At 58.5% G+C, this 57,671-nt stretch carries 41 protein-coding genes (2 of these 41 cut by a window edge); 16 read left to right on the plus strand and 25 right to left on the minus strand.

The window, feature by feature from the left end:
- The 11 genes from LOY43_RS14890 to LOY43_RS14940 form a co-directional block, all read right to left on the minus strand.
- Positions 1–1,228: the beginning of an autotransporter serine protease gene (locus tag LOY43_RS14890; protein WP_258708270.1), read on the minus strand. It extends 1,850 nt beyond the left edge of the window; 1,228 of the gene's 3,078 nt are visible here — the first part of the coding sequence; the start codon lies at positions 1,226–1,228; its stop codon lies beyond the left edge, outside the window.
- Positions 1,229–1,420: 192 nt separating this feature from the next.
- Positions 1,421–4,372: an autotransporter serine protease gene (locus LOY43_RS14895; protein ID WP_258708271.1), complete on the minus strand. Its 2,952-nt coding sequence runs from the start codon at positions 4,370–4,372 to the stop codon at positions 1,421–1,423.
- 437 nt (positions 4,373–4,809) lie between these two features.
- Positions 4,810–6,180 carry a TolC family outer membrane protein gene (locus tag LOY43_RS14900; RefSeq protein ID WP_095126057.1) on the minus strand — a complete coding sequence of 457 codons (1,371 nt, stop codon included), beginning with the start codon at positions 6,178–6,180 and terminating at the stop codon, positions 4,810–4,812.
- A 2-nt stretch (positions 6,181–6,182) separates the two neighbouring features.
- A complete protein-coding gene (locus LOY43_RS14905; protein WP_258708272.1) occupies positions 6,183–7,532 on the minus strand; it encodes an HlyD family type I secretion periplasmic adaptor subunit in 1,350 nt (449 codons plus the stop codon).
- Positions 7,529–9,304: a type I secretion system permease/ATPase gene (locus LOY43_RS14910; RefSeq protein WP_258708273.1), complete on the minus strand. Its 1,776-nt coding sequence runs from the start codon at positions 9,302–9,304 to the stop codon at positions 7,529–7,531. Before LOY43_RS14910 ends, LOY43_RS14905 begins: the two co-directional genes overlap by 4 nt.
- A gap of 209 nt (positions 9,305–9,513) precedes the next feature.
- Positions 9,514–9,936 (minus strand): AprI/Inh family metalloprotease inhibitor, encoded by a 423-nt coding sequence (locus tag LOY43_RS14915; RefSeq protein ID WP_156685509.1) that lies wholly within the window; start codon positions 9,934–9,936, stop codon positions 9,514–9,516.
- 93 nt (positions 9,937–10,029) lie between these two features.
- Positions 10,030–11,475, minus strand: coding sequence for a serralysin family metalloprotease (locus tag LOY43_RS14920; protein ID WP_258708274.1), 1,446 nt, complete (start codon positions 11,473–11,475; stop codon positions 10,030–10,032).
- Between the two features lie 456 nt (positions 11,476–11,931).
- Positions 11,932–13,017: a polyamine ABC transporter substrate-binding protein gene (locus LOY43_RS14925; protein ID WP_258708275.1), complete on the minus strand. Its 1,086-nt coding sequence runs from the start codon at positions 13,015–13,017 to the stop codon at positions 11,932–11,934.
- A 58-nt stretch (positions 13,018–13,075) separates the two neighbouring features.
- Positions 13,076–13,420, minus strand: coding sequence for a cupin domain-containing protein (locus LOY43_RS14930; RefSeq protein WP_034154173.1), 345 nt, complete (start codon positions 13,418–13,420; stop codon positions 13,076–13,078).
- Positions 13,421–13,462: 42 nt separating this feature from the next.
- A complete protein-coding gene (locus tag LOY43_RS14935; protein ID WP_095049084.1) occupies positions 13,463–14,869 on the minus strand; it encodes an FAD-binding oxidoreductase in 1,407 nt (468 codons plus the stop codon).
- A 52-nt stretch (positions 14,870–14,921) separates the two neighbouring features.
- Positions 14,922–15,737, minus strand: coding sequence for an AraC family transcriptional regulator (locus LOY43_RS14940; protein ID WP_095049085.1), 816 nt, complete (start codon positions 15,735–15,737; stop codon positions 14,922–14,924).
- A 263-nt stretch (positions 15,738–16,000) separates the two neighbouring features.
- Between LOY43_RS14940 and LOY43_RS14945 the strand changes: the two genes are divergently transcribed.
- A complete protein-coding gene (locus LOY43_RS14945; RefSeq protein WP_025109621.1) occupies positions 16,001–16,273 on the plus strand; it encodes a DUF1652 domain-containing protein in 273 nt (90 codons plus the stop codon).
- Positions 16,274–16,322: 49 nt separating this feature from the next.
- On the opposite strand, the gene LOY43_RS14950 is transcribed toward LOY43_RS14945, so the two are convergent.
- Positions 16,323–18,797 (minus strand): UvrD-helicase domain-containing protein, encoded by a 2,475-nt coding sequence (locus tag LOY43_RS14950; protein WP_258708276.1) that lies wholly within the window; start codon positions 18,795–18,797, stop codon positions 16,323–16,325.
- Between the two features lie 277 nt (positions 18,798–19,074).
- On the opposite strand from LOY43_RS14950, the gene LOY43_RS14955 reads away from it, so the two are divergent.
- Positions 19,075–19,770: a pirin family protein gene (locus LOY43_RS14955; RefSeq protein ID WP_258708277.1), complete on the plus strand. Its 696-nt coding sequence runs from the start codon at positions 19,075–19,077 to the stop codon at positions 19,768–19,770.
- Positions 19,771–19,842: 72 nt separating this feature from the next.
- On the opposite strand, the gene pgm is transcribed toward LOY43_RS14955, so the two are convergent.
- From pgm to LOY43_RS14975, 4 genes are all read right to left on the minus strand, one after another.
- Positions 19,843–21,486 (minus strand): phosphoglucomutase (alpha-D-glucose-1,6-bisphosphate-dependent), encoded by a 1,644-nt coding sequence (gene pgm / locus LOY43_RS14960; protein WP_095126062.1) that lies wholly within the window; start codon positions 21,484–21,486, stop codon positions 19,843–19,845.
- 105 nt (positions 21,487–21,591) lie between these two features.
- Positions 21,592–22,992, minus strand: a complete 1,401-nt coding sequence (locus LOY43_RS14965; protein ID WP_095050843.1) for a PLP-dependent aminotransferase family protein — start codon at positions 22,990–22,992, stop codon at positions 21,592–21,594.
- 49 nt (positions 22,993–23,041) lie between these two features.
- Positions 23,042–24,508, minus strand: coding sequence for a hypothetical protein (locus tag LOY43_RS14970; protein ID WP_258708278.1), 1,467 nt, complete (start codon positions 24,506–24,508; stop codon positions 23,042–23,044).
- A gap of 549 nt (positions 24,509–25,057) precedes the next feature.
- On the minus strand, positions 25,058–26,080 hold the full coding sequence (locus LOY43_RS14975; protein ID WP_007914918.1) for a zinc-dependent alcohol dehydrogenase family protein: 1,023 nt from the start codon (positions 26,078–26,080) through the stop codon (positions 25,058–25,060).
- A 270-nt stretch (positions 26,081–26,350) separates the two neighbouring features.
- On the opposite strand from LOY43_RS14975, the gene LOY43_RS14980 reads away from it, so the two are divergent.
- The 8 genes from LOY43_RS14980 (at position 26,351) to LOY43_RS15015 (ending at position 37,473) form a co-directional block, all read left to right on the plus strand.
- On the plus strand, positions 26,351–27,265 hold the full coding sequence (locus LOY43_RS14980) for a LysR family transcriptional regulator (RefSeq protein ID WP_093431295.1): 915 nt from the start codon (positions 26,351–26,353) through the stop codon (positions 27,263–27,265).
- A 338-nt stretch (positions 27,266–27,603) separates the two neighbouring features.
- Positions 27,604–28,101 carry a PAAR domain-containing protein gene (locus LOY43_RS14985; RefSeq protein ID WP_007914923.1) on the plus strand — a complete coding sequence of 166 codons (498 nt, stop codon included), beginning with the start codon at positions 27,604–27,606 and terminating at the stop codon, positions 28,099–28,101.
- Positions 28,102–28,105: 4 nt separating this feature from the next.
- Positions 28,106–28,840, plus strand: coding sequence for a hypothetical protein (locus tag LOY43_RS14990; protein ID WP_007914925.1), 735 nt, complete (start codon positions 28,106–28,108; stop codon positions 28,838–28,840).
- Positions 28,837–29,352, plus strand: a complete 516-nt coding sequence (locus LOY43_RS14995; protein WP_093431292.1) for a hypothetical protein — start codon at positions 28,837–28,839, stop codon at positions 29,350–29,352. Before LOY43_RS14990 ends, LOY43_RS14995 begins: the two co-directional genes overlap by 4 nt.
- A gap of 242 nt (positions 29,353–29,594) precedes the next feature.
- Positions 29,595–31,334, plus strand: coding sequence for a dipeptidase (locus LOY43_RS15000; protein WP_258708279.1), 1,740 nt, complete (start codon positions 29,595–29,597; stop codon positions 31,332–31,334).
- A gap of 272 nt (positions 31,335–31,606) precedes the next feature.
- Positions 31,607–32,860 carry a multidrug efflux RND transporter periplasmic adaptor subunit MexE gene (mexE, locus tag LOY43_RS15005; protein ID WP_077573018.1) on the plus strand — a complete coding sequence of 418 codons (1,254 nt, stop codon included), beginning with the start codon at positions 31,607–31,609 and terminating at the stop codon, positions 32,858–32,860.
- A gap of 15 nt (positions 32,861–32,875) precedes the next feature.
- The gene (locus tag LOY43_RS15010; protein ID WP_258708280.1) at positions 32,876–36,055 is read left to right on the plus strand and encodes an efflux RND transporter permease subunit; all 3,180 of its coding nucleotides are present in this window, start codon (positions 32,876–32,878) and stop codon (positions 36,053–36,055) included.
- Positions 36,052–37,473, plus strand: a complete 1,422-nt coding sequence (locus LOY43_RS15015) for an efflux transporter outer membrane subunit (RefSeq protein WP_095126067.1) — start codon at positions 36,052–36,054, stop codon at positions 37,471–37,473. Before LOY43_RS15010 ends, LOY43_RS15015 begins: the two co-directional genes overlap by 4 nt.
- Before the next feature lie 206 nt (positions 37,474–37,679).
- Here the strand turns inward: LOY43_RS15015 and LOY43_RS15020 are convergent, their stop codons facing one another.
- The 3 genes from LOY43_RS15020 to LOY43_RS15030 are packed head-to-tail and all read right to left on the minus strand — an operon-like array spanning position 37,680 to position 40,954.
- Complete coding sequence (locus LOY43_RS15020; RefSeq protein WP_258708281.1) at positions 37,680–38,624, minus strand: HlyD family secretion protein; 945 nt, start codon at positions 38,622–38,624, stop codon at positions 37,680–37,682.
- Positions 38,625–38,628: 4 nt separating this feature from the next.
- Positions 38,629–38,829 (minus strand): DUF1656 domain-containing protein, encoded by a 201-nt coding sequence (locus LOY43_RS15025; protein ID WP_007914938.1) that lies wholly within the window; start codon positions 38,827–38,829, stop codon positions 38,629–38,631.
- Complete coding sequence (locus tag LOY43_RS15030; RefSeq protein ID WP_258708282.1) at positions 38,819–40,954, minus strand: FUSC family protein; 2,136 nt, start codon at positions 40,952–40,954, stop codon at positions 38,819–38,821. The genes LOY43_RS15025 and LOY43_RS15030 overlap by 11 nt, the downstream gene beginning before the upstream one ends.
- Positions 40,955–41,124: 170 nt before the next feature.
- Between LOY43_RS15030 and LOY43_RS15035 the strand changes: the two genes are divergently transcribed.
- The 3 genes from LOY43_RS15035 to LOY43_RS15045 all read left to right on the plus strand — a co-directional run bounded on the left by LOY43_RS15035 (position 41,125) and on the right by LOY43_RS15045 (position 45,481).
- Complete coding sequence (locus tag LOY43_RS15035; protein ID WP_220556259.1) at positions 41,125–42,180, plus strand: tetratricopeptide repeat protein; 1,056 nt, start codon at positions 41,125–41,127, stop codon at positions 42,178–42,180.
- 131 nt (positions 42,181–42,311) lie between these two features.
- On the plus strand, positions 42,312–43,814 hold the full coding sequence (locus LOY43_RS15040) for an ATPase domain-containing protein (protein ID WP_093431272.1): 1,503 nt from the start codon (positions 42,312–42,314) through the stop codon (positions 43,812–43,814).
- Positions 43,811–45,481, plus strand: a complete 1,671-nt coding sequence (locus LOY43_RS15045) for an ATP-binding protein (protein ID WP_258708283.1) — start codon at positions 43,811–43,813, stop codon at positions 45,479–45,481. The genes LOY43_RS15040 and LOY43_RS15045 overlap by 4 nt, the downstream gene beginning before the upstream one ends.
- Before the next feature lie 101 nt (positions 45,482–45,582).
- Here LOY43_RS15045 and LOY43_RS15050 read toward each other — a convergent pair whose 3' ends face one another.
- From LOY43_RS15050 to LOY43_RS15070, 5 genes are read right to left on the minus strand one after another with little or no spacing between them, the layout of a single operon-like run.
- Positions 45,583–45,960 carry a response regulator gene (locus LOY43_RS15050; RefSeq protein WP_003225116.1) on the minus strand — a complete coding sequence of 126 codons (378 nt, stop codon included), beginning with the start codon at positions 45,958–45,960 and terminating at the stop codon, positions 45,583–45,585.
- Between the two features lie 44 nt (positions 45,961–46,004).
- Positions 46,005–47,219 carry a hybrid sensor histidine kinase/response regulator gene (locus tag LOY43_RS15055; RefSeq protein ID WP_258708284.1) on the minus strand — a complete coding sequence of 405 codons (1,215 nt, stop codon included), beginning with the start codon at positions 47,217–47,219 and terminating at the stop codon, positions 46,005–46,007.
- The gene (locus tag LOY43_RS15060; RefSeq protein ID WP_095050853.1) at positions 47,213–47,806 is read right to left on the minus strand and encodes a chemotaxis protein CheB; all 594 of its coding nucleotides are present in this window, start codon (positions 47,804–47,806) and stop codon (positions 47,213–47,215) included. The genes LOY43_RS15055 and LOY43_RS15060 overlap by 7 nt, the downstream gene beginning before the upstream one ends.
- On the minus strand, positions 47,803–48,636 hold the full coding sequence (locus LOY43_RS15065; protein WP_093431257.1) for a protein-glutamate O-methyltransferase CheR: 834 nt from the start codon (positions 48,634–48,636) through the stop codon (positions 47,803–47,805). Before LOY43_RS15065 ends, LOY43_RS15060 begins: the two co-directional genes overlap by 4 nt.
- Entirely contained in the window at positions 48,636–52,127 is a 3,492-nt protein-coding gene (locus LOY43_RS15070) for a response regulator (protein WP_258708285.1), read from the minus strand. Before LOY43_RS15070 ends, LOY43_RS15065 begins: the two co-directional genes overlap by 1 nt.
- 263 nt (positions 52,128–52,390) lie before the next feature.
- Here LOY43_RS15070 and LOY43_RS15075 point away from each other — a divergent pair, with 263 nt between their 5' ends.
- The gene (locus LOY43_RS15075) at positions 52,391–52,750 is read left to right on the plus strand and encodes a response regulator (RefSeq protein WP_258708286.1); all 360 of its coding nucleotides are present in this window, start codon (positions 52,391–52,393) and stop codon (positions 52,748–52,750) included.
- Between the two features lie 192 nt (positions 52,751–52,942).
- Here LOY43_RS15075 and LOY43_RS15080 read toward each other — a convergent pair whose 3' ends face one another.
- Positions 52,943–55,282: a hypothetical protein gene (locus LOY43_RS15080; RefSeq protein WP_093431248.1), complete on the minus strand. Its 2,340-nt coding sequence runs from the start codon at positions 55,280–55,282 to the stop codon at positions 52,943–52,945.
- A 271-nt stretch (positions 55,283–55,553) separates the two neighbouring features.
- On the opposite strand from LOY43_RS15080, the gene LOY43_RS15085 reads away from it, so the two are divergent.
- Together LOY43_RS15085 and LOY43_RS15090 are read left to right on the plus strand one after the other, a co-directional pair.
- The gene (locus LOY43_RS15085) at positions 55,554–56,879 is read left to right on the plus strand and encodes a glycosyltransferase (protein ID WP_095050857.1); all 1,326 of its coding nucleotides are present in this window, start codon (positions 55,554–55,556) and stop codon (positions 56,877–56,879) included.
- Between the two features lie 103 nt (positions 56,880–56,982).
- On the plus strand, positions 56,983–57,671 hold the 5' portion of the coding sequence (locus LOY43_RS15090; RefSeq protein ID WP_095050858.1) for a phospholipase. Its footprint extends 196 nt past the window's final position; only the first 689 of its 885 coding nucleotides appear in the window; it begins with the start codon at positions 56,983–56,985; its stop codon lies off the right edge, out of view.

Below are 57,671 nucleotides of genomic sequence, written 5' to 3' on the forward strand. Positions count from 1 at the left end.
TCATGCCCCAGCCGTACAAAGCGTCGATGCCCGGCGCGCCGAGATCGGTGGCGGTGGTGCGCAAGACCGTGGCGACTTGATCGCCGGTCATGTACGGGAAGCGCTCCATCAGCACCGCCATGGAACCGGCCACGTGTGGCGCGGCCATCGAGGTGCCGTTGTAGTTTTTGTAGCCGGTGGTCAGGTTGTCGGCGTTGGTGCCTTCGATGATCGCGCTGAAGATCTTCGTGCCCGGCGCCGAGACGCAGAAACTCGCGGTGTAGCCGCAGCGCGAGGAGAACGTACTCATGATGTACGGGTTGGCGCTGGCCTGGTCCGGGTTCTGCTGCAACGCGGCGACGGTGATCCAGTTCGGCGCGATGTCCGGGACGAAATAGCCAAGGCCGGCGATGGCGTCCGGGTTGTTGAGGTTGTAGTCGTTGCCGGCGGCGAAGATCGTTACGATGCCGCTGCGTGCGGCAGCAATCGCGCCGTCGTAGGCGCCACCGGGCTTGGTGCCAAGCAGCGTGCGGATCTCGTTGAACTGCAATTGCGCGTCGTTGACGGTGAAATGCGGGTACGCCGGATCGCGGCCACCGAGGTCGAAACGGTCAGTGATGCCGATGCCCCAACTGTTGTTGATGATCCGCGCGCCGCTGGCGATCAGCGCATCCCAACCGGCCTTGTACACCGCGCCGTCGTTACCGCGAACGATGCCGTCTTCCGGGCCCGGGTCACCGTTGTCGGCGCTGATAATCTGCGCACCGAACGCCACGCCGTGCATCGGCCCACCATCACGACTGCCTGCGGCGATACCGCCGACGTGGGTGCCGTGGGCGCCGAGTTTGCCGTCGGAGCCAACCGAGGGCGAACCGTCATAGCGGAACGCATCGCCGGCTTTGACCGGGATGTACGGGTCGGTGTATTCGCGGATCCCGCTGGTGACCAGAGTGACGACTTTGTTGCTGCCGGAAAACTCCGGGTGCGCGGCGTACACCGGCTGATCGAAGATCCCCAATTTCACGCCTTTGCCGGTATACCCGGCGGCGTAGGCGTGATCGGCACCGATCGCACCCAGGCCCCAATCGGCCTGAAATTCGGCACTGCGCCAACTCGATGGATCGCCCGTGCGACCGCTTTCCACATAGGGCGCGGCATGGGCGGTGCCGATGGCACAGAGTACGGCGAGCGTGAGGGTTTTCAGGGCAAAGCGGCCCCCCGTTTGCGCAGGGGTATTGTTGTTATTCATCCAGCGACCTTCCTTAGTGATGTTGCGAAAAATCCTGATCGTTGCCACTGAGGGCGATGATCGTCGTTGATTGTTCCCACGCTCCGCGTGGGAATGCAGCCCGTGATGCTCCGCGTCACTGGACGCAGAGCGTCCCTAGAGGCATTCCCACGCGGAGCGTGGGAACGATCACCAGAAGCCGGGTTATCTTGCTTAGAACTGCCAGTTCAGGCTCAAGCCAACGCCATGCAGCTTTTCGCGACTGGCCAGTTGTCCGTTGTAATCAAGGTTGACCCGTACATCGCGGCTCAGCGCCAGGCTGGCCTGCACGCCGACCAACGCCGCGTCACGCACCAGCGCTGAACTCTCCACCGCGTACGGCGTGCCACCGCTGGCAAAGCGCAGATGCTGCTCGGAATCGATGTCGCTGAGGCTGTGCTGCCAGCCGAGATGGCCACTCACGTCGAGTGATTGCGCGGGCGAAAGATTGAACGTCTTGATCGCCCGCACACCGAGGGTGCTCAGCACCGCGTCACGTTGATCGCCGGAGCTTTTCAACGCCGCAGCGTCGCCCTTCTCGGTCAAACCTTCAGTGTCCAGATGCACGTAGGCCAGATTGGCGAACGGCTCCAGCGCCAGCGGTTGCAGGTGCAGGCGATAAGCCGCTTCGCCGAACACTTGCGTGGTCGCCGCGTCGACTTTGGCTTTCTGTTTGCCACTGACATCGCCGTATTGCAGATCGCGTTTCACATCGGCGCGATGCCAGCTGTAAGCCGCGCCCGTGCTCAAGCGCCAGGCGCCAACTTCACGGCCGGCGTACGCGCCGAGGTGATAGCTGTCGACCTTGGCCGAGGAATGCGTGCCCGAACCCATGCTCAGCGAACTGTCGCTGTAACCGCTGACCAGACCGATGCGCGTTTGCTCGTCCAGCGCGCCATCGACACCGGCCAGCAGCCCGCCAATCGAGGTGTTGTAGCCCGCCGTGTCGTGGCTCGAATCGGTCGTGCCCCAGGCGCCGAGCGCCTTGACCCAGCCATTGCTTTGCGCAGCATTGGTATCGTGCAGGCGCTCGCCCACCGCATCGCGCAACTGGCGGCTGTCGTTGATCAGCATCGAACTCAACGCCGGATAGATCTCGCCGCTCAACTGCTGAAACGCCTGTTGTGCGGAACTCGCATCGGGTGAACGCAACAGGCTTTCGTAGACCGAATTGCCCGCGCCCAGGCCTTCGACGGCAGCGGCCACCGAGCGCTGATTCGGCGTTTGCCCGACACTGGCGAAGGTGGTCGAGTTACGTTCGATATCGAGTTGAATGCCATTGGCGGCGTAGTCGAGGCTGCCGCCGATAAACAGGTAATCCGGCAGCACGGCACCGAACTGGCCCTGAATGCCGCCAGCCGCTTGCAGAATGTCGTACTGGCGACCGAGCAGGCTTTGCGCCTCGCTGGTGCTAAGCAGCGTCGGGTTGTTTTCCAGCGACAGGCTGACCGTGGCGCCGCTGATAGTGGCTGTGCCCCCGGCAACGATGCGGTCGCTGCTGGTCGGCGACAGTTCAACGGCGTAAGTCGAACCGGGCGCGAAGATCACGTCACCGGCCACGTTCAAGGTGCCGATGGAGTTGCCCGGCGCCACGCGAGCGCCGCTATTGGCGGTCAACGCGCCAATCCGGCCGGAACCGCCGAGGCTGCCGCTGTCATTCACCGTTACAGCGGAAGTCAGCGAGCCGTTGACCGTGAGCAAGCCGCCATTGACCGTGGTCGCACCGCGATAGGTATTGTCGCCGGTGAGGATCAACTGGCCGCCGCCGGACTTGATCAGGCTGCCTTGATAAATCCTGCTCGCCGCTGCCGCATCACGGGCAGTGCCGACCGCGTAATCGGTCTGATCCTGCTGACTGGCACCGGCAGCAACGCCGTTCTGCCAGCCCTTGTCTTGCAGGGTTTGCTGCCAGGCACTGTGCTCAGCAAGGTCTTCAGCCTGCCGCTGAATCAGCGCCTTGTCGGAGATGTCATTGCTCCAGACATCGCGCTGCCCTGCCCCCAAGTTGGCATCAAACGCACCGAGCAATTGCCCTGGCCCGCGCATCGCCCGGTTCAGGTTGGCCACGCCCCAGCCGACCCGCTCGGTCGGCGCAGCGGTGACCGAGCCATCCAGTTGCGTTGCGGTAGTCAGCAGCACTTCGAGCGTCTGCTGATTGGTCATGTACGGGTAGCGTTCCATCACCAGCGCCAGTGCCCCGGTCGCATGCGGCGCCGACATTGAGGTGCCGGACTTGATCGCGTAATCACCACCGGGAATGGTGCTGTCGATCTTCGCCCCCGGCGTGGTGATGCACCAGTATTTGGCGAGGCCGCACTGGTTGTACTTTTGCTGATTGCTTTGATCGAGGCCCGACACGGCCAGCCAGTGGCCCTCCAGATCCGGCTGAAAGTACGGCAGCGCGGAACGCACGCTGGCGTTCGGATAGCCGCTGTTGCCGGCGCTGAATACGTTGATCACGCCGCGCCGGGAAACATCCGCTGCCGCGTCGAGCCAGGTGCCTTTATTCCAGTGCTGAGCGTACGCGGCGTGCAGATCAGCCAGTGTCCGGTAGCTGACATCCGGCGGCTGGCTGCCCCAACTGTTGTTGATCGCGCGCACCCCAGCATCGGCGAGGGCGTCGTATACCGCTTTGAAATAGCGCGGATCGGGGTTGGGGCCGAAGAGAAAACTGTCGTTTTTGTTGGTGTTGCCGACGTAGATTTGTGCGTTGTACGCCACGCCGTGCATGCCGGTACCGTCGCGTGAGGCGCCCATGGTGCCGACGACATGCGTGCCGTGGGAGTCGTTGTTGGGGTTGAGGGTGCCATTGACGTTGAACAGTGAACCGTCAATGTAGCTGCCGCTGGCCGGTACCGGGTGATAGCGGTCGCTGGCGAATTCCGGGTGGGCGGCATCGAAACCGGAGTCGAGGGCGCCGATTTTCACGCCTTTACCGGTGATGCCGGCGGCGTAGGCTTGCTCGGCCTGCATCCGGCTCAGGCCCCAGTCGCGGAGGAATTCGGCGCTGCGCCAACTGCCGGGATCGCCGGGTTGGCCGGTTTCGAGATATTGCGCCTGAACCTGTGTTGCGGAAATCACAAGCAGCAGGGTACCGACCGAAATTGGCTTGATGCGTACGTCCATGTTCACCACTCACTTTTATTGTTTTATGCAGGTTCTTTTGCGGTGTCGCCTGTTCCCCTCACCCCAGCCCTCTCCCCCAGGAGAGGGAGCTGACCGAGGCGCCTTGCGTCATGCATCGAGCTGAAAAACCGCGTCGCTCATCCCCTCACCCCAGCCCTCTCCCCCAGGAGAGGGAGCTGACCGAGGTGCCTTGCGTCATGCATCGAGCTGAAAAACCGGGTCGCTCATCCCCTCACTCCAGCCCTCTCCCCCAGGAGAGGGAGCTGACCGAGGTGTCTTGCGTCATGCATCGACGTGAAAAACCGCGTCGATTGTGGATTCAGCTGGTCTCGCATCGACCTGAAAAACCGGCTCGATGTTGGATTCGGTGCCGCTCGTTCAAGTCGGTGTACTTCTGCAATATCCCCGGATCAGTCCCCTCTCCCTCTGGGAGAGGGTTAGGGTGAGGGCTGTTGAGCGACCACAAATGCCTCATCCACCCGCGCCAGATCCTGCTCGTTCAAGGTCCCGGCGTAGTAATGCAACTTGGTCCAGGCCATCAAATAGTCGTACCGCGCCTGCGCCAGATCACGGCGCGTGGTGAACAACTGCTGCTCGGCGTTCAACGCGTCGAGGTTGGTCCGCTCACCACCGAGAATGCTCTGCTTGGTCGACACCACCAGCGCTTCCGCCGAGCTCAATGCCTTCTGATAAGCGCGCAATTTGCTCACCCCGGACAAACAGGCACTGAACTGCCGCCGCAGTTCGATCAGCGTCTCACGCGTTTTGCCGTCCAGTTCGTATTCGGCCTGCTCCATAGTGCGGCTGGCCTGACGCGTCGACGCCGACACCCCGCCACCGGCATACAACGGCACACTGACTTCAAAACCGATGGTGTTGGTTTCGTAGCGCTGGTTGTAGGTGTTGCCGCTTTCCGATTCGTTCTGGCGCATCGAGGCGTAGGCATTGATTTTCGGCAGATGCCCGGCGCGATTGCGCTCCACTTCATACCGCGCGACTTCCACGGCCTGGCGTTGCGAAGCCAGATTCGGGTTATTGCTCACCGCCATTTCATGCCAGGTGTCGTAATTGGCAGGCATCAGCGCGAATGTCTGGAAGTTCTGATCGAGCGGCGCCAGATCACCGATGTCCACCGCCGGCGTACCCACCAGCGCACCCAGCTCCCGCAGCGCGGCGTCCTGTTCGTTGCGCGCCTCGATCTCCTCGGCAGTCGCCAGTTCATAACGCGACTCAGCCTCGAGAATATCGGTACGCGTGCCCTCGCCTTGCTTGAACATGTGTTCGTTCTGCTGGAACTGCTGCTCGTACGCCTTTTTCTTCGCCTGAGCGATGTCGATCTGGTCCTGCGCGAACAGTGCCTTGGTGTAGTTGTCCAGTACGCGAACCAGCAACTCCTGGCTCTTACCGCGAAAGTTCTCGTCGGCAAACAACGATTGCGCGACACCTTTGCGATACGCGGCATAAGCCTCGTAGTCGAGTAGCGGTTGTTGCAGGGTCAGCGCCGAGCCGTAACTGCTGTAGTTACGATCGTCGGTACGGTTACGCGCGCGCTCGTCGAGAGACGTAGCTTTCGACGAGTTGCGACCCTTGTTGTAGGTGTAACCGATGCGCGGCAACAGGCCGGCGCGGCCAATGGCGCGGTTTTCCAGGCCGGCATCGCGTTCCTTTATCGCGCCGAGGAACACCGGGTCATTGCGCAACGCCTGTTCGTAGATCTCGAACGGCCCCATGGCCGCCACTGCCGAGTGACTCGCGAGCAGCAAGAATGCTGCTGCGAGCGTGGAAAGCTTATTCATACAGCCGAACATCCTTATTCTTCGGTCAGCGCAGAGCCGGCCCGGTCAAGCAGCGGTTTGAACAGATAGTTGAGCAGTGAACGCTCACCCGTACGCACGAACATTTCTGCCGGCATGCCGGGCTTGATCACCAGACCGTTGAGTTTTTCCATGGCCTGATCGCTGACACTGCTGCGCAACACGTAGTACGGCACGCCGGTTTTCTCATCGATCATCTGGTCGGCGGAAATCAGGCTGACTTCGCCCGGTACACGCGGGGTTTTGCTCTGGTTGAACGCGGTAAACAGGATGTCCACCGGCAAATGCGCGCCGACCTTGTCGATCAGGTTGATCGGCAAGTGCCCTTCCACTTCCAGCGTGGTGCCTTGCGGGACGATCTCCAGCAATGTTTCGCCCTGACGCACGACCGCGCCTTCGGTATGCACGCCGAGGTTGACCGCGACGCCATCGGCAGTGGCGATGATTTCGCTGTGTTGCAGATCGAAACCGGCGGAAGTCAGTTGCTCCGACAGAGTCACGCTTTTCAGCTGCGCGTCGGCCAGTTGCGTACGGACCTCCTTCTGATACTCCTCGGCGTGCTGTTGCAGTTTCAGCCGCGACTCGAGGATGCCCTGCTCGACCCGGCCGCTTTCGCCGGTGTTTTCCGCCAGTTGCTGCTGCACTTGCGACAGTTGCCGCTGGTACTCCATCAAGCGGTTACGCGGGATGTAACCGTTGTCGGCCAGCGGTTGCAAGTTGCTCAACTGCTGTTGCAGCGAGTCGGCCTGGGCATTGAGATCGGTACGGGCGCGGCGCATGCCGGCCAGTTGTGCGGTGGCGCCTTCGATGCTCGCACGCAGTCCGGCCTGCTCGCGGTAGTAAGCCTCGCGACGGCTGCTGAACAGTTGCCGCTGACCTTCAAGCACCAGCGCCAGGCGCGGATCCGGGTCATTGCTCAGCTCGGCGGGAAAGGTCACTTGCTTGAGGTTGTCGCGCTCGGCCTGCCAGCGCGCAAGGCTGGCCCAGGCCATGCGGTATTGTGCTTGCAGCGACTGCACGTCAGCGGCGACTTGCGTCTGGTCGAGGCGGAACAGCGGCTGGCCCTGCTTGACGATTTCGCCTTCGCGCACCAGGATCCGGCTGACCACGCCGCTGCTCATCGACTGCACGGCTTTGCGCTTACCCGACACGACGACCGTGCCTTGCACCGGAATGCCTTGATCGAGCGGCGCCAGGGCCGCCCAAGTGAAGAAACTGCCGGCGCCAACGATCGCCAGAATCCAGCCCATGCGCGCGAAAAACTTCGCATCGCGTTCTGGGCGTTCGGTGATGTAGGCGTGTTCCATGCTCGCTTCGTTTTCAGTGTTCATGCTTACGCTGCTCATACACCCGAATTCCTTGTCGAGGGCTGATACTGTCGGCTCATGCTGAGCCCGCCCGGTGCCGGTGCAGCTTTTTCCCGTTGTTGTTCTTGCTGGCCGGAAAGTGCCTTGAGCACGTCCTGACTCGGGCCGAAGGCTTGCAGACGCCCGTCATTGAGCACCAGCAGTTTGTCGGCCTGGGCCAACACCGAAGAACGGTGCGTGACCAGCACTACCGTAGTGCCTTGGGCTTTGAGCGCGGCGATGGCGCTGGCCAATGCCGCTTCACCGACGGTGTCGAGGTTGGAATTCGGCTCATCCAGCACCACCAGACTCGGCGTGCCGTACATTGAACGCGCCAGTGCCACACGCTGCTTCTGGCCGCCGGACAAACCACTGCCGTCCTCGCCCAGTTGCGTGTCGTAGCCTTGCGGCAGGCGCAGGATCATTTCGTGGACGCCGGCCTGTTGCGCAGCGGCGACGACTTTCTGCGGATCGGCCTCGCTGAAACGCGCAATGTTCTCGGCGATGCTGCCGCTGAACAGCTCGATGTCTTGCGGCAGATAACCGATATAGGGACCGAGTTGGTCGCGGTTCCAGCGATGGATATCCGCGCCATCGAGACGCACGGTGCCGCCAAGGGTAGGCCAGACCCCGACCAGCACACGGGCCAGCGTCGACTTGCCGGAACCGGAAGCACCCAGCACACCCAGCACTTCACCGGCGCCCAAGTTGAAATTGACCATCTGCAAAGTCGCCGCACGTTGTCCCGGTGGGCCGGCGCTGACCTGTTCGAAAGTGATCTGGCCTTTCGGCGCCGGCAGCGCCATGGCGTCGTCGCTGGGAGGGAACGCTTGCAGCAGCGCATCGAGACGGCGGTAAGCCAGTTTCGCCCCGCTCCACTGCTTCCACACGGCAATCAACTGATCGATCGGGCTCAGTACACGCCCCATCAGAATCGAACCGGCGATCATCATCCCGGCGGTCATGTCGCCTTTGATCACCAACAAAGCACCCAAGCCCAACACCAATGATTGCAGGCACAGGCGCAGGGTTTTGCTCAACGAGCTGATCACCGCACCGGTGTCACTGGCCTGGTTTTGCAGGCCGAGGAAACGCGAATGCACCTGGAACCAGCGCTTACGCAGCGAACCCAGCATGCCCATCGCCTGAATGGTTTCGGCATTGTGCAAATGGCTGGTGGCCAACTGGCTGGACTTCTGCGAATAACCGGCCGCTTCGCCCAGCGGCTTTTTGGTCATGTATTCGTTGAGACAGGCCAAGCCGATCAGCAGCAGTGCGCCTGCTGTGGCGAGCACACCGAGCCAGACGTTGAACAGGTAAATCACAAACAGGTAGACCGGGAACCATGGCGCATCGAAAAACGCGAACAGCGCCGGCCCGGTAACGAATTGACGAATGTGCGTCAGATCGCCCAGTGATTGCCCAGCGTTGCCCTCGCCCTTGAACAGGTTGCGCTCGAACGCAGCTTGGTAGACGCGCAGGTTGAAGCGGCGCTCCAACTGGCTGCCGATGCGAATCACGATAAAGCTGCGCACCACTTCCAGCAGGCCGATAAAGGCGAAGAAACCGACCACCATCAGCGACAGCATCGCCAGGGTCGTTTCGTTCTGCGACGACAGCACCCGGTCATAGACCTGGAGCATATAGATGGAGGGCACCAGCATCAGCACGTTAATCAGTGCGGTAAAGCAGCCGACGCTGATCAGGATACTTTTATAGTCAGCCAATGCCTTGAATAAGGGAGCGGTGGCTGGGGCCTTCGCCATCTTCATCGATTCTTCCTGAAATGATGGGTCCCGCCGCACTTGGGCGAGCCTTCAATTAATGTTCCGCTTACCTGCGAAAGATGACTTGCAAGTACCCGCTTACACTTTCATAACAACTTGCGTAATTAATTGCGGTGCAGTTGTCAGTCCGCGCTGCTTATAACCATAGCGTGGCGCTTTATATTAAAACTTTGTCGCGTTCTGGATAATCAAGGTTATTGCGCCACGCGCTCAAGGGTAATCATCAAGCCAGACTTCAAAGTAGTCTGATAAAACCCGTCACGTTGTCGACTGAAAAACTGGATTCTTGAACCTTCCTCGCCGGTGATCGACAGGCCGTCCGGATCGGGAAACCAGCCGATCGGGGTTGCTTCAAGCCATGCTCCGAGGCAGTCAGCACCTTTGCTCAAGGTTTTGTTTGCCTGCAATTCGACGATGCACGTGTTCGAAGGCTTGTCCTGGTGCTTTTGCGCTTTTGCATCATCAGAACGCTCTGACAATGTCGCTTGCCACTGCCCCGCAAACACCGAGGGTTCTTCAAGTCTGAGGCTGCTTGCCATACCGGTTTCTCCTGAAATCATGATGAGCGCCGCCGAGAGCCACGCCATTGCCTTGTAGGTAAAAGCTTTACAGATCATAGGAATATTCGCTCCGGCGTGTAGCCTTGCTTACAGAGCAACACGATGCAAGTGGAGAAAGCGACGTATCACACGCCGCTTTCCACTTCTACATCACGCCACGATGTCGCTGGTCGCTGCCTGGCCAACGGTGCTGACCTGGAAGTCCGCCACGCCGTGCCCGGAGAAGTCCACCGACAGCAGGCTATTGCCACCCGACGAAGTCAGGATGGCGTCGCCGGCAGAACCGGTGAAGCTGCTGACGAAGTGCAGGCCGGCACCGTTGGTGATACCGGTCAGGTCGATTTTGTCCAGGCCGCTGACGAAATCGAGGATCTGATCGATCGCACCTGGCTTGGAGTCAGAGCTGGCAGCGAACACAAACGTGTCCGAACCGGCACCGCCCCACAGCTTGTCAGCACCACCGCCACCCCAGAGGATGTCGTTGCCGGCACCGCCCTTGAGTTCGTTGGCCACGCTATTGCCGATCAACAGATCGTTGCCGGAACCACCGATAGCGTTCTCGATGATCGCGCCTTTGGCGATGGATACGTTACCCACCATGCCGCCAACGTCGGAGAACGAGGCGTCTTTGAGGTTGATCTTCTGGTTCTGGGTGAAGCCCGAGAAGTCCAGCGTGTCCTTGCCGCCCGCGTCCCACACCGAGAACACCACTTTGTCACTCGACGACGAAGTGCTGAGGAAATCACGGCCAGTGTTGGAGTTGAAGCCGTAGGTGGTGTCACCGGTACGGGTGGTGGTGTTGGCACCGTAGAGCTTCTGGATGGCAGCGATATCGTCCATCAGCGGGCCGGACGAATACGCTTCGACACCGCCCTTGCTGAAGTTCTGACTGGTGTTGCTTTCGCTCCAGTAGCTCATGACGCTGTAGCCGCGGGTGTCTTGGCCGTAGGACGCGTCGTTGTAAGTCGGATTGCCATTCCCGGCGTTGTAGTCACCAGGGTGAGCGAGGCCCAGGCTGTGGCCGATCTCGTGAGTCAGGGTCTGACGACCGTAGTTGTTCAGATCCGGATTCTTGTTCTGCGTGTAGCCACTGTTGATCAGGTACCACGAGGTGCCGTCATAACCGGCGCCGGTACCTGGCAGATAAGCGAACGCTGCAGCGCCATCCTGGCCACCGCTGTAGTTACCGAAGGTCATGTGGCCGTCACCGCCCGAGGCTTTCTCGGTGAAGGTCACGTTGGCCACGTCAGCCCAGGATTGCATGGCGAGCTTGGCTTGGGCTTGTTGTTGCGCACTGAATTGACTGAACCCAGTGATCCCATGCTTGTTCATCGTGCTGGACGATGCCGAGGTCAGGAACGTATAGGTGAGTTCGATCTTGCCGCTGCCGTCCTTGTCCTGGTAGGCAGCGCCGTCGCGCAGCAACTGGGTTGCGGCCTGATCGACGGAAAAGGAGGGTTTGCCATTGACCGTGAGGTTGCCGCCACGATCGTATTGATGGCTGAAGCTATTGATCTGGTTGTACGCCGAGCTGAAGGCTGACAGCTGGAAAGCCTGTTCGGCGGTATCAATAGCATTCGTTTTAACTTTCGACATAAACACACTTCCTTGTTTAGCAATGGAACAGTTTTTGTCCGATAGGACTCTCTCTGGCGAGATCGTCCTATCACTCGCCCAATGAAGGCGTAAGAAACCTGACACAATTTGAAATCTGCCGTAAAGGATTTTTTTGAGATCAAATCGGGCTGTTTCGTAAAACTGCCGTAAACAAAGCGTGCGGAGGTGGAAGAATGTTTTAGTTGCGAAGCTTTTGCCTAATTGTCTGACGATTTTCTATTTAAATATTAAATATGGGTAAGTTGTTTTTTGTTAGGCGCGTCTCACTTTTCTGCACTTTATTAGTGCAATGCCAGTGTATTGATATCAACCAGATTGCTCGCCCAAAGTGTAGGAGCTGACGAGTGAAACGAGGCTGCGATCTTTTGCCTTTGCCTTTCAAAAGCAAGATCAAAAGATCGCAGCCTGCGGCAGCTCCTACAGGGGAAAAGCGGGTCAGCTACCCGTGCGGATCTTGTTCCACACCCGCGTGCGGATCCGGTCAATGTTCAACGGCATCGCCTCCAGCGCAAACAGTTTGCCCATCATCTCCGGGCTCGGGTAAACCTTGGTGTCGTTCTTGATCGCCGGGTCGATCAGGCTGTCCGCCTGCTCATTGCCATTGGCGTAGTGCACATAGTTGCTGATGCCGGCCATTACGTCCGGGCGCAGCAGGTAGTTCATGAACGCATAACCGGCCTTCTCGTCCGGCGCATCGACAGGCATGGCGACCATGTCAAACCAGATCGCCGCGCCTTCCTTGGGAATTGCGTAGCCAATGTCGACGCCATTTTTCGCTTCTTTGGCGCGGTTCTCGGCCTGCAGGATGTCGCCGGAGAAACCGACCGCCACGCAGATGTCGCCGTTGGCCAGGTCGCTGGTGTATTTCGAGGAGTGGAAATAGCTGACGTAAGGCCGGACTTTCATCAGTAGCGCTTCGGCTTTTTTATAGTCCTCGGGATTTTTGCTGTGGTGTGGCAGACCCAGGTAGTTGAGCGCCGCCGGCAGCAATTCCGGGCCGTTGTCGAGGATCGCCACACCGCACTTCTGCAGTTTTTCCATGTACTCGGGCTTGAAGATCAGGTCCCAGGAGTCCACGGGTGCGTTGTCGCCCAGCACGGCTTTGACCTTGGCGATGTTGTAGCCGATGCCGGTGCTGCCCCACAGATAGGGGAAGCCGTGTTCGTTGTTCGGGTCATTGGTCTGCAGCGCTTTGAGCAGCACCGGATTGAGGTTCTTCCAGTTCGGCAACTGACTCTTGTCGAGCTTCTTCAGCGCCCCGCCCTGAATCTGCCGGGCCATAAAGTGGTTGGACGGAAACACCACGTCGTAACCAGATTTACCGGTCATCAACTTGCCGTCGAGGGTTTCGTTGCTGTCGTAGACGTCATAGGTGACCCCCATGCCCGTCTCTTTTTCGAAGTTCTTGGTGGTGTCCGGCGCAATGTAGTCGGACCAGTTGTAAACCTTGACCGTTTCCGCTGCCTGAGCAAGGGAAACAGCAAGCATCAGCGGTGCCAGAGCGAGGGTCTTGCGGATCATGGATCGATTCCTGTGTGGGTTTTCTTTTTTGTTGGCAGGCAATCAAAGGATCAAACAATCAGAAAATCAGCACGTAGCTCTTGCGCACGGTTTCCTGGATATCCCAGACACCGAGCGTGTTGGCCGGCAACATCAGTGCGTCGCCACCTTGTATGTGCAGGGTTTCGCCGCCACCGTCGGGGGTGAACGTGCAGCGCCCGGAAATGAAATGGCAGAACTCTTGCGCGGTGATTTGCCGACGCCAGCGCCCGGGCGTGCATTCCCAGACGCCGGTTTCGACGCCGTCATCGCGCTCGACGCTGGTGGTCGAAGCAATCGCCACCGGCTCGCCGAGGGGCACGGCCACCGGGTTGGACTCGTCAAGTTGCAATGTCGCGGTGTTTTTGAACTGGGTAATGCTCATGGTCTGACCTGTCTTTTGGGCTTTCTTAAAGTAAATCGACGTTCAATGCATGAAGCCTTCCATGAAACCCGCCACTTGGCTGGCGAGTTTGCGCCGCCAAGGCGCGGTCGCCGGGTTGGCCAGGGTCTGGTCTTCGTGGACGAAACTTTTGATGATCGCGTTGTAGCCCAACCAGCGGCATGGCTCCGGCTCCCACGCGCGCAGCGCATGAATGCCACCATCCGGCAGCACCCACGGTTGCTGGGTCAGTTCGCTGTCGCGCTCAAGAATCAAGTCCGCCAGGGTGCGCCCGCCGAGATTGCTCGCGCCGACGCCCTCCCCGCCATAACCGCCGGACAGCGCGATGCCATTGGCGCGATCGCAAAGCATGTGCGGTTTGAAGTGCCGGGACATCCCGAGGTTGCCGCCCCAGGCGTGGGTGATCTGCACGTTTTTCAGCTGCGGGAACAGTTCGCCGAACAGATAACGGCGCAACTCGACTTCATCACGAGTCAGATCAAAGTTATGGCGCAGCTTGCCAGCGAACTGGTAACCGCCACGGGCGCCGAAGATCAGCCGATTGTCGGCGCTGCGCTGGCCATAAGTGACCTGACGGCTGAATTCGCTGAACGCCTGACCCCGGCTGAGGCCAATTTCGTCCCAAGTCGCGGCAGACAATGGCTCGGTGGCGACAATCAGGCTTTGCACCGGTAGCTGATAGCGGCCCAGCGGTGGCAAGGTCACCGAATAACCTTCGACGGCTGGCACGATCCAGCGACTGCGCACGCTGGCTTTCGCTGTGCGTAGACTGCCCGACTGCCAATGGGTAACCGGGCTGTTTTCGTAGATCTTCACGCCCATGCTCTGCACGGTGCGCGCCAGGCCGCGTACCAGTTTCGCCGGGTGGATGGTCGCCACGTGCGGCGCGTAAATCCCGCCATAAGGCTTGGCGACGCGGATCTGCTGCGCCAGTTGCTCGGGGCTGAGCCAACGATAATCGTCGTCGGTCAGGCCTTGGGCGTGCAGTTTGCCCAAGTACTCGCGCAGAGAGGCTTCTTGTTCCGGATAACGCGCCGCGCAGTACAACACGCCGCCCTTGCGGTAATCGCAATCGATGCCTTCGCGTTCGAGGACGACTTCCACTTCATCGGGAATGCTGTGCAGCAGATCAAAGGAAGCGCGGCGCTGTTCCGGCGAGAGGCCGGCCAACAACCGATCTTCGCCGAGCAGGTTGCCCATCAACCAGCCGCCATTGCGACCGGAAGCGCCGAAACCGGCGGTCTGTGCTTCGACAATCGCGATGTCGAGTCCCGGCGCGAGTTTCTTCAGGTAGTACGCGGTCCACAGGCCCGTGTAACCGGCGCCGATGATCGCCACGTCGACGTCCAGATCACGCTCAAGCTCGGGCCGCGCGGTCAGCGGCTCATCGAGTTGGTCCATCCACAAACTGATAGTGCGCCACGCCGGCATGCAAGACTCCGCCACTGAAAACCTTCGATGGCGTCGATCCTAGTGGCTGTGCTCAGTGGATGTCTTGCGCGCGTGCCCGCAAAGAAATTTGTTTCGCGTAAGCCTTGGGCGACTGACCGGTGTGCTGACGGAAACAGCTGTAGAACGCCGATAACGAATTGAAACCCGCAGCGAAAGCCAGTTCATCGATGCGCACCGGCGGCGCGGCGTTATCGAGCGAGCGCAGCAGATGTTGCAGGCGCGCCTGATTGACGTAGCGATAGAAACTTTGCCCGAGCACCTGGTTGAGCAGATAGGAAATCTGATTGCGGCTGTACCCGCACTCCTTCGCCACCCGCTGCAAATCGAGTTCGGGATCAAGATACGGCTGTTGCTTTTCGAAATACTGCTGCAGGTCTTCGGCCATAAAGCTCAACTGACGCGGCGACAAGCCCAGGCGACTGACTGCCGGGCGCTGACTTGACGAGGCCTTGCCAGCAGTTTGCGTGCGCACCAGCGAAGCGTATTCGTTGACGCGCCAGATCAGCCCGTCCCTGACCGTGAGCGCCTCGCTGGAGCGAAACGACACCAGACCGTCGCCGCCGCGCAAGGTCACTTCGTATTGGATGAATGCGGTGTTGCCGTCGACGCGAATGCGGTCGCAATGCTCAAGCAGTTCGTCGGATTCTCGCGGCATGCTGACGCGCACGTACTCGCGTAACTCGTTGAGGCCGAGCACCCGGTTCTGGAAGAAATCGTTGTACTGAATGTCCGGGTGGTACAGCGCCATGACGCTGTCGAGGTCGCGGTGTTTCCAGCTCAGGTGATAGCGCATGACCGTTGCAGCCGTGGCTTGGGTCTGTTCAGGGCCGTCGTCGTCGGCGTGCATAAAGGGCTCGGCACAAAAAACCCGAGCTTGCCCAAGTTCGCCACAGGCTTCAATGACTAATCCATAGTGGCGTTCTGGCGATGATTGCGTAGGCCGTGACTTACATCAAAAAATGCGAAGCAATCGCAAAATGAACTGAAAAATCTCACAGGAATTTCACATGCGGATGCTACTTTTAATGTCAGTCACCGGTTGAGCCAATGAAGGCTCTTCCCACCTAACATGAGCAAACGGAAGCGCTCGATGAAGAAGGCGGGCAACATATGAATAAAGGGTCAAGCAAAGTCACGTTTCCCAACGCATGCCAGTTGATGCGCTGGCATTTCCATCCGATGGGTTTCGAGGCAACGATGGACGCACCGGGCAGTATGATCGCCCGACTGTTCGATCGTGCCAGCGGCGAAACCATGATCGCTATCGCCGGGATCCCGTGCGCGACGGTGATGAATGCAGCGGATGTCGAGCGAATCATCGAGGCTGTGGAGGACGAGCTGGAAGCGTTCATTCCTCCGGAGTCTCTCAAGAGTTACGCATAAGTTTATGATTTAAAACGAAAAGCCAGCAGCGATGCGGGCTTTTTTGTGCTTACGCGGTTTGCTTGGCGGCGCGGTGATCAACGAAGAACGGTTTGCCTTTGGCCACCCGGTCGGACGCCCGGGGCATGTTCACCGCTTGCGCTTCCTGCGGTTCGACATACCAGTAGCAATGGCTGACCGCCCGCGTGATGCCGACATACGCCAAGCGCAGGATTTCGTCTTTTTGCGCCGTGTCGTAGGGCTCGCTGTCGCCCGACTTGCCTAGGCCCGCCATGCGATAGACCTGATTCTTGTAGGGCGAACTGGTCAGATGCTGGCAATCGCCGAGCAGAAACACCGCGTCAGCCTGCAGGCCTTTGGCGCTGTGGTAGGTCAGTTGCTTCAGGCGTCGCGCTTCGTACGGCAAGCTCGAATCAACATTAACTACAGACTGAATATGCTCTTCTATCAATAACTTATCGCTGCTTTTTCGATAAAGCATCAAGATTGAGTGACCTTGACGATAATGTTCGGCAAGGCGCTGGCCCAAGCCCTGATCGTCGCGCTCCAGCACATTGACCGGTTGCAACGGCTTGGGTGCGCCGCTGGCCTTGGCTTTTTTGCCCGGGATCGCCGGTGCCGCGCGAACGATATGTTCAGCGGCATCAATGATGTGCTGGTGACTGCGGTAGTTATCACTGAGCATTACCCGCGTAGTGCTCGGCGACGGGAACTCCTTGTCGAACGCCATGAAATAACTCGGCGAACTGCCGCGCCAACCGTAAATCGACTGCCAGTCATCACCGACGCACAGCAACGACGAACGCTGCGCGCCCCGCCCGACGTGCATGGCCGGGCCACGACTGCGGATTTCCGTCAGACTTGCGCGAATCCACGAGACGATCTGTGGCGAAACGTCCTGAAATTCGTCGATCATCAAGTGCGACAACGGCCTGAGTAACTCGTCGCTCAACAGCTTGAGGTTCTCCGGCGAATGCTCGCTGAACAGCGCGAACATGCGGTTGTAGGTCATGATCGGCGGTTTCTGATCGAGCAAATGATCTTCAAAGGCGCGCCAGAACAGACTCAAGGCTTCAAAGAAGAAACGATCCGGGTCGTCCTTGGCGAAACTCATGCGACCGACCGCGTCAGGCACATCCAGGCCGAGGTTCTCGATGAAGCCTGCCGCCGCCACAAAACAGTCGAGCAATGGCGCGGAAGCCAGCTCACCCTTGACCTTGTAATCGAAGCCCGGCCCGGCACTGGCATCGCCTGCCAAAGTAGCCAGAACACGTTTTGATGACTCATAACTATCAAGCCAAATCAAAGGCTTACGACAGAAAGCTTGAAACAGGGTGCGCTTGACTGCCCACTCTGCGCGCACGCTGAGCTTGGCGTTTGGCCGACTGACCTGCGGGTTTTCCCGCGGATCGAAACCGAGCACCACCCACGCATCCAGGCTCGGAATGTAACCATGACAATGAAATTTCGCGCCGTTGATATCGAAACTCTGCCGATTCGGCTCAATGCCCTTGATCGGCCAAGCACCCGCGCGGAACCACAGATCTTCGATGGCGTCGCACAGCTCTTCGTCGCGCCGGGATGCCAGCTCCGTTACCGCGACGCGCTTCTGCACATCCGGGTGATCACGCTCCAGCTCCTTGAGCTGCAAACCCGCGCGCGACAGTGGCCGAATCAGATGTCGAAAACGCTCGTCCTCGTTGAACAAGCGGTGATAGCAGGCGTTGAGTTGCTGACGTTGCGCATCGTTGATGCGCAGGTCGAACGGATTACTGTCGACCTCCTCCTCAGCACCCTGAACTCGATGACTGAGGTTTTCAAAGGCCTGCAAGCGCTCGAAACCCGGCAAGCTGCGCACCATCGGCAGAATGCGCGAGTGGAAGGTACGCACCAGTTCGCGTGCCTGGCGCAGGTTCAGCGCGTGCCCCCAGAGCGCGAACAGCTCGATCAGTTTGTTGATGAAATCCTTGCGCGACTCGCGGGTGAAGGTCACTACGGTCATCGAATCCAGCTCAAAACCCAGATAGTGGTTGAGCAACAGAATACGCAGAACCAGCGTGGTGGACTTACCCGCGCCCGCGCCGGCAACCACTGAGGTTGACGGGGTTTCGCTGAAAATCATCTTCCATTGCGCGGTACTTGGCTGAGCATGCTCAGGCAACAAACGGGCAACATCGGCCTTCATGCGTTTTTTCAGCTCGGCCGTCAACGGCAGGCGCCAATCATCGAACAGATGATTGTCGACGTTGGGCGGGCGATGCTCGGTGTTGCGACTGTCACGGATCAGCAGCACCTGCCGGCCCTCTTCCAGCCCCTCAAGCTTGCCTTCCTTAAAGCCATATTCGACGCCAGCGGTATGGCCACTGCGGAAACCATCGGCCTGACCGTGCAACCACGACGCACGGTGCTGCGCGCGCAGTCGGGTCAAACCGTGGCCGAAGAAGCGTGCAGCCAGGCGTTTGAACCATGGCATCTCGGCCAAGGGGCGAAGTTCGGGAGGAAGATCGGGGGTGTGTTGCGCCACGCTGACGGGCTCCAGTGTGTGAGGCTGTTGCGGCTATGGTGTCTGTATTTGCCGCTCAGTTCTAGCGAAATGCTTTCAGGTCATTGGTTTAGGCGATGAACTGAAGGTGGGATGAGATGCTTCACAACTATTTTCTTATCGAGTACTTCGATTATAACGCCGCACTTTTTACGCTTTTTATCGATTATTGACTGATAGATGATGGCCGTCATAAACCACCGGTCCCGCGTCGGGTGCGCCCTTCACACCTCGCGTCGAACCTTTTGAGGAGACGATCATGCTTGAACTCAGACCCTTCAGCTCGCTGGGCGGCGCCCATCACGGCTGGCTGGATGCCCATCACCACTTTTCGTTCGCCGAGTACTACGACCCGCAGCGCATGAGCTGGGGCAACCTGCGGGTGTGGAACGATGACGTGATCGCAGCCGGCACTGGCTTTCCCCAGCATCCGCATCGCGACATGGAAATCATCACGTATGTTCGTGAAGGTGCTATCACTCACCAGGACAACCTGGGCAACAAGGGCCGCACCGAAGCTGGCGACGTGCAGGTAATGAGCGCGGGTACCGGCATCGCTCACAGCGAATACAACCTGGAAGCCAAGGACACCAAGATCTTCCAGATCTGGATCCTGCCAACGGAAACCGGCGCACCGCCCTCCTGGGGTGCCAAACCGTTCCCGAAAGGCCAGCGCGAAGGTTTTGTCACCTTGGCCAGCGGCAAGGACGGCGATGACCAGAGCCTGCGGATTCGCGCTGATGCGCGATTGGTCGCAGCCAACCTCAAGGCGGGCGAAACTGCCGAATATCATCTGGATGCAGGCCGTCGCGCCTATCTGGTGCCGGCCACTGGCCTGATTGAAGTCAACGGCTTGCGCGCACAAGCTCGAGACGGCGTGGCGGTAGCGCAGGAACGGGTGCTGAGCGTTACGGCCCTTGAGGACAGCGAAATCGTCCTGGTGGATCTGGCCTGATGGCTTGAATGGCAGGCAAAAAAAGGGGCAACCATCACGGTTGCCCCTTTTTTCATGCGCTCGCCAACATCATCAGCCTGCGATTGCGCCATCCACCAGCGCCTGCGCTTCGACGACCAATTGCTTGAGGTGGTCGTCACCGATGAAGCTTTCGGCGTAGATCTTGTAGATGTCTTCAGTGCCCGACGGACGCGCGGCGAACCAGCCATTTTCCGTCATCACTTTCAGACCGCCAATCGCCTGATCGTTGCCCGGTGCATGGCTGAGAATGCTCTGGATCTTCTCGCCAGCCAGTTCGGTCGAAGTGACCTGTGCAGGCGACAACTTGCTCAGCAACGCTTTCTGCTCCGGATTGGCCTTGGCGTCGACACGTACCGAGAACGGCTCGCCCAGCTCATCGGTCAAAGCCTTGTAGGCCTGGCTCGGATCGCGACCGGTGCGTGCGGTCATTTCAGCGGCGAGCAACGCAGGGATCAGACCGTCCTTGTCGGTGCTCCACACGCCACCGTCCTTGCGCAGGAACGATGCGCCTGCGCTCTCTTCGCCACCGAAGCCGAGCGAACCATCGAACAGGCCGTCGGCGAACCATTTGAAACCGACCGGAACTTCGTACAGACGACGCCCCAAGCGCTTGGCCACGCGATCGATCAGACCGCTGCTGACCACGGTTTTACCCACGCCGGCATCCGCACGCCATTGCGGGCGGTTCTGGAACAGGTAATCGATCGATACGGCCAGATAGTTGTTCGGCGCAAGCAGCCCACCGGACGGCGTGACGATACCGTGGCGATCGTGATCCGGGTCGCAAGCGAAGGCCACGTCGAAACGTTCTTTGAGACCGATCAGGCCTTGCATCGCGTGGCTGGACGACGGGTCCATGCGAATCTGGCCATCCCAGTCGACGGTCATGAAACGGAACGTCGCGTCGACTTCCTTGTTCACCACTTGCAGATCGAGGCGGTAATGCTCGGCAATCGCCGACCAGTAGCGCACCCCTGCTCCACCCAGCGGATCAACGCCCAGACGCAGCTTGGCGTCACGGATGGCGTCGAAGTCAATCACGTTGATCAGGTCGGCGACGTAGGTGTTCACGTAGTCGTGACGATGCGTGGTGCTGGCCTTGAGCGCCTGCTCGTAGCTGATGCGCTTCACACCGGCCAGCTTGTTGGCCAGCAATTCATTGGCTTTGGCTTCGATCCACTTGGTGATGTGGGTATCGGCCGGCCCGCCGTTGGTTGGGTTGTACTTGTAGCCACCGCTTTGTGGCGGATTGTGCGACGGCGTGATGACGATGCCGTCAGCCAGGCCCGAAGTACGGCCACGGTTGTAGCACAGAATGGCGTGGGAAATGGCGGGTGTCGGCGTGTACTCATCACCTTCGGCAATCATCACGGTCACACCGTTGGCGGCCAGGACTTCCAGCGCGCTGGCGCCGGCCGGAGTCGACAATGCGTGGGTGTCGATGCCGACAAACAGCGGCCCGGTGATCCCTTGGGCTTCGCGGTACAGACAGATCGCCTGGCTGATGGCCAGAACGTGCCACTCGTTGAAACTCAAGTCGAACGAGCTGCCCCGGTGCCCGGACGTACCGAACGCCACACGCTGAGTGGAAATCGAGGCGTCGGGCTGTCCAGTGTAGTAAGCCGTTACCAGTCGCGGGATATCGACCAACAATTCTGCCGGTGCCGGTTTGCCCGCAAAAGGACTGAGTGTCATGCAAAACCTCTGAAATAGAGTGGTTCAGGAATAGAGCGCAGTTTACTGGCAGTTTGACCGCAGTGCGATGCGATCTATCCGGGACTCTCCCGATGTTTTTTAACGTTAGTCAGCAGGTGCAAGGCGCAAGGCGTCACCGATTAGCCCGACCACACTGGCCAGGTCATGGTCACCATGGCTCAGCGGGCTCAACCGCAGATGGTGCGCATGCAGGCTTTGCAGGCTGAATAGCTCGCCAGGTGCAATAACGATCTGCTGCCTGAGCAATCGCTGGAAGACCTGCGCCATGTTCACTGGTCGCAGAGAATGTACCCACACGGTCGCGCCACCCTCGGGCTCGACAACCTGCATCGCATCGCCAAGACGTTCGCGCAACAATTCGATCAATTGCGTACGACGCTCCTTGAGCATTCGCCGCAATACCAATAAATGCTGATCCAGTCGGCCGCCCCCCAACAACCTGGCAATGGCTTTCTGGCGAATCGGCGACAACCGAAACGCGCGCAACAGGAAATGCCGCTGCAACTCACTGCGCCAATGACGCGACAGCACATAACCGAAAGGCGCCTCGGCCCCGACGAACTTTTCGAACGTGGAAAACACCACTAAACGATCGGGGTCCAGCCAGTCGCGCATCCGTTGCGCGTCATTGCCTTCATGGAGTTCGCTGTAACAATCGTTTTCCAGCACCCAGGTACCATGACGTCCAAGCAAATGCGCGACTGCCTGCTGGTTGCTCAGCGGTAGAAGACTGCCCCGGGGCATGCTCAGCACTGACGACAAAAGCATCAAACGTACCGTCTCGCTCTTGAGCACCGACTCCAGCCGCTGAAGATCAATCATGCCCCCGGGGAGCAACGGCAACTCGATGACCCGTACTTCGGCGGCCTCAAGCAGACGCAGGATCACCCAGTCACAGGGCGATTCGACGACCACGGTGGCCCGACGCAACTCAAGCACGGAAATCAGAATTTCCAATACACCGCGCAGGTCTGCGCCGATATAGACGTCATCCGCACGCCAGTAATTGGCCGTGGATGAGGTGTAGCGGGCGGCCAGCACCGTGCGCAACTCCAGCTCTCCACAAGGTTGCACCAACGCATGTGGCTGACGTGGGTACTGACGCAGCAGTTCCCGCTCCAACATCAATAACGGGCTGTCCAGTGGCTGTAGCGAGGCCGGCTCATCGGCGCTCAGCACGCACATGCCCGGGCGCCTGGCATTGACGTAAACGGTTTCCAGCAGATCACTGCCGCTATCCGGCGAATCCATCATGTGCAGCGCTTGCGCGTAGTACCCGGACTTGGCAATTGAATAAACTCGACCTTCCTTTTCCAGCAGCGAGTAGGCGTACTGGACGGTCGAGATCGACACATTGAGCCGGTCAGACAATTGCCGGAGTGAGGGCAGGCGCACCGCCCCGCTGTTCCCCGCCTCATCTATCAGCAGCGTCAGGTATCGATAAACCGCCTGATAAACGAAGTCATTCTCCCTCGACCCCTTCACAACCCCGTATCCGTGGGCATGGGTTCATCTCCAGGCAAGCGGCTCACGATCAACCTTCCGCCGATCGATCAGCGGTCGGCTCGGCCGCCGCGTCAACCGCATCGAGGCTTTGCGCGGCCGATTCTCCAGGCGCAGACATACGAACCGGCCCCATTGCATACAAACGCACAATCAACCTGACCGGCAGCCCACTGACATCCGTCATCCATTTCATGACCTGTTCCGGCGCATGCAGGCCCTGCATCGCCCGGTGCAGATCCGGCAATGCCACCAACATGCCGGGGTGACAATTGCGCAAGAATCGCTCAAGTCCGGCCCCCGCATTAATGAACGGTGAAAACAACAGGCACGTCAGCTGGATTTCATTCAGTTCAAAACTGGCCAGCAGAGAGCTTTCCGCCTGGGCGCGCAGATTCCCGGGCTCCTGCAGATTGTCGAAGCTGACCAGCAACTGTTCGCATACCGGTTCAGGGACCTGTTTTTGCCGCATCGTTATCAGGCTGCTTTTGAGGTAATCACCGACGCCGTCCTCATAGTTTCGCTCCTCGATGATTTGCGCCTGCAAACCTCGTAAATGCGCAGCCACCTTAGGCTCTACGTGTTCGTCATCACCTTGATAAAGCGTCAGATCGTCAACCTGAAACCCCAGAAAATCACTCAACAAAGGCCAGCGCTCTTCGAGTTTGCCGACAATCATGTCGTTGATACTGATAAAGCTGGTACGCCGACAGGCCTCGAATTGCCCCTCCGGACGCCACGCCACCCGCTCCTCTTCGGGATAAAACTCACGGTAATAATCACCACCCAGCCCGTCGAGCAGCGTAAACAGCATTTCAAAGCCGCAAGAACTCACCGGTGGGGCGGCAATCTCAGCCTTCTGCGCGGCACGCCCCAGCCCTTCGAGGAAGATGCTCTGTCGACGCGGGGACTCACTGCCGACCATGGCATCGACGCCATTGTTCCAGCGGGCCACCTGACCATAGAACTCGGCAGTTGCCAGATAAGCGTCATCCCATAGCTCAAGCGGTTCATTCCAGGTTCTGCGATGCCCGATCAGCAGCAGGTTGATACGGTTGGCCTCGCGACCGGCTTCGCTTATGGGTAGCTGGTGATCAAACGGCAATACCTCGCGGTGGTCGACCATCACCAGTTCTACCCGGGGATCGTCATACAGAAACAGTGCGCTGTAGCTGCGATGCATGTTTTGCAGGGACACCTGGCTGCTGCCGTTCCAGCGCAGATTGGCCACCCGCAACTGAAAGGTCGCGGGTGAACGGCCAGCGATGGTCAACTGCGCCGCCCGCAGTAACGCCAGCGTGTAACAACTGTCGCGCGACCCTGACTGGTTCACCAGCACCTTGAAATGACCGATGTTCTCCATGCCGCCGGCGGCCACTGCCAGTCGCTGGATCAGCAGCTGCAGCGCCGTGCGTTCTGCGCGCGAGAAGAAACTCAGCAAACGTTGCAATACTTGCTGGTAGACATAGTTCATTGCCTGATCATGGATCGTGCTCATCGGTATTTACCCGGTATAAAAAGTTTCATGCCGCGCAGACTGACACATCAGCCAAGCGACAATTGATCAATAAGTAATAGACGTTCAGATGCTAACACTTACAAGTTTGAAGTTATTTGAAACACTTGAACTGACAAAGCGCCTTCAGTCGTCCAAAAACAGCCTCAAACCACTGTAATTGTTGGAATATTTTTTTCGGAACGCAGTCCTAGGAAATTTCCCACAGGGTCCCACGCCAAGTGAGCACAAGAAAAAGAGAAGCAGTTTCCGAATAGCCCTACAACAATTAAACAGAAGTTGCCGCGATCAACGGTTTTCGACGCGTTATATCGAACAGGACAAATTGAATGCACAGACATGGCTCATTCCTTGAGATGAAAGTAATCATTCAATTATCAGGGCTTATATTGTGATTAGAAGATACAGATAGAGAGCAAAAACCAGTTCAGTTGCTGAACGGGCCCGGGCATAGCGCCAGGGAGCTCGGTTTTTCAGGGGGAAGGTAAACGCACAAGAGTCCGTGGGGCCACGGACTCTGATTAAAGGGGCTTACGCCGGTTCGACCTGCAGAGCGACCCGTTCGCGGCATGGGCATTCGTCCATGTAACGATGCGCTTCGACGAACTCGTTGAACGGAAATACACGCGTCTTGAGCGGCAGCAGCACGCGGTCAGCGGTCAACTGGTTGATGTCACGCAAGGCACGTTGCAAAGCGACGTGATCCTGAGTGATGCCCAATTCCGGTTTGCCGGTGAAGTTGCCGATGCAGTGCACAAAGAACTGGATGTTCTTCTGGAACGCTGCGCAGGCCGGGAACGGCGTCTGGTTGCCGCCTTGCAAGCCGTATAACACCAGGCTGCCACGTGGCGCCAGCACATCGCCCAACAGCGACATCTGCGGGCCGCCGAGACCGTCGAACACCACGTCGACACCACGGTTGTCGGTGATCTTGTTGATTCGCATCAACAGATCTTCCTCTTCGGTGACGATGACCTTTTCCGCACCAAGGGACAGCAGGTACTCGCGTTCCTCGGCTTCCTTGGTCGCGGCAATCACCCGTACGCCCATCGCCTTACCCAACTGGACAAACGAAGGACCGGCGCAATGGCTGGCGTCAGTAACCAGTGCGAACTGCCCCGGCTTGACCCGTGCCAGATCGGCGTAGGCAAAGTAGGCGATCAGCAGCGGCGTGTAGTGCACGCTGGCTTCGATCGGGCTGAGCACATCCGGATAACGGGTCAGCGCGGTACGCGGCAGTACGATCGACTCGCCGTAAACCGGGTAGTCGTTCGGGCTTTCAGCCGGGAAACTGGCAACCTTGTCACCAACGGACAGGTCCTCGACATCGGCACCGACAGCAGTGACGACACCGGCCATTTCATGGCCGAGGCCCGATGGCAGACGTGCCTGGGACGAAGCCAGGTTCTGACGCCAGAGGGTGTCGTACCAACTGATGCCGATCGCCTCGACACGCACCTGCACTTCGCCAGGACCTGGCTGAGCGGCCGCATGCTCTTCGCATTTGAGCACCTCGGCCGGACCAAACTTGTGAAAACGGATCGTGCGGGACATCGCAAACCTCGTCAAAGTAACCTCTAATGCCCTGAACTCTATCTGGGCTTTTGACCCAAGACTATCAGTGGCTATTAATAGTCGACATGCCTGTCATTGATTCCGCACCAGGGGCGGCATTGGCAAAATCCATGAAAAAACTGCTGCCAACGTCTCACTCAAGCTGAATTTTCCGGTGCAGAGTACCAGCCTTTCCCCGTAAGATTCATGCCGGCCATTGTTCTCATATGGCTGCTCTCGTCAAGCTTGATGACTCTGCCAGGACTCCAGATGAATCGTAATGACCTGCGTCGTGTCGACCTGAACCTGTTGATCGTATTCGAAACATTGATGCACGAACGCAGTGTGACCCGGGCGGCAGAAAAGCTCTTTCTCGGTCAGCCGGCAATCAGTGCGGCCCTTTCGCGCCTGCGCAGCCTGTTCGATGACCCGCTATTTGTGCGCACCGGGCGCAGCATGGAACCGTCCGCCCGAGCGGTGGAAATCTTCGCCCTGCTCTCGCCGGCCCTCGATTCGATTTCGACCGCCGTCAGCCGTGCGGCCGAATTCGACCCGGCGACCAGCACCTCGGTATTTCGCATTGGCCTGTCCGACGACGTCGAATTCGCCCTGCTGCCAATGCTGCTCAAACGCCTGCGCGCGGAAGCACCGGGAATCGTGCTGGTGATCCGTCGCGTCAATTACATATTGATGCCGGGCCTGCTGGCCTCCGGCGAGATATCCATTGGCGTCAGCTACACCACAGACCTGCCGGCCAACGCCAAGCGCAAGGTCCTGCGCCGCAGCGCGCCAAAATTGCTGCGCGCCGATACCGTGCCGGGCCCGTTGAGCCTGGACGACTATTGCGCGCGTCCGCATGCGCTGGTGTCGTTTGCTGGCGATCTCAGTGGCTTTATTGATGAAGAGCTCGAGAAACTGGGGCGCAAACGCCATGTGGTGCTGGCCGTGCCGCAGTTCAACGGATTGAGTACGTTGCTGGCGGGCACTGACATCGTTGCGACCGTGCCGGATTACACGGCGGACGCGTTGACGGCGGCTGGTGGGGTTCGGGCGGAAGATCCGCCGTTGCCGACGCGCACATTTGAACTGCACATGGCGTGGCGTGGGTCGCAGGATAATGATCCGGGTGAGCGGTGGTTGCGGTCGCGGATTCAGATGTTCTTTGGCGATCCAGATAGCCTGTGAATCCGCGCTGGCAGTTCTGAATATTATTGAACGCAAGCGTAGCTTGCGGCATTCTTCGCAACGAAATTTCCAGGGACGGTAAAATTTGATGCGTACTTCACGTATGCAAGCGCTTGTGCCCCTCGCCTCTTCAAACACCACCGGTGTGATTGAAGGCGAACACTCGCATCCGTCCGGATGCACATGGGGTCAATGTCTCGCAGAGCTGACACCACATCCTCACCATTCCCGATTACTACGACCACCAAGGCTGTCGATCCAGCGAACAGCCCTGGCTGTTCTACGATACGGCTATTCATCACGGCTGCCCGATCTGACCTCTTGAAACGGAACTTCGCATGAGCGGAAAACCTGCTGCACGCCTCACGGACCCCACTAGCTGCCCTCTTCCGGGACATGGCACGAATCCCATTGCCAGTGGCTCGCCCAATGTGAACTTTGACGGGCTTGCTGCCGCCCGGATGACCGACAAATCCGCTTGTGGCAGTCCGATCACGGGAGGCGTCAGCTCGACCGTTTTCATCAATGGTTTGAATGCTGCGACGATCGACAGCACGGGCGGACACGGCAACATCGTTGTGGGCGGTTCCGGAACAGTCATCATCGGCGACACCTTCGTCTCGGCACCTTTCAGCGGTCTGCTGCCGATGCCGGTGCACTTCAGCGACAAGATCAAATTGATCGACGAAAGCACCGGTGAGCCCATGCCTAATCATGCCTACGCGATTCAGCGCGCGGACGGCAGTTTCGAGTACGGCACCAGTGATTCGCTGGGGTTCACTCACGTCGTGAGTTCACACGTGGCAGAAACCTTCAAACTATTTCTGGAAGATTGAAAACATGCCGGCAGAGCAAATCCAGCTTCCCAATGGAAATACCGCGAGTCTGGCCGTCACGCCGACGTTAACACTCGTGAAGGATCAGTCGGTAAAGACGGCTCCCGTTCCCGTAAAGAAGGCGATCGTTTTTTTCATTGGTGGGGCTGCCGACCAAGAGAAATACTATTTTCAAGGCGCGTTCCACAATATCGACGACGCAAAAAAACAGCTCGACGGCAAAATTGCGGGCAGCGCCAAGCTGCCGGCGAAATACACGGGGTTCCCTAAAAGTTATAAGGATGCAAGGGGTTCCGGCGATATCCAGACTCACTTCATCGACAACATTCCCAGCAAATCCTGTCCGGTTTACATCGTCGGCCACAGCCTCGGCGGATGGAACGGCGCACATCTGTCACAGATTCTTTCCGAAGCCGGTTACACCATCAAATATCTGGTGACACTCGATCCAGTGGGTGAAGGATTCCTGGTATGGCTGGGTTCCGACATCTATTTTTCGGAGCCAACGCCTGTCGCTGAAACATGGATCAACATCCGGGCCAACGCCAGTACACCTGACCAATCTGACGGTGTCGCAGAATTCGGGGAGCGTTGGATGATCGAGTCTGGTCCGACCATCAACAAGACCATTGATAGGCACCATGCATCTGCTGACTGGATGTTTATAGAACCTGTGCAAGGGACGAAGTCCGCCTGCGATCTGATTTTTGACTCAATCAACGGTATTTTCGGCCAATGAACAGCTTCCGCGCGGTCATATACCTCGGTGTTCTACTCTGCACCGGCTGCGTAAAAACGGCCAGCATTCCGCCCGCCGACCTCACGCTATCGTCGTTTGAGCTCGGCCCCGCCAATCTGTTCACGGCACACTTCAACTCCACTGTGGATTTGCAGAACGCATTCAATGATTACGAAAACTCCAACCAGCTCAACCCTACCCTGATCTGCTCTCTCAATCGCGACATGGAGTTCTCATCCGAGCATTCAATCGCGGTAAAAGCTGAAGGGCGAGTGAACGCAAGCGGTCAAGCCAGGCCCAATTACAAGTTTTCCTCCGACCTGATCTTCTACTACACCAATCCGGATGGTACGCAACGCGACTTGAATGACTACGACGCCATCAAACCGTTGCTGACGTCGCAAACTTCAATCCCGTGCAAAGTTCGCATAACCGCCTATGGGTATGAGGCCTATTACACGAATACGTTATTCATCCCCTCCAGGATCATGATTGAACAGATCTTCAGATAGCCGCGCTTTGCTGAACCTGGCGCAAGGATTTGGAGAAGCGCTGGTCGTCAGGTGAGCCCCCATAAAAAAGCCCGGAAACCTTCCCCGGGCTTTTTCATTTGTGCGCCTCTTTTGCATTTTTGTGCGACACATCCCCTTTCAGGACTCCCGCAAGGCTCTGGCACGGTGTTAGCTTGTAAGCGTATGTGTCTCAACCTTGAGGCACGCCTAACTCACTGCCCTGCAAAGGAATGCCCTTCGTAATGAATGTCCCTTTCAAAAAACTGGCTGCCACCACGTTGATGCTGGCCGGTCTTGCCGTGTTCACGGCGCCCGCGCAAGCCAATATCACCCCGCAGCAGAGCGCTGAAATCCTAAAGACTTACAGCGCTGACAAAGCCACAGACTTCCGCCAGTTCCTCGGCAACTTGGGCAAGAGCGATCTGGCGAAAACCGCTGACATTGGTCCGGCGATTGGCGCCTATCTCGATAACAAGACTTTAAACGCCGAGCAGCAGAACGAAATCTATCGTCTGCTGGGTATCTACACGCGAGCGAAATACAGCGCTGCCGCCACTGAAACCCTGCGCGAACTGGTGGAAATCCCGACCTTTCGCAAGGACGGCGTTGAGCAGCACGACAATCCGGAATTCATCAAGATAGCGGCGAAGATCAAAAGTCTCGCCGAGTCGTTCAATCTGAAATTCCGCAACATCGACAACCGCGTCTACGAGATTTCCCTCGATGGCAGTGGCGATGAAGTGGTTGGTATTCACGCGCATGCCGACGTGGTGCCGGTGACGCCGGAAAACTGGGTGCTCAAGGATGGCACCCGCCTCGACCCGTTCAAGATCACCCTGATCGGCGATCGCATGTACGGTCGCGGCACCGAGGATGACAAGAACGGTATCGTCGTCACGCTGTATGCCATGAAAGTCATCAAGGAAGAAAAACTGCCGCTGGTGCGCAACTTCAAGTTGCTGGTCGACACCACCGAAGAAACCACGGGCGACGCGATCCCTTACTACTTCGAACGCAACCCGACGCCAAACTACAACCTGGCGCTGGACGGTGGTTACCCGGTGGTGATTGCCGAGAAAGGCTACGGCACCGTCATGGCCAACTTTGCCAAGCGCAGAGGTGAAGGCAAAGGTGCCGAAATCATGTCGATGACCGGCGGCCTGGCGACCAACCAGATTCCATCGGCGTCGGTCGCCACGCTGGTCACCGACAAGCCTGCGGAGCTGGCTGCCAGTCTGCAAAAGGCCGGTGATGAGTTTGCCAAGCGCAATGGCGGCGATTTCCAGGTGAGCGCCAAGGTCGACGGCAAAGACGTCAAACTGACCGTGACTGGCGTATCTGCGCACTCCTCCGAGCCAGAATCCGGGGTCAACCCGGTCGCGCGGATGCTGGTCTTTATCAATAGCCTTGATGGCAAAGTCGCGTTCAAGCACAACCACATCACCGACGCCGCGCGTTACGCTACCGACAACTGGGGTCTGGATTACCTGGGCAACAAGCTGAATGTCGGTTTCTCCGATGCCTTCATGGGGCCGCTAACAACGTCGCTGACCTACGTCGGCATGGACGAAAAGGCCTTCAAACTCGCGGTCAACCTGCGCGTGCCGAAGGGCAAGTCGCCGGAAAAACTCAAGGCTGAAATCGCTGAGAAACTGGCGGCGTGGAGCAAGAAATCCCACGTAGCGGTTGCGTTCGACTACTCGATTGCGGAGCCGATGTACCGCAATCCTGAGGGCGAATGGGTCAAGGCGTTGTTGGCGGTATCGACAGAAAACCTCGGTATGAAACACGAGTTCGGCACCTCCGCCGGCGCCACCTCGGTGCATGAGCTGCCGAATGGCGTGCAATTCGGTCTGGCCATGCCAAATGTGAAATACACCGGTCACACCGATGGCGAGTTCAAGACTGTGGAGCAATTCCAGCTGGATCTGCAGATCGTCACGGAAATGATCGGCCGCATCGGCCAGTTGCCGAAACTCTGACCGCATTGTCGAACCCGCCGCCGTGGCGGGTTCGGCATTTTTAATCCCCGCGTAATTCCCGCAGTGCAGCTTCTCTCCTGACTTTTGCACACCGGGCAACACAGAATTGCCCTCAGAGAGATTGATAGCCACCTAACGAAAGGTGCATGCTAGAGGGCTCGTTCGGGCCTTATATCATTCCGAATGATAGTTACCTTTGCTTCATTCGATTCGTGCCATCACACCCCGCCGAGCATCATCCGCCCATCTTCAATACATTGGCGGATGCATCCATGGAACAGTCACTCAAACATTTGCGCTTCCCGTTGGCCATGTTGGCCGTACTGGTGATGAGCGCCTGCGGCAAGACTCCGGAGACTGCCGCCACTATGCCCGCTGCGAAAGTCAGCGTGGCCAAGGTGCTGGAACAACCGGTCAACGAGTGGGACGAATTCACCGGGCGCCTAGAAGCGCCGGAAACCGTTGAAATCCGTCCACGGGTCTCCGGCCAGATTGATGACGTCGCTTTCACTGAAGGCGCACTGGTCAAGAAAGGCGACCTGCTGTTCCAGATCGATCCGCGTCCATTCCAGGCTGAGGTACGCCGCCTCGAAGCCCTGGTTGCTCAATCCCGCGCCAACGCCACCCGCAGTGAAAACGAAGCCGGTCGTGGTGAACGCCTGCGTGCCAGCAACGCCATTTCCGCCGAACTGGCCGACTCGCGCACCAGCGCCGCTCAAGAAGCCCGCGCCGCCGTCGGTGCCCTGCAAGCGCAACTGGATCTGGCCAAACTGAACCTCAGCTTCACCCGTGTCACCGCGCCGATCAGTGGCCGCGTCAGCCGTGCCGAGATCACCGCCGGTAACCTGGTGACCGCCGACACCACGCCGCTGACCAGTGTGGTTTCCACCGACCGTGTTTATGCCTACTTCGACGCCGACGAGCGTGTGTTCCTCAAATACACCCAACTCGCCCGTAACGGTCAGCGCGGCGCGACCACCCCGGTGTACATGGGCCTGTCCAACGAAGACGGCAACCCGCACCTCGGTCAGATGAACTTCGTCGATAACCAGGTCAACCCGAAAACCGGCACCATCCGTGGTCGCGCGGTGTTCGACAACAGCGATGGCACCTACACCCCGGGCCTGTACGCACGCCTGAAACTGGTCGGCAGCGGCACCTACAACGCCATGCTGATCAACGATGAAGCGGTCGGCACTGACCTGGGCAAGAAGTTCGTACTGGTGATGGATGCGGACAACAAAACCGCATACCGCGCCGTTGAACTGGGTCCGAAGATCGAAGGCCTGCGCATCGTCCGTAACGGCCTGAACAAGGACGACACGATCATCGTCAAGGGTCTGCAACGGGTTCGTCCTGGCTCCCCGGTTACCCCTGAAGTGGTGCCGATGGCCAGCGAACAGACCATCGCGGCACTCGCTCAACAACGTCAAGCGCTGGAAGCCAGCAACCTGCCCAAAGTCGCCCCTGCCAAAGGCGCGTCCGGTTCGGTTGTGAAGCTGGCTGCTACGACCCCACGCGGTTAAGGGACGACAACTCCGATGAATTTTTCCCAATTCTTCATTTCACGGCCGATCTTCGCAGCGGTGCTGTCGCTGTTGATCCTGATCGCCGGTGCGATCTCGCTGTTCCAGCTACCGATCAGCGAATACCCGGAAGTCGTGCCACCGACCGTGGTGGTGCGTGCCAACTTCCCGGGCGCCAACCCTAAAGTCATCGGTGAAACCGTGGCCGCTCCGCTGGAGCAAGCCATCACCGGCGTCGAGAACATGCTGTACATGTCCTCGCAGTCGACCGCCGACGGCAAGATCACCCTGACCATTACCTTCGCTCTGGGCACTGACCTGGACAATGCGCAGGTGCAGGTGCAAAACCGGGTGACCCGCACCGAGCCGAAGCTTCCCGAGGAAGTGACGCGCATCGGTATCACCGTCGACAAAGCGTCGCCCGACCTGACCATGGTTGTGCACTTGACCTCCCCGGACAAGCGCTACGACATGCTCTACCTGTCCAACTACGCAATCCTCAACATCAAGGATGAGCTCGCTCGTCTGAACGGTGTCGGCGACGTACAGCTGTTCGGTATGGGCGACTACTCGCTGCGTGTCTGGCTTGACCCGAACAAGACCGCTTCGCGCAATCTGACGGCGACTGATGTGGTCACGGCAATTCGTGAACAGAACCGTCAAGTCGCGGCCGGTCAACTCGGTGCGCCCCCTGCCCCGAATGCCCAGAGCTTCCAGCTGTCGGTCAACACTCAGGGCCGACTGGTCAGCGAGGAAGAGTTCGAGAACATCATTATTCGCGCAGGCGACAACGGTGAAATCACTCGCCTCAAAGACATCGCTCGCGTTGAGCTGGGCTCCAGCCAATACGCGCTGCGTTCGTTGCTGGACAACCAGCCGGCAGTGGCCATTCCGATCTTCCAGCGCCCAGGCTCCAATGCCATCGACATCTCGAACGAAGTTCGCGGCAAGATGGACGAGCTGAAGAAAAACTTCCCGCAAGGCATGGATTACAGCATCGTCTATGACCCGACGATCTTCGTGCGAGGCTCGATCGAGGCGGTGGTTCACACCCTCTTTGAAGCGCTGATTCTCGTGGTGCTGGTAGTGATCCTGTTCCTGCAAACCTGGCGCGCCTCGATCATTCCGTTGGTGGCGGTACCGGTATCGTTGATCGGTACGTTTGCGGTGATGCACCTGTTTGGCTTCTCACTCAACGCGCTCTCGCTGTTCGGCCTGGTGCTGGCAATCGGTATCGTAGTGGACGACGCCATCGTGGTGGTGGAGAACGTCGAACGGAACATCGAACTCGGACTGACACCGGTCGAAGCAACCAAACGGGCGATGCGTGAAGTGACCGGCCCGATCATCGCGACGGCGCTCGTGCTGTGTGCGGTGTTTGTTCCGGCAGCGTTTATCTCCGGCCTCACCGGGCAGTTCTACAAGCAGTTCGCACTGACCATTGCAATCTCGACCGTGATTTCGGCGTTCAACTCGCTGACCCTGTCGCCAGCACTGGCCGCCGTGTTGCTGAAAAGCCATGACGCACCGAAAGACCGCTTCTCCAAAGTGCTCGACAAGATCTTCGGTGGCTGGTTGTTCCGTCCGTTCAACCGTTTCTTCGACCGTGCCAGCCATGGCTATGTCGGCACCGTGCGCCGGGTTATCCGTGGCAGCGGCATCGCCCTGCTGCTGTACGCAGGCCTGATGGTGCTGACCTTCTTCGGTTTCTCCAGCACCCCGACCGGTTTCGTACCCGGCCAGGACAAGCAATACCTGGTGGCTTTCGCGCAATTGCCAGACGCTTCTAGCCTGGATCGCACCGAAGACGTGATCAAGCGCATGTCTGACATGGCGCTGAAACAGCCGGGCGTGGAAAGCGCCGTAGCGTTCCCGGGCCTTTCGATCAACGGCTTCACCAACAGCCCGAACGCCGGCATCGTCTTCGTGACGCTGAAACCGTTCGACGAGCGTAAAGACCCGAGCATGTCCGCCGGTTCGATTGCCGGGGCCTTGAACGGCCAGTACGCGAACATTCAAGAGGCGTACATGGCGATCTTCCCGCCACCGCCGGTACAAGGTCTGGGCACCATTGGTGGTTTCCGCCTGCAAATCGAAGACCGGGGCAACCTGGGCTACGACGAGCTGTACAAAGAAACCATGAACATCATCAACAAGAGCCACAGCGTGCCGGAACTGGCCGGGCTGTTCACCAGCTACACCGTGAACGTGCCTCAGGTCGATGCCGCCATCGACCGTGAAAAAGCCAAGACTCACGGCGTGGCTGTCAGCGACATCTTCGACACCCTGCAGATCTACCTGGGTTCGCTGTATGCCAACGACTTCAACCGCTTCGGGCGCACCTATCAGGTCAACGTTCAGGCCGAGCAACAGTTCCGCCTCGAATCCGATCAGATCGGTCAGCTGAAAGTACGCAACAACAAGGGCGAAATGATCCCGCTGGCGACCTTCATCAAGGTCAGCGACACCTCGGGTCCGGATCGCGTGATGCACTACAACGGCTTCATCACTGCAGAAATCAACGGCGCGGCTGCCCCGGGCTACAGCTCCGGCCAGGCCGAGAAAGCCATCGAGAAACTGCTGAAGGATGAACTGCCAAACGGCATGACCTACGAGTGGACCGACCTGACCTACCAGCAGATCCTGTCCGGCAACACCGCGCTGTTCGTGTTCCCGCTCTGCGTACTGCTGGCGTTCCTGGTGCTCGCCGCTCAATACGAAAGCTGGAGCCTGCCACTGGCGGTGATCCTGATCGTACCGATGACCCTACTGTCGGCCATCACCGGTGTGATCATCTCGGGCGGTGACAACAACATCTTCACCCAGATCGGCTTGATCGTACTGGTGGGACTTGCCTGTAAGAACGCGATTCTGATCGTCGAGTTCGCCAAGGACAAACAGGAAGAAGGTCTCGATCCGCTCGCGGCGGTACTCGAAGCCTGCCGTCTGCGTCTGCGGCCGATCCTGATGACTTCCTTCGCGTTCATCATGGGTGTGGTGCCACTGGTGTTCTCCAGCGGTGCCGGTGCCGAGATGCGTCACGCCATGGGTGTGGCGGTGTTCTCCGGCATGCTCGGGGTGACCTTCTTCGGTCTGTTGCTGACGCCAGTGTTCTACGTACTGATCCGTAACTTCGTTGAACGCAGTGAGGCCCGCAAAGCGGCCAAGGCCATGAAACTGGAGGCGCAACAATGAGTCTGAAAGTCTTCCTGCCGAGTCTGCTGGTGCTGGCCCTCAGTGCCTGCGCCGTCGGCCCCGACTACAAGACCCCAGCCACGGAGGCGGCCAATATCACGGCCGCCACCGACGGCGCCGCCGGGCAAAAGAACTTCGACCGTTCTAAATTCGAAGGCATCTGGTGGCAGCAATTCGACGATCCGACCCTCAACCAGTTGGTGACCCAATCACTGCAAGGCAACCGTGAACTGCGCGTGGCGTTCGCGCGCTGGAAAGCCGCCCGGGCGATCCGCGACGACGCCAGCAACGATGCGATGCCGACCATCACCAGCCGCGCCAGCAGTGATCTGGCCAAGGGGCAAATCCCTGGCCAGACCACCGACCGGGTCAATAGCGAACGCTATGACCTCGGTCTGGACATGGCCTGGGAGCTGGACCTGTTTGGCCGCATCCAGCGCAATCTGGAAGCCAGCGACGCCGACCAGCAAGCGGCCGAAGCCGATCTGTACCAACTGCAAGTCACCATGATTGCCGAACTGGTGGACGCTTATGGTCAACTGCGTGGTGCGCAACTGCGCGAAAAGATCGCCGTGGCCAACCTGAAAAACCAAGAAGAGTCGCGCAAGATCACCATCAGCCTGAGAGACGCCGGTGTCGGTGATCAGCTCGATGTCGAGCGCGCCGATGCGCGTCTGGCCAACGTTGAAGCCACCGTGCCGCAGTTGCAGGCGGAACAGGTTCGGCAGAAAAACCGCATCGCCACCCTGCTCGGTGAGCGTCCGGACAAGCTGACCGTTGATCTGAGTCCAAAAGACTTGCCAGCGATTGCCAAAGCCTTGCCGATCGGTGACCCGGGCGAACTGCTGCAACGTCGTCCGGACATCCTCAGCGCGGAACGCAACCTGGCTTCGGCCACAGCGCGCATCGGCGTCGCGAAAGCCGATCTGTTCCCACGGGTCAGCCTTAGCGGCTTCCTAGGCTGGACAGCCGGGCGTGGTTCGCAAATCGGTTCCTCGGCGGCCAACGCCTGGGCACTTGGCCCGAGCATCACATGGGCCGCGTTCGACCTTGGCAGCGTACGCGCGCGTTTGCGTGGCGCCGATGCTGAAGCCGAAGGCGCATTGGCGACTTACGAGCAACAAGTGCTGCTGGCACTGGAAGAATCGGAAAACGCCTTCAGCGATTACGGCAAGCGTCAGCAACGCCTGATCTCGTTGATCCGTCAGAGTGAATCAAGCCGCAAGGCGGCTGACCTGGCTGAAATCCGCTATCGCGAAGGCACCACGGACTTCCTAGTGCTGCTCGACGCTCAGCGCGAACGTCTGAACGCCGAAGACAGTCAGGCCCAGGCCGAAGTTGACCTGTATCGCGGCATTGTCGCGATCTACAAGGCCCTTGGCGGCGGCTGGCAACCGGAGACTGTCGCCAGCAAGTAATCGATTGTTAAAGAGCTCCTTTGGTTGGCCGCAACCAACCAAATTTTTTGCCCCGCGTATCATTCGGTCGCGGGGCTTTTTTATGCCTCGCCACATCACCCGAACGCCACTGTTCCCCTGTAGGAGCTGCCGAAGGCTGCGATCTTTTGACTTGCCTTTAAAAGAGCAGATCAAAAGATCGCAGCCTTTGGCAGCTCCTACAGGGATCAGTTTTCCAGCACAGTGACGGTCGCTGTGGTGCCCGCACGCAGGCGGTTCTTGCCGGCATAGTCGCCATCAATGTCGATCCGTACCGGCACCCGTTGCGCCAGTTTCACCCAGGTGTAACTCGGGTTGATGTTGGCCAGCAGCCGACTGCCCGGCGCGTTTTCGCGGTCGGCAATGGCGAAGGCAATGCTCTGCACCGTGCCGCCGAAAGTCTCCCCGCTCATCAATTGCACGTGGACCCGATCGCCCTCGCCGATTCGTGGCAGTTTGGTTTCTTCGAAATAACCACTGATGTAGAACGAGTCACTGTCGACCAGCGCCAACAAAGCACCGCCGCTCACCGCGTAGTCACCTTCACGGGTCAGGAGGTTGGTCACGTAACCGCTGACTGGCGACTCGACGCGGGTGCGCTGTAAATCCAGTTCGGCCTGGGTCAGTGCGGCAATCGCCAACTGCACGTTGGCCTCAGCGAGGCCGAGATTGGCTTGATTGCGCAGCAGATCCGCCTGGGCCACCGCCACATCGGTACTGGACTTCTCCCACTCCTCCCCGGAAATCGCAAAACCCTGCTTGAGCGTACGCCGTCGACGTTCTTCGCTTTGCCGCTGCTTGAGTAAGGCTTCGCTGGCAACAATGGCCGCTTGCGACTGCCCCAGCGTTGCCTTCGCCACTTCCACCGAACGCCGCGAGTGCTCCACCGCGAGGCGATAGCGCGCCGGGTCGATCTCCATCAACAGTTGCCCCTTCTGCACATGCTGGTTGTCCTGCACCGCCAGACTGACAATACGCCCCGACACATCCGCCGACAGCGTCACCACGTCTGCCCTGACCCGGGCATCGCGAGTCCATGGCGCGCGCGTGTAATGTTCCCAGGCAAACCAGCCGAGGACGATCGCCAGCAGCACCACCGCCAACGTGATCAATCGCGTGAATAGCACTTTCAAGGCATCAGGCTCCCATCAGCAAAATCAGCGTGGCACACACACAGGCATACAAGGCGCCCTCGAACAGCGCCTCATGCCAGACCAGACGCAACACGCCCAAACGCCGCAATCCCCAGTCCAGCAGCATGAATATCGGAATGGCCAACAATAACGCCTGAGCAATGGGCGGCAGATAGACACCGCCAATCTCGAAATCAATGGGCAAGGGCTGCTTCTCCTTCCGGAACAGAATGCTGGATGGCGTCACCGTGGCGCTGCAGGAATGACACCACGATCAGCAGGGCCACACGCATACGAAACAGCGACCACACATGCTCATGGCTGGCGACGTGCAGTTCATCCAGCTCGTCGCCCAATGTGTGCAGGGTGGCCAGCAATGGCGCCAATTGAACGTCCTGCCGCCCGGCGACAAAGCGCCCGGTCTTGCGCACGGCCGAAGCCAGACGCTGATTGAAAGCGTCCGTCAGCAATGCATTGTTGTGTGCCTGCTGCCTCAATTGATGCATCGCTACACCCAGAGCTACGCAAGCCAGGCTGATTTCATACAGTTGCTGCATGGGCCGGCTGTTCACCGCCGGCAGCAGGCCGAGCATGCTGGTCAGGCGATCGACCATGCGGCTTTCAAAGGCAAACTGTTGCTCATCGGTCGCGGGCGTTTTGGTCAGCGCATACACCTGCTCGCGCGCTTCGTTATACAAACGGCGAAGGCGCCACGCCGGGCGAAACGGGAAAATCCACGCATAAACGATCAGGGCAAGCATGGCCGCACTGACATAGGCGCCGGCAAATTCGAACCATTGAATCGCCGTGTTCTGCCCGGTACCGACATTCTGCGGGCCGAGCATCAGGAAACTCGACAACCCCAGCCCCATGCCGATGCCTGCCGTCGCCGGGCTGGCCAGACCGATTGCGATCACATACAGCAGCGGCGCCAGCAGCATTGCCAGCAGCTCGAAATCACTGATCGCCGGCACCAGCATGAATTGGTAGAACGCCGAGACCACCAGCGCCAGCCCCAGGCCACGGGCGTAACTCTGCGCGGCCATCAGCGGACGCGGGAACGTCGCCATCAGCGAGCAGAGGATTCCCACCAGAATCATCCCGCCCCGCGCGCCGTCCCACGCGGTTTCGATCCAGATCAATCCGGCGACCAGCAGCGCGGTGAACGCACGGATCGCATTCATCGACGCCAGGGTGAAATCCAGATGCAGAGGGCTGACCTGACCGCGATAAAGACAACTGGCCTCACGCCCTTCCTGAATCGCATCGCTCAGCTCAAGGATTTGCTCCAGTTGCTGCAATAGCCGCGCCTGTTCCCAGCGCAGCGCCCAGGCCAGCGAGCGCAAGGTGGCGCTCATGTTTTCAGTCAACTGCTCGGCCTGATACGCCAACGCCTCGAACTGTTGTTGCAGCTTGACGAAGTGCTGGCGTGCGGGTTCGGGTAGCGCTCGCCCTTGCTCTGCCAACTGATCGAGCAGCGCTAGCTCTTCGGCGCGCAAGCGCTGGATATCCAGCGGCAGATCGCCTTCCCAGCGTTCGGTAAGCAGTTCGCGCTGATGACGTAATGCGGTCAACCGAGAGGTCAGCAGCATCAGTTGGTTGCCCAACAGCAGCACCAGATGGCTGGCACTGCGTAAGCGCGGCGCATCGAAATACAAGTGCCGCCGCAGGCCTTCAAGGGCGCTGATCTCGCCGAGCAGTTGCATTTGCCGGTGCTGGAACTCCGCTTCGCTTTCTTCCGTACGAAGCACGGCGGCGGCATGGCTGGCGGCCAGTTTGATCACCTGATCGACTTTGGCGAAATACCCCTTGGCCACCGCTTGCGGCCTCGCCGTCAGCAGACTGACCACACATACACACGCCACGGCCAGCAAGGTTTCCGTGACGCGGGTTACCGCCAACAGAAACGTGCCGTCCTGGTCGGGAATTGCCAATAGCGCCACGACCACAGCGGTGTAACCACTGAGCACAAACGCTTGCGAGCTGGTGTAGCGCAGCAACGTGCCGCCGGCCGTGCACAGCGCCAGCCACAGTGCCAGAGTGGTAATGAATGGCAGCGGGGCCTGGGGAAAGATCGCCATGATCACTACCGCCACCGCTGCCCCAAGCGTCGTGCCGATCACCTGGCCGAAACTGCGTGCCAGCGCCATTCCGGCCAACGGCTGGCTGACAATGACCACCGCCATGATCGACCACTTGGGCTGATCGAGATCGAACAGAAACGCCAGATACAGCGTCAGCAACCCCGCCGCAATGGTCCGCAGGGCAAACAGCAGGACGGCCTGACCGGGGTGGATCACGGCCTTGAAGTAATTGAACAGGGCTTGCATGGGTAGACTCATCGAAGCAACTTCTGCAAGCGTAGACACTGCAACGAAAGCCTGACGGGTAACTGAGTCGACGCAGTTTGTAGGGCGATTCGCATGCAAGAGTTTGACTCATGGCCGAAGCTGACCGAAGCTTGCCGCTCTGCTCAAGAACGCCTGTTTCGGAAACCTGCATGCCTCAGTCTCGCCGCTACTTGCTTATCAGCCTGGGCCTTGTGCTTATCGTCATTGTCGCGTGGTTGTCCGTGCGCAGCACCGTGCCGGTCATACCCGATGCGATCAAACACGGCTATAGCGAGGCGTTGGATGCCGCGCGCAAGGGGCAACCGGGCGCGGCGCGTCAGTTGTATCAACAACTGGGCCGTCCGGACATTTCGGTCAAGCGCCGCGTGTGGCTGCATGGCGAGCTGCCTAACTATCCGAGTCCACAGGCGTTGAAGCTGGCCGACACAGACCTGCAAAACGAATCCCCCGCCGTGCGCCTGGCGGCGATCAAAAGCGTGGTCGGACTGGTGCCAGGCGGGCAACGAAGCCTGTTGCTCGGGCCAATGCTCGAGGATGAGGATCAAACTGTTCGCTTCGCCGCGATCAACGCCCTGCTTGGCTTGACCCCGGATGAGCTGGGGCTGTATTTCGCGCCGCTGCAACAAGCGATCGACGGTTGGGAGCAAACGCTCAAGGCCCTGCCGGAAAGCGCTGCCAACTACGCGCAACTGGCCCGACTGCATCTACACAACGCCGAACTCAAGGAGGCACAGGTCGCGCTTGAGAATACCCTGCGCATGGAACCCGGCAATCTGCAGGCGCTGGTGATGCAGATCGATGTCCTCGATCGCCAGGGCCAAACCGATGCCGCCCGCCAATTGCTGGGCCAGCAACTCAAGGCACAACCTGACTCGGCTTATCTGCAACATGCCTTGGGCCTTTGGCTGTTGCACCACGATCAGCGCGAATACGCCCTGCTCGGTTTGTCCAAAGCGGTGGAGCTTGAGCCGGACAACAAGGATTATCGCTACGACCTCGCCACCACCCTGCACAGCGCCGAAGAACTGGAAGCGGCGCAGAAGCAGTTGCAGGAAATCGTCCAGCGCCACCCCGCCGACCGCAAGGCGCGGGTCTTGCTGATCAATTACTGGAAGGAAAGCGGACAACTGCAGAATGTGCAGATCCTGCTGGCGCAACTGGAGCAGCTGAACCCCGATGATCCGGCGTTACAGCAAGGCCTCTGAAGTACTTTTGACCGCTCGTTGGACACATCCGGCAAGGAATTTCGGAACTGCCATCACGCCATAGGGTCAAGTTAATCAGGCCGCTCAATTAGTTGGCGGCCTCGCTTCCCTTAGTCATGAGAGGGCATTTTTTGTCTACTTCTAACGAGTTGATCAGTGCGAAAGCCGCTACCGGCATTGTGGGTCTGGATGACATCCTGGCCGGTGGTTTGTCTCGCGGTCATGTTTTTTTGCTGGAGGGTGAACCCGGTACCGGCAAAACCACGGTCGCTTTGCATTTTCTCCTGGCCGGCGCGAAAGCCGGCGAACGCTCGTTGTACATCACGCTCTCGGAAACCGAGCGCGAACTGAGGCAAGGGGCGTCGTCCCACGGCTGGACGCTGGATGACAACATCAAGATCTTCGAGCTGACGCCCCCGGAAAGCCTGCTCAATGCTGAGCACCAGCAGAGCCTGCTGTATTCCTCCGACCTGGAACTGGGCGAAGCCACCAAGCAGATTTTCGAAGCGGTCGAACGTTTCAAGCCCACGCGTGTGGTGCTCGACAGCCTGTCGGAGATCCGCTTGCTGGCACAAAGCTCTTTGCGTTATCGCCGGCAGATTCTGGCCATCAAGCATTACTTCGTGCGCTACAACGCCACGGTACTGCTGCTTGACGACTTGACCACCGAATCCCTCGACAAAACCGTGCACAGTGTGGCACACGGGGTGATCCGCCTCGAAGAGCTGACGCCTAACTACGGCGCCGAGCGGCGACGCGTGCGAGTGGTCAAGTACCGGGGCCAGAAATATCGCGGCGGTTTCCACGACTTCACCATCATGGGCGACGGCGTGCACGTATTCCCGCGTCTGGTGGCGGCTGAACACCGTGGCGACTATGCGCGTTTGCAACTGTCCAGTGGCATCCCGGAAATGGACGCCCTGCTCGGCGGCGGCATCGAGACCGGCTCCAGCACGCTGATTCTCGGCCCTGCCGGTACCGGTAAATCGCTGATCTCGATGATCTTCGCCGCCGCTGCGGTGCTCCGTGGCGAGAAAGCCGCACTGTTTATCTTCGATGAAGAACTCGGCCTGCTGTTCGAGCGCATGAAAAACATCGGCATCGACCTCAAGGCCCTGCAGGCGACCGGCAATCTGTTGATCGAACAGGTCGACGCCGCCGAACTGTCACCGGGCGAGTTCTCCCACCGCGTGCGGCGCTGCGTCGATGAAGGTCAAATCAAAACCGTGGTTATCGACAGCATCAACGGCTATCAGGCAGCAATGCCGGAAGAGAACGCGCTGGTGTTGCACATGCACGAACTGTTGCTGTACCTGAACCGCAAAGGCGCGGCGACGTTCATGACGGTTGCCCAGCATGGTCTGGTCGGCGACATGCAAGCGCCGGTCGACATTACTTATCTGGCTGACACGGTGATTCTGTTGCGCTACTTCGAAGCACTAGGCAAAGTCCGCCGCGCGATCTCGATCATCAAGAAACGCACCGGCAGCCATGAATCGACCATTCGCGAATACCGCATTTCCACGCAAGGCATGACCATCGGCGAACCGCTGGAAGCCTTTCAGGGCGTACTGCGCGGTGTCCCGACCTACCTCGGCGCGAGTAATCCGTTACTGCAGGAAGAGCGCTTGTGACGGTTCAAGTGCCGCTGGCCGAACGGGCGCTGATTCTGGCGCCCGTGGGTCGCGACAGCCAGATTGCGCTGATGATCCTCAACGAGGCGGGTTACGGCGGAGTCGTCACGCCAAGTCTGGGTGCGCTGTGCAAGGAAATCGAAATCGGTGCCGGCCTGGTGCTGGTCGCCGCCGAAGCCTTGCGCGGGCCGGAACTGGAAGCGCTGTTCCTGTATCTGGAAGAGCAACCTGCCTGGTCGGATCTGCCGATTGTGCTGTTGACCCATCACGGCGGTCAGGAACAGGGCCCCTCCTCACGCCTCAGCGATCTGCTGGGCAACGTGACGTTCCTTGAGCGACCGTTTCATCCGGCGACGCTGGTCAGTATGGTTTCCGCCGCATTGCGCGGCCGCCGACGACAATACGAAGCCCGCGACCGGCTGATCGATCTGAGTGAGAGCGAACGGCGCCTGCAATCGACGCTGGAAACCCTTGAGCAACAGGTCGAAGAGCGCACCGCACAACTGCGCCACAACGAAGAAGCGCTGCGCCAATCACAGAAAATGGAAGCGGTCGGCCAACTCACCGGTGGTATCGCCCACGACTTCAACAACATGCTCACTGGCATCATCGGCAGTCTTGAGTTGTTGCGTCGACGTTTGGCCCGTGGTCGCACCGATGACCTCGACAGCCTGATTGATCTGGGCGTGACTTCGGCCAATCGTGCCGCCGGCCTGACCCACCGCTTGCTGGCGTTTTCGCGTCGGCAGTCGCTCGATTCAAAAGCCGTGCAGATGAACACCCTGGTGCAGTCCATGGGCGAGTTGCTGCAACGCAGCCTCAACGAAAGCATTCAGCTGGACATGCGCCTCAACGACAATCTATGGGTTGCGGAGGCGGATCCCAATCAACTGGAAAGCGCCCTGCTCAACCTGGTGATCAATGCCCGCGACGCGATGCCCGACGGCGGCAAACTGGTGGTCGAGACTAGCAACCAGGTGCTCAAGCGCGAATTCACCGAGGCCTACAACAACCTCGAACCCGGTGATTACGTGATGCTCAGTGTCACCGACAACGGCAGTGGCATGCCTCAAAGTGTCGTCAACCGTGCGTTCGATCCGTTTTTCACCACCAAACCGATCGGCCAGGGCACGGGACTGGGCCTGTCGATGATCTACGGTTTCAGCAAGCAGTCACGCGGCCATGTCTCGATCGACAGCGAGATCGATGAAGGCACCACAGTGAGACTGTACTTGCCGCGCTTTCGCGGCGAAGAACTGGCCAGCCCCGTCGCCGATATTCCGCAATTGCCGGATGCGCTTGACGGCGAAACCGTGCTGATCGTCGAAGACGACCCGGCCGTGCGCGTGCTGGTTTGCGCGGTACTCGGTGAGTTGGGTTATGCCTTCGTCGAGGCCTGGGATGCGGACAGCGCGGTGCCGATTCTGAATTCGACGCAGCGCATCGATCTGCTGATCAGTGATGTCGGTCTGCCGGGCATGAACGGCCGGCAACTGGCGGAGGTTGGTCGACAATATCGGCCAGGTCTGAAGGTCCTGTTTATCACCGGATACGCCGAGCACGCGGGAGTGCGTGGCGGGTTCCTCGATTCGGGGATGCAGATGATCACCAAACCGTTCACGTTTGACCTGCTGACCGCCAAGGTGCGGGAGATGATCAAAAGCTGATAATACTGAAACTGTAGGAGCTGCCGCAGGCTGCGATCTTTTGATGTTGATCGTTAAAAAAGATCAAAAGATCGCAGCCTGTGGCAGCTCCTACACAGATATCAGGCGAGCAATTCCTGAATCTTTTCCTGCAACACATCCAGGTCGAACGGCTTTTCCAGGATCGGCGCCTTGCGCGTGATCGGGCTGCCGGTTTCGCGGATTTCCTGCGGATAACCGCTGATGAAAATCACTTTAAGGTCCGGGCGCAGCTTAACGGCCGGCTCGGCGATCTGCACACCGGAGATCCCGCCGGGCAAGCGGAAATCGGTGATCAACATGTCCAGATGTGGCTTGCTCGCAAGAATTTCGAACGCCTGCTCGCCGTTTTCGGCCTGCAACACGCGATACCCCTGCCCTGACAGGTAATCCGTCAGGACCATCAAGATAACCGGTTCGTCCTCGACGACGAGTACTACATCTTGTGCATCTACGCTCATGGGAAGCCTTTGTTCGGTCAATAGCTGCTGATACGACCGTGTGGTCACTCAGAGGTTGCGTCGGATTTGCCGTTTTCCTGGATTGGCAGACAAACGCGAAACAGGGCGCCTTCGTTGATTTCACTCTCGACGACGATGGAGCCGCCATGGGCGGCGACGATCTGCTCGGAAATGAACAGACCCAGCCCGAGCCCGGCCACTACCGTCTTGGCGGAAACCCGTTCGAACTGTTGAAAAATACGCTTCTGGTTGTCCTGGCTGATGCCGATGCCACGGTCCTGCACCTCGATCCGCGCTTCATCACCTTCACAGTAAACCCGCACCTCGATCGGACTGCGACCGCCGTAACGCAGAGCGTTAGTCAGCAGATTGGTGACTACCTGCTCGATGCGGAACTCGTCCCAATGGCCTTCCACCGGTACTGGCGCGGTAAACGACACTTCGGTTTCAGCGGCTTCGATCTGTTGCGCAAAGTTTTGCAGCAGGTTGCTGACCAGTTGCACCAGATCGAAACGACTCGGTCGGATCGACAATTTGCCGGTGCGAATGCGCGACACGTCGAGCATGTCTTCGATCAGGCGGATCAGGCTTTTGATCTGCCGCTCATCGCGGTCGACCATGGCGTGCATCTTGTCGAGGGTAAACGCCGCAGCGTTGTCCCGAGCCAAGTGCATCTTGCGCAACTGGGTTTCGAGGATCAGGCCGTTGAGCGGCGTCCGCACTTCGTGGGCAACGATGGACATGAAGTCATCACGCATGCGCACGGCCTGCTCCAGCTCCAGCTGGGTGTTCTGCAGTTGTTGCAGCAGCGCTTCCTGCTCGCGACGGGCCTGCTCCAGGGCTTCGAGCTGTTGCTTGAGCGCTTTGCTCTGGCGGTACAGATCGACGAAGACATTGACCTTGCTTTTGACCGCATGGATATCCAGCGGCTTGTGCAGAAAGTCCACCGCCCCGCTCTCGTAACCCTTGAACGCATAATTCAGTTCACGGCCGGCGGCGCTGACGAAAATGATCGGGATATTCTTGGTTTTCTCGGTACCACGCATCAACTCGGCGAGTTCGAAGCCATTCATGCCCGGCATCTGCACGTCGAGGATGGCCATGGCGAACTCATGTTGCAGCAACAACGACAGCGCTTCATCCGCCGATAGAGCTTTATAGACGGTACGGTCTTCGCGCTTGATCAGCGCTTCGAGCGCCAGCAGGTTCTCCGGCAGATCGTCGACGATCAGCAGTTTGGCTTGGATATTACTCAGCATGCGATTCGTTCCAGCTCGACAAGCAGACGGCCGATGCCGTGAATGGGTAGGACATGATCCGGCTGCTGAATCTTCAATGCAGCCAAGGGCATGGTGGCGACTTGCGCGTCTTCGGGGTCCTGGACGATGGTCAAACCGCCGCAGCGCTTGACCTCGGCCAACCCGCGCGCGCCATCGTGATTGGCGCCGGTCAGCAGTACAGCGGCCAAGGAAGAACCGTAGGCGTCGGCGGCCGATTCAAACAGATAGTCGATCGATGGCCGTGAATAATGCACGCGCTCCTCGAGGCTCAACGAGAGGCTGCGATCCTGCTCCACCGACAGGTGATAACCCGGCGTGGCGAAATACACGTTGCCGGCAACGATATCCTGTTTGTCGGCAGCCTCGTGCACCGGCATCTCCACACGCCGGGAGAAGACCTCGGCCAATTGGCTGCGGCGCTCTTCGGGCAGGTGCAGGACCACAATGATCGGCAACCTGTAGCCTCGGCGTAGCGGTCCGAGCAGGCTCAGCAGCGCCTCGACGCCACCGGCGGAAGCTCCGACCACTATTGCGTCGACGCGAGGTAAATCCACGGCCTCGTTCATGTTTTGCGGTAGATCCGTTCTTGTTTGACCAGCGCTTCGAACTGATTCGCGTAACCGGAGAAATCCAGCGTTTCCTTGCTGCCCAGTACTAGAAAGCCGCGGTGGCACAGCGATTCATGAAACAGACCAAAGGCGCGGTCCTGAAGTTTCTTGTTGAAGTAAATCAGTACGTTGCGACAGGAAATCAATTGAGTTTCGGAGAACACGCTGTCCGTCGCCAGACTGTGGTCGGCGAAGGTCACGTTCTCACACAGGCTCTTGTCGAAAATCGCGTAACCGTACGCTGCAGTGTAGTAGTCGGCAAACGAGCGCTGGCCACCAGCTTGCTGATAGTTGGCGGTGTACGCACGAACATTCTCCATCGAGAAAATCCCCTGCTTGGCCTTGTCCAGCGAGCGTGGGTTGATATCGGTGGCATAGATGATCGTGCGATCAAGCAGGCCTTCCTCGCGCAACAGAATCGCCATCGAATAGACCTCCTCGCCCGTGCTGCACCCGGCGATCCAGATCTTGATCGACGGATAAGTGCGCAGCAGCGGCACCACTTCCCGGCGGATCGCGAGGAAGTGCGACGGGTCACGAAACATCTCGCTGACCGGAATCGTCAGCAATTGCAGCAACTGCATGAACGCTGTCGGGTCATGCAGAACCTTTTCCTGCAATGCCGAAATGGTCGCGCACTCGAACTGGCTCAGCGCGTGCTGCACCCGGCGCTTGATCGAAGCGCCGGAGTAATCGCGAAAATCGTAGCTGTACTTGAGGTAGATCGCCTCAATCAACAAGCGCAGTTCGATTTCACTGTTTCGTTCGGCTGGCGTACTGCGTTCCACTAAATGCGTTCCATTTTTGGTAACCACACGCGAATCAGCGAGAACAGGCGATCCAGGTCGATAGGCTTGGCCAGGTAATCATTGGCACCCGCCTGCAGGCAGCGCTCCTGATCGTCTTTCATGGCCTTGGCCGTCACCGCGATGATCGGCAACTTGCGCCAGCGCGGATCCTTGCGGATTTCAATGGTGGCTTCAAAACCATCCATTTCCGGCATCATCACGTCCATCAACACCAGATCGATGTCCTCGACCTCATTGAGTCTTTCAATCGCCTCACGCCCGTTACGGCCGATGACCACGACTGCGCCTTTGGTCTCCAGGGCGCTGGTGAGGGCGAAAATGTTACGCACATCGTCGTCCACCAACAGCACTTTGCGACCCTCGAAGACCTTGTCGCGGCTGCGCGCGGTCTTGAGCATCTTCTGCCGTTCATGGGACAACTGCGATTCGACTTTGTGCAGAAAGAGTGTGACCTCGTCCAGCAAGCGCTCTGGCGAACGTGCGCCCTTGATGATGATCGAGCGCGAGTACTTGCGCAGTTCGGCCTCTTCATCGCGGGTCAGGTTGCGCCCGGTGTAGACGATAACCGGCGGGAACGAGCAGATGTCTTCGGTGGACATGCGCTTGAGCAGGTCATTGCCGAGCATGTCCGGCAACTTCAGGTCGATCACCATGCAGTCGTAGATCGTCGTGCGCAGCAGCTCCAGAGCATCCTGCGCGAGGCCGACGGCGGTGATTTCGATGTCTTCGTCACCGATCAGACGGGCAATGCTTTCGCGCTGCAAATCGTCGTCCTCGACCAACAGCACGCGTTTGACCTTTTGGGTCAGCTTGGCTTCGAGACGGGCGAACACGTCCTTGAGCTCTTCGCGGGTGGTCGGTTTGACCGCATAGCCGATCGCGCCCATGTGCATTGCCGCTTCGACACGGTCCTCGACGGAAATCACATGCACCGGGATGTGCCGGGTTCCGGCGTGTTCCTTCAGGCGTTGCAGCACGGTGAGGCCGGAGTGATCCGGCAGGCGCATGTCGAGCAGGATCGCGTCCGGCACGAACTCTTTGGCGAGGTCGTAACCTTCGTCCGCGCCATGGGCCACCAGGCACTGATAGCCCAGTTCATGCGCCAGATCGTAGAGGATGTGCGCAAAGTTCGGCTCGTCTTCCACCACCAGAATGCAGCGCGTGGCGAATGGAGCCTTGTTGCGGTCATCGGCGAAGCGCGGAATATGCACCGGCGCCAACGGCGAAACAACCGGCGCCAGTGGCGCGCTGGCCACCGCCGCTGGCGGGGTAAAGGTCAACGGTGCGAACGCAACTTCATTGGACTCGTTGAACTGCTGCGGCAACAGCAATGTGAACACACTGCCCTGCCCCGGTGTGCTGCTGACGCTGATCGAACCGCCAAGCAAGGTCGCCAGATCCCGCGAAATCGACAGGCCCAGACCGGTGCCGCCGTACTTGCGGTTGGTGGTGCCGTCGGCCTGGCGGAAGGCTTCGAAAATGCTTTCCTGCTGGTCGGCGGCGATGCCGATACCCGAATCGCGCACGATGAACGCGACCCGATCATCCGGCTGGCCAGCGACGGTCAGGCTGACCGCGCCCTTCTCGGTGAACTTCACGGCGTTGGACAGCAGGTTCTTGATCACCTGCTCCAGCCGCTGACGGTCGGTGTAGAGCATGCCCGGTGCGCCAGGTTGCACATCGACGCTGAAGGTCAGCTGTTTGTCTGCCGCCAAAGGTTCGAACACGCTGCGCAGACCATCGGCCAGACGCGCCACGCTGGTGTTCTCCGGAATCACTTCGAGCTTGCCCGCCTCGACCTTGGAGATGTCCAGAATGTCGTTGATCAGGTTGAGCAGATCGTTGCCGGCGGAGTAAATCGACTCGGCAAACTTGACCTGTTCGGCGCTGAGGTTGTCCTGTGGGTTCTCCGCGAGCAACTTGGCCAGAATCAGCGAACTGTTCAGCGGCGTGCGCAGTTCGTGGGACATGTTGGCGAGGAATTCGGACTTGTACTTGCTCGAGCGTTGAAGCTCTTCGGCGCGCTCTTCGAGTTGTACCTGAGCCTGATTGAGTTCGGTGTTTTTCAGATCCATGGCGTCGCGTTGTTCGGCCAGCGTCTGCGCCTGTTCGGCAAGTTGCTCGTTGGTCTGTTCCAGTTCGACTTGCTGGGTTTCCAGATGCGCCTGGGATTCCTTGAGAATCCGCGACTGCTCTTCCAGTTCTTCGTTGGCGGTTTTCAACTCTTCCTGCTGCACCTGCAACTCTTCGTTGAGTTGCTGGGTTTCCGCCAGCACTTCCTGCAAACGCTGACGGTAGCGCGCGGCTTCGATGGAGGTGCCGATATTGCCGGCAATCAGTTCCAGCAGTTCGATATCGCGATCCGAGAGCGGACGCAGGAAACCCAGTTCGATCACGCCATTGACGCGGTCGTCATCACTGGTCGGCACCACCAGCACACTGTGCGGCAAGCCCTCGCCCAGCCCGGAGCTGACTTTGAAGTAGTCCGACGGTACCGAATCCAGACGGATCAACCGCGCCTGCTGCGCCACTTGGCCAACAATGCCTTCGCCGCTGTAGATCGACTGATCTTGTTCTTCCTGCTCGCGGGAGAAACCGTAAGTGGCCACACGCTTGAGGCCGCCGTGTTCTTCACGCACATACAGTGCGGCCACGGCGGTGCCGAGGTATTGCGCGCAGAATTGCAGAATATTGCGCCCCAGCAAATTCAGTGTCAGTTGCCCCAGCACCTGCTCGGCCAGTTCGGTCTGACCATTGCGCAACCACGCCTGCTGCTCGAGACGTTCGGCACTGGCTTGTTGGGCGGCAAGGTTGGCGCTGTAGTTGGTCGACAGGTTGACCAGATCACGCCGGCCGATATAGGCCAGCAAGCCACTGATACCGGCAATGAACACCAGATAGAGGCTGATGCTCCAGATCGTGGTGCGGCGCACGTCTTCATTACGCGTGGTGCGCAGGACCTGTTCGGTCTCGATAACGTCTTCGAATTGCTTGCGGATCTCGTCCGTCAGGCGTTTGCCGCGTCCGGCCTTGACCGCGCCCCGGTAATCGCCACTGGAGCGCTGCAGATCGATCATCGACTGGGCGTAATTGGACCACTCAACCTGCAAAGCTTGCAGACGGCGCAGACGATCGGTTTGCACCGGGTTGTCGGCAGTCAATTCGAGCAAGGTATTGAGCGCCACCGCGATGCGCGGCTTGGCCGTTTCGTACGGATCGAGGAAATGCTCGTCGCCGCTGAGCAGGAAACCACGCATGCCGGTTTCAAGGTCCACGGTCAGCTTCACCGCTTCGTTGGCGTTATTGATCACCCGGTCGGTGTGCTCCACCCACTGGATTACTGACAGCAGATAAGTGATCAGCGACACAAAGAACACGGCACTGAGCACACCGACGCCCAAAGGCAGACTGATGTTGCGACTCAGGAGTTTGCGAAACCGTTGCTCATCAACCGTAGACGGAGAGGACATGGGGCAGCCTTGTCGAACTGTTGAAAAACCGGCAGTTTGCCCCAAAACGACGGCGTGGATCCATTTTTCTCACACGTTTCGCTGCAAATTCCTACATGCACCAGCACCTTTACAGCCTTGAACAGTTATCCTTGCGGCCCCGTCTGCGGCTATGCTTTTTTTGTCTCGGGCAGGGAACTTGTGGCACTGCGCCACTTACTGATGAAAGAGCCCGGCACTTTTGATCGACCGGCGACCCTGAACTGACTTTCGAGAGCCTTAATATGTCTACCCCCGCCCCCACCATCCTTGTCGTAGAAGACGACGACATCGTGCGCATGCTGATCGTCGATGTGCTGGAGGAGCTGGAGTTCAAGGTGCTCGAAGCAGATGGGAGCGAACAGGCTCTGGAGGTTCTCCAGGACGCCACCAAAGAGGTTGACCTGATGATGACCGATGTCGGTTTGCCTGGCATGGATGGCCGCGAACTGGCAGGCGAAGCACGAAAACTGCGCCCCGCCCTGCCGATTCTGTTTGCCAGTGGTTATGCCGAAAACATTGACGCCCCTGCTGACATGCACGTAATCGGCAAGCCATTTTCCATCGATCAATTACGCGACAAAGTCAAAAGCATTCTTCAATAGGTACATCAAGCGTATCGCTCACGGAATAGCTTTGTGCGACTTCTGCATATTGATATTTGCTTACCTCAGCCGTTGCCAGTGCACCCGCAACACTCGTTTTTGTCGAGCCCATGGATGCCAGTCCGGCGCACGATTGCCATTTTTTCATCGGCAAAATACTTTACCGCGAACTGGCAGAGGTTTCCTGAGGTGTCAGTTTCTCGCGTTCAAGCGATCTCGTTTAGCGTTCTGCCGCTCCCGGAAGGCACTGATATCACTGCTATCAACCTTCCCTGTCGCAGGTCGCATGCCCTCCGACGCAGACTGAGCCGCCATCACAAGCGCTTCCTGCGCGTTCAGCGCTTCGTTGCCGAAATCGACGGGGGACAACAACTCTCCGTCAGCAAATGGCTGACGTAATTTGTTGCCCACATCCCGGCCCGCTCCCGCCAGCGGGTTGATTTCACTCGCCGCAATGGCCCGATTGATCGCTTTGGGATTGGCGATGAAGTTGCCGGCCGGGTCATAGGCGCCCAGAATCAGACCCGGTGGTAGGTCAACGCCATAATTGATCTCCAGCGGTGGCAGGGTTTTCAAGCCTGAGTTGGGGCGAAAAGCCAGTTCGGTGTTGGCGTATAAATGAAAGCCTTCCACTTGCCGTGCGTCGATGAAATAGGTAAATCCACCCTTCTGTCCCCCATAGACAAAGGCTCCCGCCCCGTCCTTTTTATAGAATGCCGAGGTGGAAATACCCGCGCCATCAGGACTGAGTGCGTCATGAGCGCCGCCATATCCCCCCTTCAAACCGTTGATCTGATCGAGGTGCTTGATCGGTGCGCGCTGGGTAAATCCCTTCTGAAAGATGAGTGAAGGGTCTCGCATGTCTCCCCGAAAGACGAACCCCTGATAAACAAAGCCCTTTTCGGGACCGGACAAGCGGATGACCCGCGTCTCCGTTGCCAGCTTTTGCGCTACGTTCGGGCCGCCTGACAACTCGGCGAGATAACCGGCAACTAGCAAGCCTTTGGCTGCGTCTGGAATCTCTTTTCCTGTCGTGCTCGCCAACTGTTGACGCAGCCGTGTCGCCGAGCGGCGAAAGACCGAAGGCCGATTGCTGTTTTTGAGCGCCTGGAGCACCCGGCGCCCCACGTCTCTCTTGAGCGCAAGCGACAATGTCTTGCCGATCAGCCTTTCGGCTATCGGGCCTGCAAGTTCGGCCAGCAAACCGATCGCGGCGTTGATCCGCAACCGCTCGGTCTCGGAAGGATCATCCGATATCTCTGCACGAATCAAATCGGTCGCGGAAGCCCCGAGTCCCAGGAGAAAAGGAATCAGCATGCGAATCGGAGCAGACGCGAATGCCGCCGTTCCGCCGTAAGGCAACGAGGCGGCAAACGCAACACATTGCAGGAGATAACCGGCCGCCTCCAATGCAAAATCGGTCCAGCGTTCGGCTTCCGTTGAAACGAGCGTATCGATGTCGGCAAGTGCCCGCGCGATTTGACGATCGAACAAATCCTGACCGATATCCGAACTGGATCGAAATACCAATTCCCGGTAGTTGGCACGGGTGACGAACACGGGAAATTCTGCGCCGCGATATTTGAAATCACGAACATACGGTTTCTGTTGATCGCGTAACGGCACGCGCTTGAGCAGGCGCTTCTGGAAGTCTTGGTTATTTTCAACAAAACGCCCACGGGCATCATGTCCGGCGGGAAACTCGAAGGCCGCACTGTCTTCCCCCAGGAAAAACACCAGGCCACGGTCCAGATTGCTTCGTCCGATAAAAACAGCGTTATCTACATTCAAATCAGGATCGCTGTGCAAGTTAAGCAAGCGTGGTGGAATCATGCCTTTGAGATACTCGAAAGCGATGACTTGATCATCCAGGGAGCGATCACCACTCTTGATGAATTCCACGACCAACTTGTTCAGCTCTGTTTTTTTCAATAAGCGGCCAAATGCGCTAACCGCAGGCGATCGCAAGTTATCTTTTACATACTGTTTAAAGTCCTCTTGATAATCCGCATCATTGAACACCTCCCTGAGTTTCTGCGGATAATAGGAAGGCCACTGTATGGTCACTCCATAGAGTCCTTTGAGAACACGCACGTGATAGTCAGTGCAGATTTCTGCGAGAGTGAATGCTTTTTCTTTCCAGACAACCGCTTTTTTCTCTCCTTGGAGCGAGTCGCTGCGCTTGGGCGCTTCCAACTCGTAATACTTAACGCTGACAGCGGAATCATGCTGAATACGCTTGCGAACATCGTCTTCAATGACAATTTCCAATACAGTTTCATCAATACGCTCGCGAATGAAATGAGCAGGATCAAAACTCACCTCATCCATAACTGCGGCACACCCTTGCAGTATCTCCTGAGCCAGCTCTTTTACATTGACGCCTTCCACGACATCCCCTGACGACAAGACCGAACTGGCGTTTCTCGCCCTCGACAATACTGGCGTCTCATCGGCATCTGCCAAAGGGTCCAGCAACCACAATAACGATTCTTCGGAGCCGGCATAAAGCCCGGATAGTTGATTGTTCATATAGTCTCCTGCGCACAATACTAAAACGCGGACCGCATCTTTCAACGACTGTGGCGCAAGCGAAACTATCAATACTGCCGCACACTTATAAAGCTAATAACCATTAGCAAATCTTGCACAACAATTACATTAATCAATAGCAGAACAACCCTCTCACCTGCATTTTTACCGTAAAGCCCAAGCATATTGATAACAGTGTTAAATACCGCCCCTGCCATGGTTTAATTGCGCCTTCATCGCATCCCTCGTTTGCTGCACAGGAAAAACTCGCATGATTCAGCCTCCCGCCACCAAAGTCCTGGTCATCGGATACGTCTGGCCAGAACCGCGCTCCTCAGCGGCGAGCGGGCACGTCATGCAGATCCTCGAAACCTTCCTGCAACAAGGCTGGGACATTACCTTCAGCAGCCCGGCCGGCCCCGGCGAGCACAAAGCAGATCTTGCTGCACTCGGCATCTGCGAAGTGGCCATCGAACTCAACAACAGCAGCTTTGACCACTTCATCAGTGAACTGGCGCCGGACATTGTGTTGTTTGACCAGTTCATGATGGAAGAACAGTTCGGCTGGCGGGTTGAAAAACAATGCCCTCAGGCACTGCGCGTGCTGGAAACTTCCGACCTGCAAAGTCTGCGGCATGCGCGCCACCAACGGCTCAAGTCTCGCCTCAAGGTAAATCCGGACCAGAATGATTTCAGTGATGTATTTGCCCCGGCCTTGCGCGACGAGTTCGAACTGATGGCCGAGAGCGATCTGGCCAGACGCGAAATTGCCGCGTTGTATCGTTGCGATCTGAACCTGATGATCTCCGAAGTGGAAATCGAACTGCTGATCGAGCAGTTCGGCTTGCCTCGGCAATTGCTGCACTGGTGCCCGCTGATGATCGACCCGCCGACGGCTGAGCCGGTAGCATTTGCAGAACGGGCGAACTTCTTGAGCATCGGCAACTTCCGCCATGCGCCCAACTGGGATGCCGTGCTGTGGATGAAGAGCACCATCTGGCCGCTGATTCGCCAACAGTTGCCCCAGGCCCAATTGCATATCTACGGCGCCTACACGCCGCCCAAAGCCACGGCGCTGCATAACGCCAGCGAAGGCTTCCACATCATGAACTGGGCCGAAGATGCGTTGCAGGTGATGTCTGCTGCGCGGGTGTGCCTGGCGCCTTTGCGCTTTGGTGCCGGGATCAAGGGCAAACTGGTCGACGCCATGCTGTGCGGTACACCCAGCGTCACGACGCCGGTTGGTGCTGAGGCAATGCAGGGTGATCACACTTGGCCCGGTTCCATTTCAAACAGCGCAATCGAGCTCGCCAACACTGCCGTGGCGCTTTACAAGGACGAGGCGCGTTGGCAAGAAGCTTGTCTGGCGGGAACCCAGCTACTCACCGAGCGCTACCAACAAGCGATACACGGACCGGCACTTATTGAGAAACTTCGGCACTGCCAGCAGCACTTGCAAACACTCAGAAACAACAACTTCACCGGCAGCATGCTGCGCCATCACGCGCACAAAAGCACTCAATATATGGCGCAATGGATTGAAGCAAAAAACCGCAACACCACAGCAAACCAAGACTTAAACCGGGCCTCTACATAACTTGCATTCAAACAGCGATTGGCCAAATACGAACTTGACTCTATAAACATCCTGCGCGCGCACTCATATAACTTTAAATCACTATCCACGCAGGATATACACCATGAACTTTCATGATTTCCAACCCCATCAATGGATGGTCAACACACCACAGATTGATAACTTGTCTCTCAATGAGTTGACCTTACCGGGCACACACAATGCAGGCTGCGACCTGGAAGCCTCCTACGCTCAGCTTCCCGGGAGCCTCTGGCTGGCATGCCAGGACATCCCCTTTTATGCGCAACTCAATCGCGGCTCCCGGGCACTTGATGTACGCCTGCTGTACGACGCTCAGGCACAAGGGCTTGAGAGATTTCGCTTCCAGCACAACGGCTTTACATCTTCGCGCCATCTCGGCGATCTGATCCGCGACGTCAAGGCATTTCTTGAGCGCAGCTTCGATGAGTTCATCATTCTTGACTTCCACGAATTGACAAATGGCAACGCGCAATTCAACCACGCTGAATTCAAACAGTTGATGCTCGAGCATTTTGGCCAACACATGATTCCTGCCGAAAACCGCCACCTGACACTAGGCCAACTTAAAAAAGTCAGCCGACTACAGCGAGTCCTGGTTGCCGCGCCGATGACATGGGAAACCCGAGACAGCCGGTTCCAGGCACAAATCAATCATAAATGGATCAACCAGACCTTGGTGACCACCCACCAGTTGCACGGCTATATAAAAGAAGTCATGGGCACTTCCATCAGCCACTTGCGTCCTTGGTCTCTGAGCGCAACTTGTTATAT

The sequence above is a fragment of the Pseudomonas sp. B21-041 genome, assembly GCF_024748675.1.
In the GTDB taxonomy this organism is placed as follows: Bacteria; Pseudomonadota; Gammaproteobacteria; order Pseudomonadales; family Pseudomonadaceae; genus Aquipseudomonas; species Aquipseudomonas neuropathica.

Bases quoted from the DNA above. Each gene is read 5' to 3' on its own strand.
- mexE (WP_077573018.1), top strand. From the start codon at position 31,607: ATGGAACAGTCACTCAAACATTTGCGCTTCCCGTTGGCCATGTTGGCC.
- LOY43_RS15080 (WP_093431248.1), bottom strand. From the start codon at position 55,282: ATGAACAATCAACTATCCGGGCTTTATGCCGGCTCCGAAGAATCGTTA.
- LOY43_RS15060 (WP_095050853.1), bottom strand. From the start codon at position 47,806: ATGAACGAGGCCGTGGATTTACCTCGCGTCGACGCAATAGTGGTCGGA.
- LOY43_RS14940 (WP_095049085.1), bottom strand. From the start codon at position 15,737: ATGCACGCCGACGACGACGGCCCTGAACAGACCCAAGCCACGGCTGCA.
- LOY43_RS14970 (WP_258708278.1), bottom strand. From the start codon at position 24,508: ATGAGCACGATCCATGATCAGGCAATGAACTATGTCTACCAGCAAGTA.
- LOY43_RS15010 (WP_258708280.1), top strand. From the start codon at position 32,876: ATGAATTTTTCCCAATTCTTCATTTCACGGCCGATCTTCGCAGCGGTG.
- LOY43_RS14895 (WP_258708271.1), bottom strand. From the start codon at position 4,372: ATGGACGTACGCATCAAGCCAATTTCGGTCGGTACCCTGCTGCTTGTG.
- LOY43_RS15030 (WP_258708282.1), bottom strand. From the start codon at position 40,954: ATGCAAGCCCTGTTCAATTACTTCAAGGCCGTGATCCACCCCGGTCAG.
- LOY43_RS15055 (WP_258708284.1), bottom strand. From the start codon at position 47,219: ATGCTGAGTAATATCCAAGCCAAACTGCTGATCGTCGACGATCTGCCG.
- LOY43_RS14910 (WP_258708273.1), bottom strand. From the start codon at position 9,304: ATGAAGATGGCGAAGGCCCCAGCCACCGCTCCCTTATTCAAGGCATTG.
- LOY43_RS14995 (WP_093431292.1), top strand. From the start codon at position 28,837: ATGAACAGCTTCCGCGCGGTCATATACCTCGGTGTTCTACTCTGCACC.
- LOY43_RS14915 (WP_156685509.1), bottom strand. From the start codon at position 9,936: ATGATCTGTAAAGCTTTTACCTACAAGGCAATGGCGTGGCTCTCGGCG.
- pgm (WP_095126062.1), bottom strand. From the start codon at position 21,486: ATGACACTCAGTCCTTTTGCGGGCAAACCGGCACCGGCAGAATTGTTG.
- LOY43_RS15000 (WP_258708279.1), top strand. From the start codon at position 29,595: ATGAATGTCCCTTTCAAAAAACTGGCTGCCACCACGTTGATGCTGGCC.
- LOY43_RS14945 (WP_025109621.1), top strand. From the start codon at position 16,001: ATGAATAAAGGGTCAAGCAAAGTCACGTTTCCCAACGCATGCCAGTTG.
- LOY43_RS14900 (WP_095126057.1), bottom strand. From the start codon at position 6,180: ATGTTCGGCTGTATGAATAAGCTTTCCACGCTCGCAGCAGCATTCTTG.
- LOY43_RS15015 (WP_095126067.1), top strand. From the start codon at position 36,052: ATGAGTCTGAAAGTCTTCCTGCCGAGTCTGCTGGTGCTGGCCCTCAGT.
- LOY43_RS14975 (WP_007914918.1), bottom strand. From the start codon at position 26,080: ATGTCCCGCACGATCCGTTTTCACAAGTTTGGTCCGGCCGAGGTGCTC.
- LOY43_RS14985 (WP_007914923.1), top strand. From the start codon at position 27,604: ATGAGCGGAAAACCTGCTGCACGCCTCACGGACCCCACTAGCTGCCCT.
- LOY43_RS14990 (WP_007914925.1), top strand. From the start codon at position 28,106: ATGCCGGCAGAGCAAATCCAGCTTCCCAATGGAAATACCGCGAGTCTG.
- LOY43_RS14920 (WP_258708274.1), bottom strand. From the start codon at position 11,475: ATGTCGAAAGTTAAAACGAATGCTATTGATACCGCCGAACAGGCTTTC.
- LOY43_RS14955 (WP_258708277.1), top strand. From the start codon at position 19,075: ATGCTTGAACTCAGACCCTTCAGCTCGCTGGGCGGCGCCCATCACGGC.
- LOY43_RS15070 (WP_258708285.1), bottom strand. From the start codon at position 52,127: ATGTCCTCTCCGTCTACGGTTGATGAGCAACGGTTTCGCAAACTCCTG.
- LOY43_RS15085 (WP_095050857.1), top strand. From the start codon at position 55,554: ATGATTCAGCCTCCCGCCACCAAAGTCCTGGTCATCGGATACGTCTGG.
- LOY43_RS15035 (WP_220556259.1), top strand. From the start codon at position 41,125: ATGCCTCAGTCTCGCCGCTACTTGCTTATCAGCCTGGGCCTTGTGCTT.
- LOY43_RS14935 (WP_095049084.1), bottom strand. From the start codon at position 14,869: ATGCCGGCGTGGCGCACTATCAGTTTGTGGATGGACCAACTCGATGAG.
- LOY43_RS15075 (WP_258708286.1), top strand. From the start codon at position 52,391: ATGTCTACCCCCGCCCCCACCATCCTTGTCGTAGAAGACGACGACATC.
- LOY43_RS14925 (WP_258708275.1), bottom strand. From the start codon at position 13,017: ATGATCCGCAAGACCCTCGCTCTGGCACCGCTGATGCTTGCTGTTTCC.
- LOY43_RS14980 (WP_093431295.1), top strand. From the start codon at position 26,351: ATGAATCGTAATGACCTGCGTCGTGTCGACCTGAACCTGTTGATCGTA.
- LOY43_RS14905 (WP_258708272.1), bottom strand. From the start codon at position 7,532: ATGAGCAGCGTAAGCATGAACACTGAAAACGAAGCGAGCATGGAACAC.
- LOY43_RS15050 (WP_003225116.1), bottom strand. From the start codon at position 45,960: ATGAGCGTAGATGCACAAGATGTAGTACTCGTCGTCGAGGACGAACCG.
- LOY43_RS14930 (WP_034154173.1), bottom strand. From the start codon at position 13,420: ATGAGCATTACCCAGTTCAAAAACACCGCGACATTGCAACTTGACGAG.